The organism is Ideonella sp. (genome assembly GCF_041914305.1).
In the GTDB taxonomy this organism is placed as follows: domain Bacteria; phylum Pseudomonadota; class Gammaproteobacteria; order Burkholderiales; family Burkholderiaceae_C; genus Ideonella.
Map to the genome: position 1 here is coordinate 399,398 of NZ_JAYSDQ010000002.1, position 51,569 is coordinate 450,966.

Below are 51,569 nucleotides of genomic sequence, written 5' to 3' on the forward strand. Positions count from 1 at the left end.
CCACCGGCTCCCAGTTCGGCACGTAGACGCCGACCACCTTGGCGCTGCTGCGCTCGAAGTCCATGACATGGCCACTGAACAGCGCCGACACCGGCGGGTCGCCAGCCGCGACGGCCGCCCCGCCCCCCGACGCGCCGGCCAACACGCCCGCCACGACCATCGCCACCCGAAGAGCCGCCCGATTGATCCGCACCGAAACCTCCGATTGAAGCCGGCTGGCAGGATAGCACCGGTTAGCTACCAGTTAAATACCAGTCGAATTGGGCCCTGTTGGGCCTACGAAAACTCGCGCCGGAACCCACGTAACAAAAAATGTCAATCCGCAATTCATCCAGTCGTCAGAAATATTATTGATTCCCTCACGCACCCGCCGCGGTAGTCGCTGGGCCCAGCTGAACGCCAGGCCCGAAGGCGCCGGGTCTGTCCCGTGCCCGTGCCTGCCCCAGGCGCACCGGCACCCACCCCGAACCGAGAAGTCGCCCGCTGGCGTTGGCCGCGGCGCTGGAGGAGATCTCAGTTGAAGCGCATGAAGTGGATCGCCCCCGTGGCGGCGGCCTCGCAGGCCGCGCTGCTGGCGGGTTGCGCCGGCACGCTGCCGGCGCCCGAGCCGTTGACCAGCGCCGCGCCGGCGCAATGGCACGCCGCGCTGCCGCACCAAGGCCAAAGCGCCGACCTGACCCGTTGGTGGCAGCAGTTCGACGACCCCTTGGTGGCCGAGCTGGTGACCGCCGCCGAGGCCGCCAGCCCCACGCTGGCCGCCGCCCAGTCGCGCCTGGCCGCGGCCCGCGCGGCGCGCACCGCCGCCGGCGCCGCGCTGGCCCCCACGCTCGACGCCAGCGCCAGCCTGACCCGCGGCCGCAGCGAGATCGGCGCGCCGCTGGCCAACACCGCGCTGGCCGGCGCCCAGGCGGCGTGGGAGATCGATCTCTTCGGTGCCGGCCGCGCCGGCCGCCAAGCCGCGACCGCCCGCCTCGCCGGCGCCGAGGCCGATTGGCACGACGCAAGGGTGCTGGTGGCGGCCGAAGCGGCGCTGAGCTATGTGTCGCTGCGGGCCTGCGAAGCGCAGTGGGTGCAGACCCAGACCGACGCCGCGTCGCGCATCGAGACGGCTCGCCTGACCAGCCTCAGCGCCAAGGCGGGCTTTCAGCCCCCGGCCAACGAGGCCTTGGCGCAAGCCAGCGCCGCCCAGGCCCGCTCGCAACTCGCCGCCCAGGCGGCACAGTGCGACCTGGAGCTGAAGACGCTGGTGGCCCTGACCGCGCAGGACGAAACCAAGCTGCGCGCCCGCCTCGACGCTGCCAAGGCCACGCTGCCGCAGCCGGCGCAGATCGGCGTTGGCGCGGTGCCGGCCGAAGCCCTGGCCCAGCGGCCCGACCTGGCGGCGGCCGCGCGCGCGGTCGAAGCCGCCAGCGCCGATGTCGACCAGGCCCAGGCGCAGCGCCTGCCACGTGTCAGCCTGGCCGGCTCGGTCAACCGCGCCCGCATCGACTTTGCCGGCGGCAGCACCGAAGGCAACCTGTGGAGCCTGGGGCCCTTGAGCGTGTCGCTGCCGATCTTCGATGCCGGCGTGCGCGCCGCCAACGTCGACGCGGCCCGCGCGCGCTACGACGAAGCGGTGGCCAACTACCGCGGCAAGCTGCGCACCGCCGTGCGTGAGGTCGAAAGCGCGCTGGTGCAGCTGGACAGCAGCGCCGCCCGCAGCGAAGACGCCCGCGTCGCGGTCGATGGCTACGAGGCCTCGTTCCGCGCCGCCGAGGCGCGCTACCGCGGCGGCCTGGCGAGCCTGTTCGAGCTCGAGGACGCCCGCCGCAGCGCCGCGCTGGCGCGCAGCCAGCTGATCGACCTGCAGCGCGAACGCGTGACGGCCTGGATCACGCTGTACCGCGCGCTCGGCGGGGGCTGGCAGCCTGCCGACGCGGCCGCGGTCGCCGCGCGATGAAGCGACACGACACCAAGATCATTGAGGACACGAGCATGAAGACGCCATTTCGCCCGACCTGGGTTGTTTCCGTCACCGCCACGGCCGCCGCACTGGCCGTGCTGGCCACGCTGGTCCACGCTGCCGACAAGCCCGCAGCGCCCGCCGCCACCGCCTCTGCCGCGCAGGCTGCACTGACCGTCAGCACCACCAGCCCGCAGACCACCACCCTGGCCACCAAGCTCAGCGCCAACGGCAGCATCGCGGCGTGGCAAGAGGCCGTGGTCGGCACCGAAGCCAACGGCCTGCGCCTGGCCGAGGTGCGCGCCAACGTCGGCGACGTGGTCAAGAAGGGCCAGGTGCTGGCCACCTTCGCCGCCGACACCGTGCAAGCCGAGTTGAACCAGGTTCGTGCCGCCGTCGGCGAAGCCGAGGCCACCTTGGCCGAGGCCGAGGCCAACGCGCAACGCGCCCGCGAGCTGTCGACCACCGGCGCGCTGAGCGCGCAGCAGATCAACCAGTACCTGACCGCCGAGCGCACCGCCAAGGCCCGGCTCGATGCGCAAAAGGCGCTGGCCCGCGTGCAGGAGCTGCGCCTGCACCAGACCCAGGTGCTGGCGCCTGACAACGGCGTGATCTCGTCGCGCAGCGCCACCGTGGGCGCAGTGTTGCCGGCCGGCACCGAGATGTTCCGCCTGATCCGCCAGGGCCGGCTCGAGTGGCGTGCCGAGGTGCCGTCGAGCGACCTGCCGCGCCTGAAGGCCGGCATGGCCGTCAACGTGGTGCTGCCCACCGGCAACAGCATCACCGGCAAGCTGCGCATGGTCGCGCCGACGGTCGACGACAAGACCCGCAACGCGCTGGTCTATGTCGACCTGCCTGCGTCGACCGACGCCCGCGCCGGCATGTTCGCGCGCGGTGATTTCGACATCGGCAGCGGCCAGGCGCTGACGCTGCCGCAAAGCGCCGTGGTGCTGCGCGACGGCTTCAGCTATGTGCTGCGGGTGGGCGCCGACAGCAAGGTCGCGCAGACCAAGGTGGCGGTCGGCCGCCGCGTCGGCGACCGGGTCGAGGTGACCGGCGGCATCGACGCCAGTACCAAGGTGGTGGCCGCGGGCGGCGCGTTCCTGGCCGACGGCGACCTGGTGCGCATTGTCGAGGCGGCGGCCCCCAAGCCGGTGGCCAAGTCCTCGTCGCCGATCGGCGCGGCGATCCCGGCCGCCACGCCGGGCCAGTGAGGAGCTGATGATGAACGTCTCCACCTGGTCCATCCGCAACCCGATCCCGTCGGTGTTGCTGTTCATCATGCTCACGCTGGTGGGCCTGATGGGCTTTCGCTGGATGAAGATCCAGAACTTCCCCGACATCGACCTGCCGACGGTGATCGTCAGTGCGTCGCTGCCCGGGGCTTCGCCGTCGCAGCTGGAAACCGAGGTCGCGCGCAAGATCGAGAACTCGGTCGCCACGGTGCAGGGTGTCAAGCACATCTACACCACCGTGCAGGACGGGGTCGCCACGATCACCGTCGAGTTCCGGCTCGAGAAGCCGACACAGCAGGCGATCGACGACGTGCGCGACGCGGTCTCGCGCGTGCGCTCTGACCTGCCCGGCGACCTGCGCGACCCGGTCATCAGCAAGATGGAGCTGGCTGGCACGCCGATCCTGACGTACACCGTCGCGTCGGCGCGGATGGACGACGAAGCGCTGTCGTGGTTCGTCGACAACCAGGTCACCAAGTCGATGCTCAGCGTGCGCGGTGTCGGCGCGGTGTCGCGCGTGGGCGGCGTGTCGCGCGAGGTGCGCGTGGCGCTCGACCCGCTGAAGCTGCAATCGCTGAACGCCAGCGCGGCCGACATCTCGCGCCAGCTGAAGCAGACGCAGCAGGAAGCCGCCGGGGGCCGCACCGACGTGGGCGGCGCCGAACAATCGGTGCGCACCATCGCCACCGTGCAGTCGGCCGACGAGCTGGCCGCGATGGACGTGGCGCTGAGCGACGGCCGCCACATCCGGCTCGACCAGGTCGCCACGGTGACCGACACGGTGGCCGAGCAACGCTCGGCCGCGCTGCTCGACGGCAAGCCGGTCGTCGGCTTCGAGATCGTGCGCAGCCGCGGCGCGGGTGAGGTCGAGGTGGCCACCGGCGTGCGCACCGAGCTCGACAAGCTCAAGGCCGCGCACCCCGACATCACGATCACCGAAGCCTTCAACTTCGTCGACCCCGTGGTCGAGAACTACGACGGCTCGATGACGCTGCTGTACGAAGGCGCGCTGCTGGCGGTGATCGTGGTCTGGTTCTTCCTGCGCGACTGGCGCGCGACGCTGGTCTCGGCCACGGCGTTGCCGCTGTCGGTGATCCCGGCCTTCGCCGCGATGTACTTCATGGGCTTCACGGTCAACATCGTGACGCTGCTGTCGCTGTCGCTGGTGGTCGGGATATTGGTCGACGACGCGATCGTCGAGATCGAGAACATCATGCGCCACCTGCGCATGGGCAAGACACCGTTCCAGGCGGCCAAGGAAGCGGCCGACGAGATCGGCCTGGCCGTCATCGCCACCAGCTTCACGCTGATCGCGGTGTTCCTGCCCACGGCTTTCATGGCCGGCGTGCCGGGCAAGTTCTTCGTGCAATTCGGCTGGACGGCGGCGATCGCGGTCTTCTTCTCGCTCGTCGTCGCGCGCATGCTGACGCCGATGATGGCGGCCTACACGCTGAAGCCGCAGCCCGAGAAGCCCGACCCGAAATGGATGTCGATGTACATGCGCTGGGCCGCCTGGGCGCTGAAACACCGCATCAAGGTGTCGCTTGCGGCCATCGGCTTCACGATCGCGTCGTTCGCATTGGTCGGGCTGCTGCCGACCGGCTTCGTGCCGCCGGACGACCTGTCGCAGACCCAGGTCACGGTGACGCTGCCGCCCGGCAGCACCTTCAGCCAGACGCTGACGGCGGCCGAGCAGGCGCGCCATCTGATCATCCAGAACAAGCACATCAAGCTCGTCTACACCGCAATCGGCGGCGGCTCGACCGGTGCCGACCCGTTCATGCCCTCGGGCGCAGCCGACGTGCGCAAGGCCACGCTGACGATCAACATGACGCCGCGCAAGGACCGCCATGGCGTCAGCAAGCAAGACATCGAGGCCCAGCTGCGCGAGGCATTGCAGCCACTGCCCGGCGTGCGGGCCAAGGTCGGCTTCGGCGGCTCGGCCGAGAAGTTCTTGCTGGTGCTGGCGGGTGAAGACGGCCGCGTGCTCGCCGAGCACGCGCGCCTGGTCGAGCGCGACCTGCGCAGCATCCCGGGCATCGGCGCCGTCACGTCGACGCTGAGCCTGGTGCGGCCCGAAGTCGTCGTGCGGCCCGACTTTGCGCGCGCGGCGGACCTGGGCGTGACCTCGGCAGCGATCGCCGACACGCTGCGCATCGCGCTGTCGGGCGACTACGACCAGGCGCTGCCGAAGCTGAACCTGTCGCAACGCCAGGTGCCGGTGGTCGTGAAGCTGAATGACGACGCGCGCACCGACCTCGACTTGCTGTCGCGCCTGTCGGTGCCCGGCGCGCGCGGGCCGGTGATGCTGGGCAACGTGGCGACCTTCGCGATCGACAGCGGTGCCGCGCAGATCGACCGTTATGACCGGCTGCGCAACATCAACTTCGAGATCGAGCTGAACGGCCAACCGCTGGGCGAGGTCGAAAAGCGAGCGTTGGCGCTGCCCAGCCTGGCCAAGCTGCCGCCCGGCGTGATCCAGCGCAGCGTCGGCGACGCCGAGGCAATGGCCGAGCTGTTCTCGAGCTTCGGCTTGGCGATGCTGACCGGCGTGCTGTGCATCTACATCGTGCTGGTGCTGCTGTTCAAGGATTTCGTGCAGCCGATCACCATCCTGATGGCGCTGTTCCTGTCGATCCCGGGCGCGTTCCTGGCGCTGTTCGTCACGCGCACCGCCTTGTCGATGCCGTCGATGATCGGGCTGATCATGCTGATGGGCATCGCAACGAAGAACTCGATCCTGCTGGTCGAGTACGCGATCATGGCGCGGCGCGAGCACGGCATGACGCGGATGGAAGCGCTGCTCGACGCCTGCCACAAGCGCGCCCGCCCGATCGTGATGACAACGATCGCGATGGCCGCCGGCATGATGCCGATCGCCCTCGGCCTGGGGGTCGACCCGAGCTTCCGCTCACCGATGGCGATCGTCGTGATCGGCGGGCTGATCACCTCGACCTTCCTGAGCCTGCTGGTGATCCCGGTGATCTTCACCTTCGTCGACGATGCGGTGCACAAGATCCAGGGCGTGTTCAAGCGCCGCCACCACGAGGCCAACCAAGCGCTCGCCCCCGCAGGCGGCACGGTCTCGGCGACGGAGCAGAAGTAGCCGCGGAGCGAAAACGACAAAGCCGGCATGCGCCGGCTTTGGAAGATTCTGGAGCGGGTGAAGGGAACAATCCCAAGCATCCAACCCGTTGATTGACAACTGGATTTTCCCATTCACCGCACGGGAAAAGACCACATATTGTACCAGTCAATCGTGCTCGTCAACGCATTGCTTCCGTCGCCGTCTGGGGACGATCAGCAACAGCCACCAAAGCTCAGGTTCTGGCGGCTCGCGTTCAAGCGCCAGTCTCACCGCCTGGTGCCCCGCCAATCGCCTTCACGCGACTGATGAAGCGCTTCATCGGCTCGGACGGCTCTCCCTGGCGGCGCAGCAGGAACGTGGTCAGCGTCGGCGCCGTGCCGGCCAGCGGCCGGATTGCGATGTCCGGGCGCTGCCAAGTCTGCACCTGCGAACCGATCGCGAAACCAATGCCATAGCCTGCGCCCACCAGTGTCAACATCACGCCCAGGCTCGTCACGTGGTCGGCTACCTTGGGTGTTACGGCTGCTCCATCCAGCACCGCCTGGATTTGGCTGTGACAGCCCGAACCTGCATCCGGGTGGCACAGCACCAACGGGAACTTCAAGGCATCCTGCAACTTGACTTGGACATGAGCAAGCAGCGGATGGCGCGCCGGCACAATCACCGACAGCGGATCGCTCCAAGCCGGCTCGGCCACCAGCCCGTCGTTGACTCCATCCGATAGCGCAAAGCCGATGTCGAGCAGGTCGTTGTGCAGGCCTTTGAGCTGCTGCGAGAACGGCAACTCAAAGACGCGGATGCCCAACTCTGGCTCTTCCTCGCGGCTACGGGCCAACAGCAACGCGATGCGCGGCTGGGCCAGGCTGTCGCAGATGCCGATGCGCAATGTGCCCTGATAGCCTTGGGCCGCGCTCTTGGTCGCCTGTACCGCATGATCGACCGTTGCGAGCACGCGCCGGGCTTCGCCCAACAGCACTTTGCCAGCCCAGGTCAGGCGCGTTTGGCGCGTGCTGCGGTCGAACAACTGCACGTCAAGCAAACGTTCGAGGTCGCGCATCGCACGCGACACCGGCGACTGCTCGATGCCTAAACGTTCGGCCGCTCGGGCCAAGTGCAACTCCTCCGCTACGGCGATGAAGTAGCGCAACAACCTGAACTCCATAGCGGCCTCCTTTTCGCGTTGTTTTGGTGTGGCCGACCCGCCCAACACGTCCGCCCCATTCTTGTTCCAAGGATGAAGTCAATATACCATACCCCCCTATCCTAAACAAAGATGAACATCTATCATGAATCACACAGTCAGGGAGAAGCCAAAGCTCCTCGCTCGTGTGCGTCGCATCCGCGGACAGCTAGAGGGGATCGAGCGTGCTCTGGAAGCCGAAAAGAGATCTGCCGAGGTCCTGCATCAGATCGTTGCGGCACGCGGCGCGCTGACGGGCTTGATGCGCGAAGTCATGGAGGGGCACATCAACTCGCACATCGCCAATCCGCAGGACCCCGGAGACGGTACGCGCGAGCAAGGCGCTGCGGAACTGATCGCAATTCTGCGCAGCTATATGAAGTGAATCCGATGCCGCCTATGGGCGCAGACCTCTTGGGAGGATCATCGACGATCGCGCATCACGAGCGAGTGGATGGGGACCTGTCCTGGTTGCCACCGCAGAGCGCCATCGACAGTAGGCCGAGTGCCATGACCGTAGGGTGGCTATCGCTCAGCGGACGAATGCAGTTGTTGAGCCGCAGCACGCTGCCGCGACCGTTCAGGCTTTCTGCGCTTTGCCCAGCAACCGCAGTCCGTTGAGCACCACCAACAGGCTGGCCCCCATGTCGGCGAAGACCGCCATCCACATCGTTGCGTTTCCAAAGACGGCGAGCACAAGGAAGACGGCCTTGATGCCGAGTGCCAGCGTGATGTTCTGCCACAGCACTGCATGGGTCGAACGCGACAGTTTTACCGTTTCGGCGATGCGCCGCAGATCATCGTTCATCACGACGACATCGGCTGCTTCCATCGCGGTATCGGTGCCGGCCGCGCCCATTGCCACGCCGATGTCGGCTTGCGCGAGAGCGGGCGCGTCGTTGATGCCGTCCCCGGTCATCGCGGTTGGTCCTAGATCGCGCTGCAACGTCTTGATCGCTTCGAGCTTGTGCTCGGGCAACAAGTCGCCGCGTGCCTGCGCGATGCCGGCCTCCAGCGCGACAGCCGTGGCGGTGGCCTGGTTGTCGCCGGTCAGCATGACCGGGGTGATGCCCAGCGCCTGGAGCGACGCGACGGCCTCGCGCGAGGAGGGCTTGATGGTGTCGGCGACTGCGAACAGCGCGAGGACCCTCTCCGGCCTGGCCAGCAGCGTGACGGTGCGGCCCATCTCCTCATGCTGCTTCAGCCGCTGCTCCAGCGCCGGCGAGCACTGCCCACGTTCTTCGATCAGGCGGTGGTTGCCGAGCACATAGGTCACGCCACCGACCTCGGCCTGCACACCACGCCCGGCCAGCGCCCTGAAGTCCCGCGCCTCGACACCGTTGGGCTTCAGGCCGGCAGCAATCGCGCGCGAGACCGGATGGTCGGAGTGGCTGGCCAGCACCACGGCGACGTGTTCGGCCTGCGCCGCCTCGGTTTCCAGATCGACGACGGCCCAATCCACCAGCCGCGGCTTGCCCTCGGTGATCGTGCCCGTCTTGTCAAGCGCGATCGCCTTCAGCTTGCGCGCCTCTTCGAGGTAGATGCCGCCCTTGACCAGGATGCCGCGACGGGCGGCCGCCGCCAGGCCGCTGACGATGGTCACCGGCGTCGAGATCACCAGCGCGCAGGGGCAGGCGATGACCAGCAGCACCAGCGCCTTGTAGATGGCCTGCATCAAGCTCCAGCCGAGCAGCCACGGGCCGAGCAGCGCAACCGTCAGCGCGATCATGAAGATCGCCGGCGTGTAGACCGCCGCGAAGCGGTCGACGAAGCCCTGCGTCGGCGCGCGCGTCGCCTGCGCTTCCTCGACAGCATGGATGATGCGCGCAAGCGTCGAATTCGACGCCGAAGCCGTGACCTCGAACTCGAAGACTTCCAGCACCCGGCTATTGAAAAGCTTGTCGCCGGGCGCGGGTGGCGCGCCTTCACTGCATCAGCGGATCGGTGCGGTGTACGACTTCGTGCGCAACGAGATCGCCTACGGCTGCAACGAGGCGGATGAGTTGCCGGCCTCGTGGGTGCTGGCTGACGGCTAAGGGCAGTGCAACACCAAGGGGACTAAACCCTGTAAGATATCCCCTCCAGGGGCATAGGATCAAGGCGCTCGGTTATGCACACACATCACTCCGATACACATCAGTCACATCCCGCGATCGTTAAGCGGCTGCGCCGCGCCGGAGGTCATCTGAACAGCATCGTGGAAATGATCGAGCAAGGCCGCTCCTGCCTCGACATCGCACAGCAGCTACAGGCGGTGGAGAAGGCGATTCAGCAGGCGAAGAAGACGCTCATTCAGGACCACCTTGATCACTGCCTGGAGGATGTGGTTGGCCCCTTGGCGCGCGATCAACGCGAGTCCATGGCCGAGTTCAAAGAGATCACCCGATACCTGTGAGCCTTCTATGCCGTCTCTTGCCGAACTGATTCACCAGGGAACCGCGAGCGTCTGACGCCATGCTGCAGATTCTTGCCAACCGCACGTACCGACACCTGTTTCTCGCACAGGTGATCGCGCTCGTCGGTACGGGATTGGCGACGGTGGCGCTCGGGCTGCTGGCATACCAGTTGGCCGGCGCGGATGCGGGAACGGTGCTCGGCACCGCATTCGCGATCAAGATGGTGGCCTACGTCGGTGTGGCGCCGGTCGCAACTGCGCTGGCTGACCGATTCCCTCGCCGCACGATGCTGGTCTGTCTGGATCTGGTACGTGCTGCCGTTGCGCTACTGCTGCCTTTCGTTTCGCAGGCGTGGCAGGTCTATGTCCTGATCTTCGTACTGCAAGCGGCGTCGGCGGCCTTCACGCCCACCTTCCAGGCGACGATCCCCGACGTACTGCCCGATGAGAAGGAATACACCCAGGCGCTCTCGCTTTCGCGCTTGGCCTACGACCTGGAAAGCCTCGTGAGCCCGATGCTGGCGGCGGCGCTTCTAACGGTCGTCAGCTTTCACAACTTGTTCGCCGGCACAGTCGTCGGCTTTCTTGCGTCCGCCGCGCTTGTGGTTTCAGTCGTGCTGCCGAGCCCCAAGGCGAGCGAGCATCGCGGCATCTACGACCGCACGACGCGCGGCCTGCGCATCTACCTCGCGACTCCCCGGTTGCGGGGACTATGGGCCGTGCAGGCCGGCGTAGCAGCGGCCGGTGCCATGGTCTTCGTGAACACCGTGGTGCTGGTGCAGTCCGCTTGGAGCTTGAGCCAAACCCAGGTCGCATTGGCCTTGGCGACATTCGGTGCAGGGTCCATGGTGGCAGCGCTGGCCTTGCCCCGGGCACTGGAGCGCTTACCCGATCGGCCAGTGATGCTCGCAGGTTTAGCCGTGCTGGTGCTGGGCCTGGCCCTTGGGTCGATCGTTCAGGGAATGAATGGCCTGCTGCCGTTGTGGTTCGTGCTCGGCCTTGGATACTCCGCTGCTCAGACGCCTTCGGGTCGGTTGCTGCGCCGCTCTGCGCATCCAGAAGATAGACCGTCGGTGTACGCGGCGCAGTTCGCGCTATCACATGCCTGCTGGCTGGTGTTCTATCCATTGGCCGGGTGGCTTGGGGCAAGAGCGGGGCTTCCCTGGGCCTTCGCAGTGCACTGTGCGGCAGCGATCGTCGCGCTTGTACTGACCCTCAAGCTATGGCCGGCCGATGACCCGGAAGTGCTTGAGCATGAGCACCATGACCTACCGCCAGGTCACGCGCACGCGGATGGCACCGAGCCAAGGACCGCAGGACTGCGCCATACCCACCCCTATGTGGTGGACGACTTGCACCCACGCTGGCCGGGCTTAGAACGATGAACCACCTAGCTGATACATCTAAGAGTAGCGTCCTCGGGCTCATGACGCGGGAGCGCTGGATCGAGGTCGGGCGCATCGTGTTGACGGGAGCCGTCGCACTGCTCTATTGGCGGCAGCTTGTCCCGCTCTACGTCCTGTGGGCAGCGGTCGGCATCGGCCTTTACCCGCTAGTCAAGACCGGGCTGATTGATCTGTTCACCGAACGAAAAATCGGTACCGAAATCTTCGTCACGATTGCAACGCTCGTCGCGGTGTTCGGCGGCGAAACGGTTGCCGGCGCTGTGTTGATGGTCATCATCCTCATTGCCGAGTTCATCGCCGAGTTGAACACTGATCGCGCGCGGGCATCCATCAAGGAACTGATCGGCGCTGTGCCGCAGACGGCACTGGTCCGCGAGGATGGCACGGAGCGCACAGTGCCCATCACCGCGGTCAAGGCCGGGCAAGTCGTTCTCGTGCGTACCGGCGAGAAGATTCCGGTTGACGGCGTGGTGGTCGGCGGCAGCGCTGCAGTGAATCAGGCGCCGATCACTGGCGAAAGCGTGCCCCAGGACAAAACCGAGGGCACGCAAGTCTTCGCCGGAACAATCGTCGAATCCGGTGCGATCGACGTGCGCACGGATAGGGTCGGCGGCGACACGATCTTTTCCCGCATCATTGCCTTGGTCGAGAGCGCCGAGTCCGAAAGAGCACCAGTACAGAAGCTGGCGGACAAGGTGGCGAGCTGGCTGATCCCGGTCGTTCTGATCTTTCTGGTCGGCGTATTCCTCGTCACGCGCGATGTCTCGAAGGTGGTGACGCTGTTGATCTTCACATCGCCGGCAGAGCTTGGCTTGGCGACACCGCTCGTCATGATTGCCGCAATCGCCCGCGCCGCGCGGAGCGGCATTCTGATCAAGGGCGGCCTCTATCTGGAGCTGCTGGCGAAGGCCGACGCGGTGGTCTTTGATAAGACCGGCACGCTGACCGCGAATAAGCCGGAGGTCGTACAGGTTCAGTCCTTTGACCCGACCCTCAATGAGGACGATCTTCTGCGCCTTGCGGCTGCGGCAGACCGACGCTCTGCGCATCCGCTGGCCAAAGCTGTTTTCGAGGGTGCGACGCGCCGAAGCATTCAGGTACCGGAGCCACAGACTTTTGAACAGTTGCAGGCACGCGGCGTCAAGGCGACCGTCGACGGCAAGATCGTACTGGTGGGCAATCCGGCGCTGCTGCTTGAAGCCGGGGTGACGATCGACCAACCTGTCGCAGAGTCCGGCCGCACCCCGGTGCATGTGGCGGTAGACGGCAAGCTTGTCGGTGTCATCTTCATTGCGGACACGTTGAGGCAGGGAGCGCGTGCGGCGATTGCCTCGCTCAAGGAAAGCGGCGTCAAGCGTGTCGTCATGTTGACAGGAGACAACGCCGCAACGGCCAACGCGATCGCGGGCGAACTCGGAGTAGATGACGTTAAAGCCGACCTGATGCCGGAGGGCAAGGTCGTCGCGATCTCAGAACTTCAGAAGCAAGGGCTCAAGGTCGCCATGGTCGGCGATGGCGTCAACGACGCGCCCGCACTGGCGAGCGCAGATGTCGGCATCGCCATGGGCGGCGGCGGTGCCCAAGCAGCCCTTGAGGCCGCAGACATCGCGTTGATGACCGACGACCTGAGCAAGATCGTGGCTGCACGCAGCATTGCACGCCGCTCCTACCGCACCATCCAGGAGAACCTGTGGGTTGGTGTCGGTGTCGTGCATGTGCTGGGAATCACCGCCGCGTTGCTGGGATGGATCGGACCGATTCAGGCCGCCTTCATCCACCTCGGCCCTGACGTCCTGGTGTTCCTGAATTCCGTGAAGCTGTTGCGGGTGAAGATCGCTGGTACGTGACGATGACAATCCAGCAGCCTCCATCCCCGACAGCCACGGTGCACGCTACGCCAGCGAACGCTGTCGTGCGCACATTCGCATGGATGGCGCGACTGGTCCTGGTGTTGCTGCTGGTGGTCGATCAGGTAGGAGCACCGTTGCATGCGCATCACCATGACTTCGGTGTCGATGGTCTGGCCCTCGCCGACGTGCATGCGCACAACGCCGAGGTGCATGACGGGCACACCGTAGACGCTCGGCATATCGAGGATTGTTCGGGAATCGGCGGCGGCCATTCGGTCCTCGCACTTCGCGTTGAGGGCAGGACGTTCGTCGCTTCGTCCGAGAAGTCCGATGGCGACCAGCAGCATGCAGCCTTCGTTGCGCTGCTCATGGCAGTGGCAGCACCGTCGGTCGATATTCGCCGGCAGCCTGACGATTGGCCCCGCCAGGCGGCACCCCTGTACTCCACAGGCGTAGTCCGTCCACAGGTAAGAGCGCCCCCACTCCGCGCTTGACGTCAGTTCCCCATTGACCAGTCAAGGGCCTGCTCGCCGGTTGCGGCGGCGGGCTGGCATTTCCGCGGAGTATTTATGTCTTACCAATCTTCACTTTGGACGCGCACGCTCTGCGCTTCCGCAATCGCGTTCTCTCTCTCGTCGACGGCCTTGGCTGCCGACGAGTTCGCCGTTTCCACCGCGCAGATGCAGGCCCTGGGCGTACAGCTACAGCGCCTGGACAAGCCTGCATCCATTCCGGGCATGACCTATCCAGCCCGCGTCGTGCTGCCTCCCTCGCAGGAATACGTCGTCAGCGCGCCGCTGGCCGGCGTGGTCGATCAATTGCTGATCGGTCAGAACGAAGCCGTCAAGCCGGGGCAGGCCTTGCTCCGCTTGGCCAGCCCGGAATTGGGCGAGCAGCAGCTCAAGCTGATGGAAGCGGCCTCACGCAACCGCTTGGCGCAACGAACCCTGCAACGAGAGAAGCAACTGGCATCCGAAGGTATCGTGCCCGAGCGCCGGGCGCAGGACGCACAGAACGCCGCCGCCGAGGAGCAAGCCCGCGTGCGACAGGCTGAGGCCGCCTTGCGGCTGGCCGGATTGGATGCCGCATCCATACGCCGCGTTGCTGAAGGCAGCGCCATGCAGGATGCGCTAGTCATCCGGGCACGCGCCGGGGGCATCGTGACCGAGCTGAGCATCAAGCCCGGCCAGCGCGTAGCACCCTCCGATCCCTTGGTGCGGGTTGCCGACACCGGCAAGCTGTGGCTCGACATTCAATTGCCGGTGGAGCGTCAGTCGCAGGTGACGGCACGCGGCGGTCAAGTGGGCATCGTAGGTCGGGATGCGAGCGCCGTCACCGCAAGCCTGGGCAGCACGGTCAGCGACAACCAGACCATCGTGCTGCGCGCGCAGGTCACGCGCGGGGCGGCGTTGCTGCGGCCGGGCGAGTTCGTGCAGGCCCAAGTGGCCTTTGCCGGTGGCGGCGAAGGCTGGCCGGTGCCGGTCGCCGCCGTGGCGCGACAGGACGGCAAAGCCTATGTCTTTGTGCGCACCGACAAGGGCTTCGTGGCCACGCCGGTGGAGGTACTGGACAGCGCCGGCCAGGCCCTGCGCATAAAGGGCGCGCTGCGCCCCGGCCAGGAGATCGCCATCACGTCCGTGATCGGCCTGAAAGCAGCCTGGCTCGGCAAGGGCGGCGGCGAGAAGGGTGAATGACATGCTGACCCGTCTCGTTCAATTCGCGCTCGCGCAGCGCTTGTTCGTCCTGCTGGCCGGCGCCTTGTTGGCCGGTGCGGGCTGGTATGCCTTCCGCAACCTGCCGATCGATGCGTTTCCCGACGTAGCGAGCACGCAGGTCAAGATCATCATGAAGGCCCCGGGCATGACGCCCGAGGAGATCGAAACTCGCATCGCCGTACCGATCGAAGTCGAGATGCTGGGCATTCCCAACCAGCGCATCCTGCGCTCGATGTCCAAGTACGGCATCGTCGACATCACGGTCGATTTTGAGGACGCCACCGACATCTATTGGGCACGTCAGCAAGTGGCTGAACGGCTGTCCAACATCAGTGCCGATCTGCCTAGCGGCATCAGCGGTGGCATGGCGCCGATCACGACGCCGCTCGGCGAAATGTTCATGTTCACCGTCGAGTCCAAAGAGATGTCGCTGGAGGAGCGACGTAGCTTGCTCGACTGGGTGATCCGGCCCGCCCTGCGTTCGGTGCCGGGCGTGGCGGATGTCAATGCGCTGGGCGGCAAGGTGCGCACGTTCGAGATCGTTCCCGACCCAGTGAAGCTCGCCGCGGTGGGCCTGTCCACCACGCAGTTGCGGAAAGCCATCGAGGAAAACAACCGCAATGACGGCGCTGGCCGTCTGCGTGAAGGCGATGAAGTGCTGCTGGTGCGCAGCGAAGGCAGCATCAGGACCATGGAGGATCTGCGCGCCATCGTCGTCAAGGCCGAGGGCGGCGCGAGCGTGCGCGTTGCCGACGTTGCCCAGGTGCGCGAGGGCTATCTCACGCGCTACGGCGTGGTGACGCAAAGCGGTAAGGGCGAGGCCGTGGAAGGCCTGGTGCTCGGGTTGGCCGGCGCCAATGCACAGAAAGTTGTGCAAGGCGTGACGCAGAAGCTGGAAGAACTCAAGCCCACCTTGCCCAAGGGCGTCGAGATCAAGGTCTTCTACAACCGCGCCAATCTCGTGGAGACGGCCGTGGGCACCGTGTCTAAGGCGCTGCTGGAGGCGACCGTGCTGGTGCTGGTGCTGCTGGGGGCCTTCCTGGGCAACCTGCGGGCCGCGGTGACGGTGGCTGCGGTGCTGCCACTGTCAGCGCTGGCCACCTTCATCCTGATGCGCTGGTATGGCATGTCGGCCAACCTGATGAGCCTGGGTGGTCTGGCTATCGCGCTGGGCATGCTGGTGGACGGTGCGGTGGTGGTGGTCGAAAACATCGTCCAGCACCTGGCCCATGACGGCAAGGACAAGCTACCGCGCCAGCACGTGGTGTTCCGGGCGGTGCGCGAGGTGGCTGCCCCCGTGGCTGCCGGCATTCTGATCATCGCCGTCGTGTTCCTTCCCTTGATGACGCTGCAAGGTCTGGAAGGCAAGTTCTTCGTGCCCGTGGCGATGACGATCGTGTTCGCGCTCGCCAGTTCGCTCATCCTGTCGCTGACCGTCATTCCCGTGCTGTCGTCCTTCCTGTTCAAGAAGGTGCAGCACGACGATCCCTGGCTGCCGCGCCAGGCACTGCGGCTGTATTCGCCGATCCTGGACTTTGCCCTGCGCCGGCAGACGCTGGTCTTCATCGTGGCTGGCGTCATGCTGGCGCTCGCGGTGGGTGTCTACACCCTGGTGGGCAAGACCTTCATGCCGACCATGGACGAAGGCGACATCATCGTCGGCATCGAGAAGCTGCCCTCGGTGAGCCTGGAGCAGACGGCGGAACTCGACCTCAAGATTCATCAGGCGTTGATGAAGGGCGTGCCCGAGATCACCGGCGTCGTCGCGCGAGCCGGCGCCGACGAGATCGGCCTGGACCCCATGAGCCTGAACCAGACCGACACCTTCCTCGTGCTCAAGCCACGCAGCGAATGGCCCGCAGGCGGCAAGCCGGCGCTGGAAGACAAGATTCGCGGCGTGCTCGACCAGTTGCCGGGCGTGGTCTACAGCTTCACGCAGCCGATCGACATGCGCGTGTCCGAGATGATCATCGGCGTGCGCGGCGACGTGGCGATCAAGATCTTCGGGCCGGACTTGAAAACGCTCAATGACCTCGCCGCCCAGGTCGAAAAGCTGGTCAAGGAAGTGCCCGGCAACCAGGACGTCTACACCGTCGAGAACGATGGCGTGCAGTACCTGCGTGTGGTGGTCGATCGGCTGGCCGCAGGACGCTACGGTCTGTCGGTTGAGGAGGTGCAGGACGCCCTGCGTGTGCAGATCGAGGGTATGCGCGCCGGCACGGTGATCGACGGCAACCGGCGCATCCCGATCGTGGTACGCGGGCCGGACGGCGTGAAGGTGTCACCGGCAGAATTCGCGGCGCTCCACATCACCACGCCTGGCGGACAGAGCGTGGCGCTGGATCAGCTTGCCAGGCTGGAGCGCGAAAGCGGCCCAGTGAAGATCGACCGCGAGATGGGCAGCCGCTATGGCGTGGTGATCGCCAACGTCACCGGGCGCGATCTGGTGGGCTTCGTCGAAGAGGCCAAGGCCAAGATCGCGCAGTCGGTGCAGCTACCCACCGGCTACCGCATTGCCTGGGGTGGGCAGTTCGAGAACCAGCAGCGCGCGGCCGCGCGCTTGGCACTGGTGGTGCCGTTGTCGCTGGGCTTCATCTTCGTGATCCTGTTCTCCACCTTTGGCTCGGTGCGCCAAGCCCTGCTGGTGCTGAGCAATGTTCCCTTCGCGCTGGTGGGCGGCATCATGGGGCTGTGGTTGACGGGCGAGTACCTGTCCGTGCCGGCCTCGGTGGGTTTCATTGCCCTGCTGGGCATCGCCGTGCTCAACGGCGTGGTGCTGGTGAGTTACTTCAATCAGTTGCATGCCGAAGGCCTGCCGCTCGTCGAGTGCGTCACCCAGGGCGCGAGAAGGCGCTTGCGGCCGGTGCTGATGACCGCATCGATCACCGCTTTCGGGTTGATACCACTGTTGTTCGCCACCGGCCCAGGCTCGGAAATCCAGCGCCCGTTGGCCATCGTTGTCATCGGCGGACTGATCACGGCCACCGCCCTGACGCTGATCCTACTGCCCATCCTTTACCTGAGATTCGCACACGCCAAGCCGTCGGCGGCCCCGGAGGTGAGTCATGCCTAAGTCCTGCTTGACCTTGATTCTTGATCCGCAGATTGAGGAGAAGCTGCTCGACCTGCTGCTCGAAGTCGCAGGTGATGAACTCTTCGTCAGCACGCCGGCGTTCAGCCACGGCACAACCCACGGGCGGCTGTCGGAAGAGGAAAAAGTGATGGGGCGCAGCCACGCGGTCCGGGTGCAGATCCTGGTCACCGAGGAACGGCAGGAGCAACTCCTGCAACTGCTGCGAGAACGTTTTGCCGGCACCGGATTGCGTTACTGGGCAACACCGTTGTCGATCGATGGAGAGATTGCATGAAGTCTTGGATCATGATGACCTTGGGGTGGGCGCTGGTGCTGCCGCTGCAGGTGGTTGCGCAGCCCGCCACTCCGTCCGACCTACCTCCTGCCGAACTTGCACGTGCGGCCATCGAGCAGGAGCCTTCCGTGGTGAAAGCCCGGTATGCGCTGGAAGCAGCAGGCCATGCGGGGCGCAGGATCGCTGCATCACCCTACGAGTGGTCTGTAGGAGTCGACGGCCAGAGACGCCGCTACGACACAGGTGGCAATTCCAACGAATGGACCGCCAGGATCGAGCGGCCGATCCGAATTGGCGGCAAAGCCGAACTCGACCAAGGCCTGGGCGACGCTACCGAGCGGATAGCTCGTGTCGAGTTGGCGCAAGCGCGGCATGAAGCGGCGCGTGCATTGGCTGACTTGTGGATCGACTGGCTGGCAACTATCCAAGCGCGAGAACTGGCCAAAGAGCAACTCGGCTTCGCCGAATCGAGCGCGTCAGCAGTCGCCGGGCGCCGCAAGGCCGGCGATGCGTCGCTTCTGGATCTCAACGCTGCGCAAGCGGACGCAGCCGAAGCGCGCCGACAGTTCGATGCCGTGCAGGCACAGGAGGCCAAGGCGATCCTTCGCCTGCGCGCACGTTTTCCGTCCCTGGTGATGGAGCCGCGGTCCTTAAGCGAGCCCGTGGAACTAGACATGGAGGAGGTGCAGTGGCGCGAACGGGTCCTGGCCGAGAGCGAAACGCTGCGGATCATGCAGGAATCGCTGAAGCGGGCCGAACTGACGGCCGATCGGGCACGGGCCGATCGGATTCCTGATCCCACGGTTGGCATTTACACGGCCTCGGAGGCTCGTCGCAGTGAACGCATCGTCGGTGTCAGCGTGAGCATCCCGCTCGGAGGGACCTATCGCAGGGAGACCATGCAAGAGGCGCTCAAGCAGGTAGACGTGACGCGGGCTGAACTGGAGCGCCAGCGCAAGGAAGTCGACCTGGCGATTGCGGAAACCATCAACGATGCCCGCACTGCACTGCGGCGATGGAGGTTGGCCGAGCAGTCCGCACAGATGGCCCGCGAGAACGCCAGGCTCGGCCAGCGTGGCTATGCCCTCGGCGAGGGGGATCTGCAATCGCTGCTGCTGCTACGTCGGCAATCCGTTGATGCTGTCGGCGCATCGCTTTCATCCCGCATCGAAGCGTTGAAGGCGCGCAATCGACTGCTGGTCGATGCCCATTTGATTTGGGGGTTAGCCGATGAGTAAGGCTGCGCCGCTGCGCCGCGTGCCATCTTGAACGATCAAGCTGCTTTAAGTGGCTTGAAGTGGACCTGCCGGGAATTCAATCCCGGCCCTGAAACCGGAAGCGTGAAATGCAAGGTGGAACCGTAAGACCGTTCAGGAGCGCATTCATGTTGGTCCTTCGTGCTGCAAGCAGCGGCCTCATGACGGAGAGAACATGGACCTGCGTCACATCCGGGCCTTCATTGCAGTGGCCGAGGAGTTGCACTTCGGCCGCGCGGCGAAGCGCCTGCATATCGAGCAATCACCCCTATCCCGCACGATCCGCAAGCTGGAGGCCGACTTGGGAGTGACCCTGCTCCAGCGCACGCCGCGCGGTGCCAGCCTAACCTGGGCCGGGCGCGCCTTTCTGCAGGATGCCCGCCGCGTCATACTGGCCGTCGAGCACGCCGAAGCCAGAGCACGCGCGGCGGCCGAGGGGTATCAGGACACGCTGCGCATTGCGCTGGCGGGCGGCATCGGACGGGTTCGACTGTCGACGTTGCTCGCACTGTGCCGACAGGAAGCTCCGCAAGTGAACATCCGGCTGTCAGAGGTGCCACTCGCTCAATTGGTGCATGGACTGAGCACGGACCTGTTCGATGCCGGCCTTGCGATGATCGATGACGTGGACGCTGGGATTGTTGCGGCACCGTTGTGGGAAGACCCGTTGGTGGTCGCTCTTCCTGCGCGACATCCGCTACTGGTCTTCAAGGAGGTGCCCCTGGAAGAAGTGGTGAGCTATCCGCTGGTGCTGTGCGATCCACAGGTTTGCGAAGGCTGCAGCCGACAGCGCGAACGGCTGTTCCGATCAGTCGAGGCTCGGCCGATAGTGGCTGAATATGTCACTACTCATGGCCTGATGTTGGCGCTGGTGGCCGCGGGCTACGGAATCGGCTTTTCGAGCGCTGCACACGTTGCTGATTGCCAGCATGCCGACGTGGTGGCTCGACCGCTGGCCGATCGGGTGGCATCTCTGACCACCTATCTGCTGCGGCTAGAAGGAGAGATGAGGGACGCACTGAGGCAATTCATCGACCGTGCTCAGCGTGCGGCGCCACCGTCAGGCGCCTGATAGACGGTCGGTTTAATGACCGCCTATCGGAGGGCGTGATTCTTTCGGTCTTACGTCTGACCCAAATTGCATCGCGGCAAGCGGCTGCGCACCTGCTCTTTGTGAACAGCCAAATATGCCAATCTGTTGCTGATGCGTGACTCACCATTCGCTGCCAGAAAAATCAGTGAGGTGACACGGAAGGCATGTGCACCTGCCGGCTGCAAATCGGCTCGGAGCAGTGACACATTGGCTCTTTACCCCTCGATGACTTCGGGCAAAAACTTTGTCGAAGGTTTCCGGGTAGAGCGCAGGCCACTCGTGCTCTGTTGATGCATGGAGGCGCACGACCTTTCAGGCTGTTTCTCCAGGTAACGGAGTATTTCCACGGGGCATTATGGCGGAGGACTACGGCGCGTCGCAAGGTGTGATCGACCAATTTTGATCGGCTGTATCACCGACGGGCAACATCCTCTCCAACGATGAAGGCCCCGCGCTTCATCCGGATTTCTTGGGCGATCGCCGCACCCATGGGGGCGCGCGTCTGCCGGAGTTCAATCCGACGATGGGAAGCGCGCGATATGCCGAAATCGAGCTGCCTTGCATTTGGCACCAAGACGTATTACCGACCGATCGAGGTGGCGATCCGTTGGGCGGGCCTCTTGCGTTTTGAGTTGCGGATCCTGGAAGCGCTAGGCTCGCGCGCTATTCCCGATATGAGCGACTTCCCGCGCTGGCCGATGCTGCGGCTGTTCGCGGAGCGCATCTTCGATGCGCTGGCGCACGATGAACTGCCCTTCGGCAAGGCTGGCATCGCACATGAATCGCAGCGACTGGCACTCGATGACCCTGACTTGATCGTGCGTCACGTCGATCTGAGGGCATGGATGTCGTACTACTACCCCGGCGAGCGGCCGCAGTTCCTGTTCGACGAGATCGAGCGCGAGCTGCATCCGGCGGTGAACCTGGCAACGCTGAACGTGCTGCTGGCCGATCGCGAAGCGTCCAAAGTGCAGCTCGCAGAACTCGTACAACTGCATGCGGCATTGCGGGCTCAGTATGAAGCGTTGGCGAAGGAGCACGCCGTCCGCATAGCCGAGAGCGGCGGCGAACGTGAGCTTGGACTGCGCAGCGAATCAACATATCTGAACATCATCGGCGGTCTGCTGACTTTGCTGTTAGGCAAGTCACCCGCGGGCAAGTCCTATTCATCCTTCCAGAACATGGACGCCGTGGTCAGTGCGTTGTTGGCCCACCATGAAGGACGGCCCGGCATCAGCGAGCGCACGCTGTGGAGCAAGCTCGCCCAGGCTCGCCGCCACTTGGAGGCATCGCGCTAACCCCACAGCGCACTTACTGCAATTGCAGTGGCGAGTTCTGCTGTTGCAGTGAATTCCGCGGCTGCGGCGTATGGAATGCAAGGCATTTTCTGAACAGCGCCATCGAGCGTCTAGGAGTGCCTACCATGTCTTCGCAGACCACCGCGCCGGCCTTGGCGCCTGAACACCGCATCATGCGCCGCGCCGAAGTCGAGGCCAAGACCGGATTCAAGCGCGCCCACATCTACAGCCTGATGAAGGAAGGCAAATTCCCCAAGGCCATGCGCCTGGGTGTGCGCGCGGTCGGCTGGGATTCTGTGGAAATCGAACAGTGGATCGCTGACCGCCGCAACGATCGCGCCTGACGCGGCTTCTCCCCTCATGCCATTGAACAAGGAGAAGCCCATGCAGGTGGTTTCGATCATTTCGACCAAGGGTGGCGTGGGCAAGACCACGACGGCCGCCAATCTAGGCGGCTTCGCCGCCGACGCCGGGCTGCGCGTGCTGCTGCTAGACCTAGACGTGCAGCCCACACTGTCGAGCTACTTCACACTGGCCGTTCGTGCACCCGCCGGCATCTACGAGATGCTGACGGTCAACGAGCACCGCGCCGAGCAACTGGTGTCCCATACCGCCATTGCGCGCCTGCATCTGGTGCTCTCCAATGACGACCGCGGCGAGCTGAACACGCTGCTGCTGCATGCGCCCGATGGCCGCTTGCGATTGCGCCATCTGCTGCCTGCGCTGGCGCCGAGCTACGACCTGGTGCTGATCGACACGCAGGGCGCGCGCAGTGTGCTCCTGGAGATGGCAGTGCTGGCCTCGGATATGGCGCTGTCGCCGGTCACGCCGGAAATCCTCGCAGCGCGCGAACTGCGCCGCGGCACCTTGCAGCTCATCGAGGACATCGCGCCGTACCGGCACCTCGGTATCGAGCCACCGCCATTGAATCTGCTCATCAACCGCGTGCATCCGGTGTCGTCGAACGCGCGGCTGATTCAACAGGCGCTGCGGCAGGTGTTCCAGGGCCAGGCCGGCGTGCGCGTCCTCGACACCGACGTGCCGGCGATTGAAGCCTATCCACGCGCCGCGACCAGAGGCTTGCCGGTGCATCGAGTGGAGTACCGACAGCCCACGGGCCGTAACGCCCCTGCGGCGCTGGCCACTATGCGCGCGCTGGCCGGCGAACTGTTCCCGCAGTGGCAGGACCGCTTCGCCCAAGTCAGCGGTCGCGCCGACGCGGCAGGCACAGCAGGGAGCGCGGGCGATGGCGAACGCGCATGAACTGGCGAGAGGCCGCAAACGCCTGCGCGCCCTCATCGAGTTCGCGCTAGGTGAAGGCTGGCACGTGGTGCGCACGCCCGGCGGACACCTCAAGTTCACGAAGTCGGGCTGCGCTTCGATCTACACCAGGTCAACCGCGAGCGATCACCGAGCCGGCCTCAACGCGCGCGCGCAGCTTCGACGCGCCGACCGGCAAGCTCGGGACGGCATTGCCGACGAGCCGATGCCTGGGGAGGACGGCCGTGGCTGACCTGACCCAGCAAGACATGGCCGCCAAACTGCTGGCCTCCGGCTTCGAGCGCACCAGCCCAACGGCTGCGGCCCTGACCGATCCCATCGCCGACACGCCGATGGTCGTGACGCTGGACCAGTTGCGCCCGTATGACCACGACCCGCGCGTGACGCGCAACCCAGCCTACGAGGACATCAAAGCTTCGATCCGCGAGCGCGGATTGGACGCACCGCCCGCGATCACACGCCGGCCCGGTGAGCCGCACTACATCATCCGCAACGGCGGTAATACCCGCCTGGCGATCCTGCGTGAGCTGTGGAGCGAAACCAAGGACGAACGCTTCTTCCGCATCCCCTGCCTGTTCCGCCCGTGGCCGCAGCGCGGCGAGGTGGTGATGCTCACCGGCCACCTGGCCGAGAACGAGCTGCGCGGCGGGCTGAGCTTCATCGAGCGGGCCTTGGGCGTGGAGAAGGCGCGCGAGTTCTACGAGCAGGAGAACGGCCAGGCGCTGTCGCAGAGCGAGCTGGCGCGACGCCTCACGGCCGATGGGTTTCCGCTGCCGCAGTCGCACATCAGCCGCATGCAGGACGCCGTGCACTACCTGCTGCCGGCGATCCCGAACCTGCTGTACGGCGGGCTCGGCCGCCACCAGGTCGAACGGCTCGCGGTGCTGCGCAAGGCCTGCGAGCGCACCTGGGAGCGGCGTGCGCTGAGCCGCAACCTGTCGGTGGACTTCGCCACGCTGTTCCAGGACGTGCTCGCGCAGTTCGACACGCAGCCCGACAACTTCTCGCCGCAGCGGGTGCAGGACGAGCTGGTCGGCCAGATGGCCGAGCTGCTGGAAGCGGACTACGACACGCTGGCTCTGGAGATCGACGACACGGAGAGCCGACAGCGTGCGCTGACCAGCGACCCGGCACCGCCAGCGGCGAGACCTGCACCATCAGCCGCATCGGCCGCACCTGCGCCCGAGCCGCAGCGGTCTTCGTCGCCGCCATCGTCGCCGGCTACCCCTTCGGTGCAGGCGTCGGAGTCCGGTTCGTCCGCGCCGACGGGCGCAGGCGCGACTGCATCGAGGGTTGACGCCGAAGGCGATCAGCGGGACGGCTGCCAGCGCGGTGAACGCCTACAGGGCCACATCGTGTCGCCGGCGCCGACCACCGAGCGCCTGCAATCCATCCAGCGCATGGTCGCCGACCAGATGGGCGACAAGCTGCCCGACTTCGAGGCCGACGCGCTGCGCGCCATTCCCGTGCAGGCGGGCGGGCTCTACCCCATCTCGGATGTCTGGTACATCGAGCCCGGCCTGGACGTACCGGATCGGCTGCGCGTACACATCGCGCAGTTCGCGCGCGAGGTCGCCGAGGAAGCCGGCGTGGCCGATCAGGTCGAGCCTAGCGACGGCGGCATCGGCTTCGCCTGCGTCGCGCCGCCGGCCGCGCGCGCCATGCCGCCATTCGCTCGCGCGGTGCTGACGCTGCTGCAGGCGCTGTGCGCCGCGCGTGCCGCAGCCGGGCTCGATCGCGCCCGGCTAGCCGATGACCTGGCGCCCTTGCTGTATGGCGGCGGTGCCTACCCGCGCCTGAGCGATGCCGGGCTGGTCAAACTGTTCCGGCTGCTGCGCCTGGCGCGTCGGCTTCTGGATCTGGAGACCGGCGCGGCCTCCAGCGACCCCGGCCGCGGCGCCTGAGCGGAGACCACGCATGTCCGCACCGCACCCGCTCAACCAGGCCGTGATCGCGCAGGCGCTGCACGACCTGCGCAACGGGCAACTGCGACGCTGCAAGGCCATGGGCTTCGGCGAGGAAGAACTGGATGCGCTCAAGCATCCCGAACTCGTGAGCATGCTGGTCAATGCCACCGTCTCGTGGTGCTCGGTGTCGGTCAACCGCGAGGTGCTCAAGCGATTGCTGAGCCAGGTGCACGACGTGGAGCGCGAGATCGCCACGGTCGACCGCATGCTGCGCCTGGGTGCCAGCACGGAGATGGTCAGCCGCTTCTACGGCCTGACGCACCAGGAGGTCGCCCTTCGCCGCGACATCCTCGGCCTGCCCAAGCGCAAGGGACGGCATCCGGTGCTGGACGAGGCGCAGGACACGGCCCTATGGAAGCGATGGAAGGCCGGCGTCACGGAGCGCAGCATCGCGCTGGACGACGAGATGGCGATGCTGGCGCTGACCATGGACCTGGCCGAGACCTTGACCTTGCCGATGTCGGTGATCTGGTCGGCGATACGCAACTGGATCGACCAGGGGCTGGTGTAGGCCATGGCGACCGGCGGCGCACCCCGGCGCGATGGCCCCGTGGCGCTGTCGGCGCTGTTCGACGAAGCGCTGCGGGAGCTGGTGCCACCGGCACCACCACCCCCACGCGGCACTGCCCCTACGTCGCCGGCCGCGCCGATCAGTGATGGCTTCCTCTACAGCGGCAACCGGCACGAGAGCGTGCCGCGCGCGCTGTTCCTCGACCGGCGCCTGACGCCGCTGGAGCGCAATGCCTGGCAGGTGTTCCGCCTGCAGCTTCAAAGCGATGGCGTGACGGCGTTCCCCACCTACGACCAGCTCCGGCCCTACCTTGCCTCGATGCCCTGCGCGGCGCAGGCCTCGCATGAGACCGTGGCGCGCGCCTTGACGCTGCTGCGGTTGACACGCTGGCTGAGCCTGGTGCGACGGCGCCGCGACCCGAAGACCGGGCGCATCCTCGGCAACCTCTACGTGCTGCACGACGAACCGCTGACGCCCTTCGAGGCGATGCAGCTCGACCCCGACTACCTGGGCCTGGTCAGCCAGGCGCTGACCCATGCCGCGAAGGCAGTGCAGATCGTCGGCATGAACACCCTGCGCGAGATCGCCGAAGACCCGATGCTCAATGGCCGCACGCTGCCCACACGCCTACAGGTGCTGACACAGCGCATGGCCCGCAACGAATGGGCCGATACGAGTTATCCACAAGAGCCTGTGGATCACGAATCCGAAGAAGGCCAGGCCGTCCTACTTCGGAATCTAAATGGCCCCTCTTCGGAATCCGAAGCAGGGCTGAAACCCGCGCTAGATGTGAACCGTCAAGAGGTTGTATCGGAGCCCCGGTAGGCGGGAGGCTGGTGCGACGCGGCCGATGCCGTGGTGAGGGCGGTGCCAGTTGTAGTGGTGCTGCCAGCTGTTCAGCGCTTGGCGGCGCTCGGCGCTGTTCTGGTAGGTCCAGCCGTAGGCCCACTCGCGCAGCGCCGATTGGATGAAGCGCTCGGCCTTGCCGTTGGTCTGCGGCCTGTACGCACGGGTGAACTTGTGCGTGATGCCGAGTTGCTCGCAGGCAGTCTTGAACGGCTTGGAGCGGAACGCCGAGCCGTTGTCGGTCAGCAGCCGCTTGATGGTCACACCCAGGCGGTTGTAGTAGGCCACCGCATCGCGCAGGAACTGCACGGCGCTGGGGGTGCGCTCGTCGGGATGCATGGCGGTGTAGGCCACGCGCGCATGGTCATCGACCGCCACGAACAAGAACTCCCAGCCTGCGCCGTCGACGCTGTCGCGGCGGTTGCCGGTCACACGGTGGCTGGGCCGCTCGATCCGCCCGAGCTTCTTGGTGTCGATGTGCAGCAGGTCGCCGGCTTCCTCATGCTCGTAGCGCTGCACAGGCTCGCGCGGCTGCAGATCCGACAGCTTGGACAGACCTGCACGCCTGAGCACGCGGCTGACCGTGGCCTCCGAGACGCCCACGCTGCGTGCGATCCCCGCTTGCAGCATGCGGCGCTGGCGCAGCTCGACGATGAGCAGCGCCTTGCCCGGCTCGATGCTCCTGGGCGAGCGCATCGGGCGCGAGGAGGCATCGGCCAGGCCGACCTCGCCCTGCGCCAGGTAGCGCCCCAGCCACTTCCTGGCCGTCGCAGGCGTCACACCTTGCTGGAGTCCAGCCTCGGTGGCGCTCAGGCCCTGCTCGGTCATCTGCGTGACCATCTCGAGGCGGCGCGCGTACGTCAATCGGGCATGCTTGTGGGTGTTCATCCGGTTGGCTTCCTTGAGGATTGGGTGTTTGGCGACTTCCAGTCTCTCAAACCCAATCCGGATGAACACCGGATACAACCTATTGAAGCTTCACAGCTAGACGGCTCACTTCGGAATCCGAAGGAGGACCGTACTGTACGTATGGATCGTATAAATCAAGTAGGTACAGTACCGCGCGCGAAGGCGCTGCAGCACGTGCGCCTACCCGAGCGCCTGCTGCGCTTGAAGGACGAGCAGCAGAGCGGCGCGCTGGTGGCCTTGCAGCAGGTGGACGAGTTACTGCGGCAGGCGGTGCTGGACGAATGGGATGCCCGCTGCCGCAACAGCGCAGTGCGCAACCCGGCTGGCTACCTGTTCGGCATCATCCAGAAGGCAATCCGCGGCGAGTTCAAGGCCTGGGCCGGCGAAGGCGGCTCGCCAGGGTCGCCGCCTTTGCCGTCGTCGCCGCCGCCACGTCCAGCCGCACCCGCACCCTCTGCACCTCCACAGCCTGCTCCAAACGGCCCTGGCCGCGAGGCGGCGCGAGCCTACCTGGCGAAGCTGCGTTCGGCGCTCGGCGATTCCTGAGCAGCTATCCCCAGGGGATGGCTGGGACATCAAGCCTTCCGGCGGACGGCCGCTGGTTTGTCGCGCATCACGTCGTCGCGACCAGGTGCAGACCTATCCCCAGGGGATAGATGGAACACGCGGCCTTCCCAAGACGACAACCGGGGACGCACCGGCTGCGGTTTGTTGACTGACGCCCTTCCGGGCGATGCAGATGCTGGCGGCTCGTTCCCTTACAGCGAGTCGTCACCATGGCCAACGAATCCCAGCAGCCCCTGCAGTTGAATCTCGGATCGCTGCGCAGCGCGATGTCGCTGACGCTGCACACCCACCACGCTTCACGCATCTGGCATGGGCGAGCGCCCGCCGAGGGGCGCCCCGGGATCATCGGCCTCAACGGCTACATCAGCGTGATGAACAAGATGAAGCGCGGCGCCGAGCAGGACGATCCCTACTCGGATTTATGGATGCTGCGCGTCGAGGACAAGCTGACGCAGACCAAGGCGAGCTTGCAGGCGTTGCGCGAGCAGGTGGATCAGGCGCTGGCCGACGTGCCGCCCGCGCTGTCCCTGGGCGAGAACATGAACGTGCAGCCGGTGAAGCTGCCGCTGTTCGTCAATGCGCAGCTCGGCTTCATGGCGGTGTACCTGCTGGCCGATTACGACGACCTGGCGCGCAAGCTGATCCTCGCGCACCACACCGCACTGATCGACCGCAGCACGCTGGAACGCTGGCTCAACGACGGCGCGCATGCGCTGCGCAGCCTGTTCTCGCTGGCACAGCAGTACCGCTACTCCGGCGCGACGCGCGACGACTTCGCCTCGAAGAACGCGGTGGCGCGGGCGGCGTTAGAGAAGTTCGGCGAGCTGCCGCAGGACGTGCTCGAAGGCACACGCCGTTCGCGCTTTGCGCCACCGATCGCGCGGCGGGCGGGCAAGCCTGGTGCAGCCGCTGATGCCGCCCCCGTGGCTGGCGCAGTCGACGTGACGGACAACGACCAGGACGGTGAAGGCACGAAGGCATGACCGCATCGTCTTCCACCGGCCAACCGGCGCGCTTCCTGCCGCTGGAGCAGGCAGACTTCCAGCGCCTGGAACACGCGGGCTACCTAAAAGGCCTTTTACAGCCTTTTAAAGGTAAGGGAAGTCTGGAGGCCTGGGCCAACCAGTGCACGGCGCTGCGCGACGGCTTGATCGGCCTGGCGCATCGGCGCGTGCTGCAACAGGCGCGGGCCTATCCCTTCTCGCTGCTCGACGTGCAACTGGCCCAGCAGACCACTGGCGCAGGCACGACCTTCCTGCGCTGGCGCAACCACGACCGTTCCTCCATGGGCGTGGCGCTGTGGGAATCGCTGCTCGACCGCCCGGCGACGCCGGCCTCGCTGATCGACGACCTGTACGCGATGGAGCTGCAGCGCATCGCGCTGAATATGCAGATCAGCCTCCTTCACACGCTGGGCCGTCAGGCCCAGGAGTGCGCCAGCAAGGCCGCGCAGGCCGAAGCGGCTTACCTGCGGCGTGTCCACGGGCATGCCGCGTCCGTTCCATCCACCAACCCCAAGGAGTCACCATGAGCACGCACTTCGTCGGCGAGGGCAACATCGGTTCTGCGCCGGACTACCGCGAATTCCCCAACGGCAACGACGAGCCGCGCCGGCTGCTGCGCCTGAACGTCTATTTCGACAACCCGATCCCGAAGAAGGACGGCGAGTACGAGGACCGCGGCGGCTTCTGGGCGCCGGTGGAACTGTGGCACCGCGACGCCGACCACTGGAAAGACCTGTACCAGAAAGGCATGCGCGTGCTGGTGGAAGGCCGCACGGTGAAGGACGAGTGGGAAGACGCTGACGACAACGAGCGCACGACGTTCAAGATCGAGGCCCGGCGCGTGGGCATCCTGCCGTACCGCATCGAGGCCGTGACGCTCAGCGCCAAGCCGGCCGGCGGGCAGTAGCTCGCCCATTGCCCGGCACCGCGCCGCCCGAGGGCGGCTGTAGCAACCGTCACACGCCCGCCATGCACCAGCTATCCCCAGGGGATAGCTCCATGGTGTTCCACCGAGTTCCAGCCGCCCTCCCGAAACGACGCTCCCGCTGCGCCAGCCGTTGCGGTCAACTCGTACTGCTGCGGCAACGCATCGCCCGCCGATCACAAAGCGGTGTCTGCGCCAATCGGCTTCCTTGCTGCCGTCGTCCGCTGGCCCGGCCAAGCTGGGGCCATCCGATCAACCGCACTTTTCGAGGAGGCTTCATGCGCGTGTACTTGTGCGAGAAGCCGTCCCAGGGCAAGGACATCGCCCGTGTGCTGGGCGCCGGCCAACGGGGCAAGGGCTACTACAGCGGTGCGGGTGTCATCGTGACCTGGTGCATCGGTCATCTTGTCGAGGCGGTTCCGCCCGAAGGCTACGGCGAGCAGTACAAGCGCTGGGCCATCGAGCAACTGCCCATTCTTCCCCAGCGCTGGCGTGTTGAGCCCAAGGCGGCGACCGCGGCGCAGTTCAAGGTCGTACAACAGCTCGTCGCCAAGGCTGGCGAGCTGGTGATCGCCACCGACGCCGACCGCGAGGGCGAAATGATCGCCCGCGAAATCATCGAGCTTTGCAGCTATCGCGGCCCGATCCAGCGGCTGTGGCTGTCGGCGCTCAACGATGCGTCCATTCGCAAGGCGCTGGGCGCGCTCAAGCCATCCGCCGAGACGCTGCCGCTGTACTTCTCCGCGCTCGCCCGATCGCGTGCCGACTGGCTGATCGGGATGAACCTTAGCCGCCTGTTCACGCTGCTCGGGCGCCAGGCCGGCTACAACGGCGTGCTGTCGGTCGGCCGCGTGCAGACGCCGACGCTCAAGCTGGTCGTGGACCGTGATCGCGAGATCGCACGGTTCGTCTCGGTGCCGTTCTGGGCCATCGAGGTTGCGCTTTCGCATGCAGGCCAGTCCTTCGTCGCAAGCTGGACGCCGCCGCAAGGCAGCGCCGACGATGCGGGCCGCTGCCTGCAACAGCCGGTGGCGCAGCAGGCCGCCGAGCGCTTGCGCACGGCCGGCTCCGCCCAGGTGCTGTCGGTAGAAACCGAGCGCGTTCGCGAAGGGCCGCCACTGCCGTTCGACCTGGGCACGCTGCAGGAGGTGTGCTCCAAGCAGTTGGGCCTCGACGTGCAGGAGACGCTGGACATTGCCCAGGCGCTGTACGAGATGCACAAGGCGACAACGTACCCGCGCTCCGATTCGGGCTACCTGCCCGAGAGCATGCTGGCCGAGGTGCCGACCGTACTCGACAGCCTGGTCAAGACCGACCCCAGCCTGCGGCCACTGATCGAGCGCCTGGATCGCCAACAGCGTTCGCGTGCATGGAACGACGGCAAGGTGTCGGCTCACCACGGCATCATCCCGACGCTGGAGCCCGCCAACCTGTCGGCCATGAACGAGAAGGAACTGGCCGTCTACCGGCTGATCCGCGCCCATTACCTCGCGCAGTTCCTCCCGCACCATGAGTTCGATCGGACGGTGGCGCAGTTCTCGTGCGGCAGTCAGTCGCTGGTGGCCGTGGGCAAGCAGATCGCCGTCACCGGCTGGCGTGAGGTGCTGGCGACGCTGGGGCCGGACGATGCCGATGGCGAGGATGCGCAGCGCAGCCAGGTGCTGCCCGCCCTGCATGCGGGCCTGTCCTGCCCGGTCGGGAAGGTGGATCTCAAGGCGTTGAAGACGCTGCCGCCCAAGCCCTACACGCAGGGCGAGCTGATCAAGGCCATGAAGACCGTCGCCAAGTTCGTGACCGACCCGCGGCTGAAACAGAAGCTGCGAGATACCACCGGCATCGGCACCGAGGCGACACGCGCCAACATCATCAACGGTCTGATCGGTCGCGGCTACCTGGTCAAGAAAGGCCGCGCCGTCCGCGCTTCCGACGCGGCATTCACGCTTATCGACGCGGTGCCCTCGGCCATCGCCGACCCCGGCACCACGGCGGTGTGGGAGCAGGCGCTCGACATGATCGAGGCAGGCCAGATGGCGCTGGACACCTTCATCGAGAAGCAGTCCGTGTGGGTCGGCCAGCTCGTGCAGCAGTACCGCGGCGCAACGCTCTCGCTCAAGCTGCCGCCGGCGCCGGCCTGCCCGCAGTGCGGCGCACCGATGCAGCAGCGCACGGTCAAGAGCGGCGCGTTCTGGTCCTGCTCGCGCTACCCGGACTGCAAGGGCACGTTGCCGATCGAGTCCCCGACGGGCCGGCGCAGCGCACCGCGCAAGCGGCGCGCTGCCTCCAAGGCGCCCTGATCCTCGCTTCCCCCTGCCGCGCCGGCCACTTCACTGGCGGCGAGGCAAACGTCCCGCGCCGCGCGGGGCTCCAAAGCGCGCGTCTCCTTCTGCAACGGTGTGCGCGCCCCGTCTGCCCGCCATCGGGCGACGGGGCGAGAAGGTCATTGCTCCACGAATCGCGCCCGCCGCCATTCCCTTGATCGGTGTGCCTTGCCTCGGTCATGAGGGGCTTCCTGACGCCTTGCCGCCGCGCGAGCCGTGAGGAGGCCCCTTGGGCCGAGGGTATTCCGTGCCGGTGCCCGCCGGCGAAACATCGGGCTCCCTTTGTGTGTGGATGCACGCCAGAGGTTTCCGGCCCCAGCCACGAAACGGGCCGGGTGCGATTGCTGACGCAGCGAACGGCTTTGACGACGGCCTGCGCTGACGCAGCCCACAGGTGGTTTTCCTTCCTCTCCAGCCGAAGGCCCGCGTGGCCTTCGGCGATTAGTCCTTTCACTGATGCACCTCTGTGTCCCGGGATGCCCTTGCGAGGGCACATCACAGTGACATTCGACGTCCAAGCAGCACGGCGCTCGAAGGACACAGGCTTGCGGCCTGCCGTGTGGCAAGGATGGCCGCCGGTGCGGCGCTGCGCTCGATTGGCTTGAAGCCCGCGCGCTCGAAGAACGGCGCAGCCGTCGTGGTCAGCAACCAGGCGTCGCGCCCGCCCTCGTCGAAGGCACGGCGCAGCAGCAGTGCGAGCATTCCGCCGCCGATGCCGCGATGGCGTGCGTGTGGCAGCACCACCAGGGAGCGCACGAGCACATCCCGGCCCATGCGCTCGAAGCCGCCGTAGCCCACGCGCTCGCCGGACACCGTGGCATAGGCGAAGAAACTGCGCGCTGGTTCGGCCAGGTCGTCCGTGGGAAGCACGGCCTCTTGCAAAGCCAGGGCGAGGTCCGGGTCGCTGCCGGCGATCGGCGTATCCACCAGCAGCGGCGTGCCATCCTCCTTGCGCATCTCGCCCGCCGGTCGTTGCGGCAGCAGTTCGATCACCATGTCCGAGGGGCGGCACAGGCGCACGCCCGAACGCGACACCACGATGGGCCGATTGATGAGGATCGGGTACGCCAGCATCTGTTCGATCAACTGGTCGTCGCTCCAATGCGCGGCATCGAGGCCCAGTTCTTTGTAGGGCGTGCCCTTGATGCGCAACACATCCCGCACGCCCATGCCCATCCGCGCGATCAGCGCCTTCAAGGTCTCGCGGTCAGGCGGCGTCTTCAGGTACTCGATGACGATGGGCTCGATGCCGCTGGCGCGGATCAGCGCCAGCGTATTGCGCGACGTGCCGCAGTCCGGGTTGTGGTAGACCGTGACGGTACTCATGCCGGATGCGTCGCTGCGTTGCGCGGGGCCTGTTCGTACCAAGCGCGGGAACGGTTGACCACGCGCACCACCAGCAGCATCACCGGCACTTCGATCAGCACGCCGACCACGGTGGCGAGGGCCGCGCCGGACTGGAAGCCGAATAGGCTGATGGCCGCCGCCACGGCCAGCTCGAAGAAGTTGCTCGCGCCGATCAGCGCCGAGGGACAGGCGATGCTGTGCTTCTCGCCCACCCTGCGGTTGAGCCAGTAGGCCAGGCCGGAGTTGAAGAACACCTGGATCAGGATCGGCACCGCCAGCATGGCGATGACCAGCGGCTGCTGCAGGATGGCCTGGCCCTGGAAGGCGAACAGCAGCACCAGCGTCAGCAGCAGCGCTGCGATTGAGAGCGGGCCGAGGCGTTCCAGCGTGCGGTCGAACGCGGCCTGGCCGCGACGTAGCAGCGTGCGGCGCCACACCTGCGCGAGGACGACGGGGATGATGATGTAGAGCACCACCGAGGTCAGCAGTGTGTCCCACGGCACGGTGATCGCCGACAGGCCCAGCAGCAGCCCGACGATGGGCGCGAAGGCGAACACCATGATGGTGTCGTTCAGCGCCACCTGCGACAGAGTGAACACCGGGTCGCCGCCGGTCAGTCGGCTCCACACGAACACCATCGCTGTGCATGGTGCGGCGGCCAGCAGGATCAGCCCGGCGACGTAGCTGTCGAGCTGGTCGGCCGGCAGCCAGTCGGCGAAGACGTGGCGGATGAACAGCCAGGCCAGCAGCGCCATCGAGAACGGCTTGACCGCCCAATTGACGAACAGCGTCACGCCGATGCCGCGCCAGTGCTGGCGGACCTGGCCGAGCGCGCCGAAGTCCACCTTGAGCAGCATCGGGATCACCATGATCCAGATCAGCAGGCCGACCGGCAGGTTGACCTGGGCCACTTCCATACGGCCGACGGCCTGGAATGCCCCGGGCGCGAACTGGCCCAGGGCGATGCCGGCGACGATGCACAGCAGTACCCACACCGTCAGGTAGCGCTCGAAGATGCTCATCGAGAACGATGGCGTGGCGGCGACGGCCTCGGTCTGTACGGTCATCGTGCTACCTCACTGCTTGCCGATGACGCGCAGCTCATGCTGCAGCGACATGGCATCGAGCCGTTGGAGCGGCAGCGACAGGAACAGCTCGATGCGACGCTTGAGCGTCAACGCGGCGTCCATGAACGCCTTGCGCTGCTGTTCCTCTGTGCCTTCGACGGCGGCGGGGTCGGGAACGCCCCAGTGTGCCGACATCGGGCGCCCCGGCCACACCGGGCAGACCTCGCCGGCTGCGTTGTCGCAGACGGTGAAGATGAAGTCGAACACCGGCGCTTCGGGCACTACGAACTCGTCCCAACTCTTGCTGCGGTAGCCGGTCGTCGGCAGGCGCAGCCGCTCCAGTGTGGCGAGCGCCTGCGGATGCACCTCGCCCTTGGGATGGCTGCCCGCGGAGTAGGCGCGGAAGCGCCCTTGGCCCAGCGAATTCAGGATGCCCTCGGCGAGGATCGACCGGGCCGAATTGCCCGTGCAGATGAACAGCGCGTTGTAGGTGGTCTCTGTCGTCATGCTCGCCTCGCCTCAGCAACAGGAACTGGCCCGCTTCGGTGCGGTGTGGCCATTGCTGGGTGCGCAGCATGCCGCGGCCGCGCCCGGAACGGCCGGGGCCGCTTCGTTGAACACGGGGATGTTGCCCAGCGTGTGGAAATACTCCCAGGCCACGCCCTGAGGGTCGGTGACCCAGTGCTTCTCACTGCGCGCATAGCAGCAGGTCGTGGTGCCTTCGTCGAGCAGCGCCATGTCGGCAGCCTGCGCGCGGGCCTTCAGGGCGGAGAGTTCGTCGGCGTCATCGGTCTGGATGCCCAGGTGGTCGATGCCCGGCTTGCTGCCGCGCGTGGAGATGGCGAAGTTGACCGGCGGGTCTTCGAGCATCCACTTCGCGTAGTCGGCCTCGATGCGAGCCGGCTGCGCGGCGAACAGTTGGGAATAGAAGCCGATGCTGCGGTTCAAGTCATCGACGTGCAGGTGGACGTGGAAGCGTTTCATGGGAGTTTCCTTTCAGCAGGAGGTGCAAGCACTTGGAGAGTCGTTGGCCTCGCACACGTCGCCCTGGCAGCAGTGGTCGGTCAGGTAGCCAAGCAGCCCGTTCATGTGGGCGAAGTCGGCGCGGTAGATCAGGTTGCGGCCCTGTTGCTCGATGGTGACGAGGCCGGCATGGGCCAGCTCCTTCAGATGGAAGGACAGGGTGTTGCGGGCCACGTCGAGTTGGTCGGCCAGGACGCTGGGCGTGAGCCCTTCGGGGCCGGCGACGACCAGGGCGCGGAACACGCGAAGGCGCTGGGTGTGGGCCAGGGCGCCCAGGGCGGACACGGCTTGGGTCTCGTTCATGGTTCAATAATACAACATCTATTGAATCATTTTGCAAGCGCATCGCAATAGAGGACCGGGCGCGCCCGACCCCAATCGGGGACGCTACTGCGCCCGATTGCTGCGTGACGCGGCTATCTGATAGTCCGAAGCTCACCCTCATGCGTTGCTGACAGTCGTCAGCGGCATGCCCTGGCAGTCCCGGTCTTCAAGACTGCAACGCGGTTCGCCGCGTTGACCGATCCAGTCCGCTTCGCATCGCCCACCGCGGACGCTCGCCGGCCTGGCGACGATGCACTTTTCTCAACCACCCGAGGGGAACTCCATCCCCTGCGGGATGCGTGCTCCCCGACCCACCAAGGAGCACGGCATGTCTGAACCTTCCGCATCTTCCTCTGCAACCGCAGTACGCAGTGGTGCGCTGGCGCTGGCCTGGACCGGCAAGCGTTTGCCGCTACGGGTGCTGCGCAGCGCGGCCGGCCACTACATCGGCACGCAAGACGACGAAGGCCCGGTATCGCGGGAGTCCGTCGAGTATTTCCCGACCCACCTCGCAGCACAGCGCGCCCTGGATACCCATGCCTGGATACAGCGCGCTCACCCCTGATTCCCACCCTTCAAGGAGTTCTCTCATGAATCTGTCTTTACCCGAAGACGTGCTCGATCAGATGGCGCTGGAACAGGCGCACTTCGACGCTGCACCGCAGGCCTTCTTCGAGGCCTGGAAGCGCGGCGCGCAGATCGCCGGCCACGAGTGGTTCGGCGACGGCACACGCGAAGGTCTGCAGCGTGCCACCACCAAGTGGGACCTGCGGCCCAACATGCTGATGCTCAACGACGCCCTGGGTGTGCTGAGCAGCGGTCAACGCATGTTCCTGTCCGCGATGGTGAGCTTCTACAACTCCCGCGAGGGCGGCGCGATGCTCAAGCGTTGCGGCTTCGAGGGGCTGTCCGACTTCGGCGGCCTCGATCTGGAACGGCGCCAGGTCATCGCCGACCTCACGCTGCACTACAACGGCTGGTGAGCCGCGCCTGGCAACCCACCGTCCTTTCATCCCACCCCACGAGGGACATGCGTCCCCGTTCGGGGCCATGTCCCTCCTTCTTTTCGCAGGAGCGGCCATGTCCCGAATCACCATCTTCCACTGACTTGCACCGCCCGCCACCAGGGCGGCCCGACGCCGCGGCCGGCTGACCGGTTGCCACTTCATCCACTCGCTGGGGTTCAATCCCCGGCAGGGGATTGCCTCGGCCATCCTCTGCTGGAGGAATCCCATGTCTCATTCCAAAAACCCCTTCGTCCGCGGCTACGATGGCCTGTCCGTGCAGCGGCTGCTGGCGATTTCCTACGACGACGACTGCCCGCTGAGCTATCTGCCGCTGCACGTCTCGCAGTCGCACCTGCCGGACAGCCAAGTCGAGCGCCATGCCTGCGTCTTCTGCGACGACTTCGCGCTGATCACCGAGGGCCAGAACGTGCCGCCCGAGCTGGACGCGCAGTGCCCCAGCCACGGTATCGCCCGAAACCTCGTCTACGCCGTCATGGCCGAAGAAGCCGGCCAGCCGCTGCACGTCGGCGATACCTACTCCGAGGAAGCCGCGCGCGAGGTGGTACGCCGCCTGCGCTTCGAGACCGGGTTCTACAGCCGTGCTTGGGAAATCAGTTCGGCGCATATCACCGAGGAGGCCGGCCGCTTCCTCGCCGAACTGGCGGACATCGCCACGCCGAGCGGTTTTTTGTTCGTGGCCTTCCGCATTCCCTACAGCCCGGCGGTCGGCATGAAGCTGATCGCCACGCCCTGGACGGATGCGAACCTGCAGCATGTCGAGGGCATCACCGCCGAAGAGCTTCGGCAGGAGCACCGGGCCAAGGGCATGCCGGAGTCCCTCGTGGAAGTGTTGCACCTGGCTGCGCTCGCCGACGTTCGCATGTTGGTGTTCGATGCCGACGCGCCCGTGCTGGACGGGCTGACGCTCTACGACGACGAGTAACCCGCAACCCATTCGAGCCCCCACGTCGGGGCTCTTCTTTTTCGCGGAACGCGGTGCCGGCGCATTGCCGATTCCCGGCGGACGGCCGCCGCCATGTGCCGCACGCTGGCCGCATGTTCGCTGGCGTTGCCGGCAGCATGCCCAGGCAGTCGAGACCTTCGAGACTGCGGTGCGGTCCGCCGCGCTGGTCGTTTCTTTCGCCGGACGCATGCCGCGTCCATCCACCTCACCCTCAAGGGATCGACCTCCCTTGCGGGCGGGAGTCCCTTGGCTGCCACAAGGAGTCTCCCCATGGATACCCAAGCCATCCGCGCACAGATGCCGACGCTCGTCGTCGGTCATGTGCCTTCCAACGTCCGTTCGTTCAAGTTCAACATCTTCGACGGCCAGCCCAAGGTTTCGACGCTGGGCTTTCACATCGACCCGAAGCCTTTCGAGGGCAAGGTCATCGCCACCACCGACGAGGCCATCATCGTCAAGACGGCACGGGCCGAGTTCGCGGTGCTCGATCGCACCCTCGTGACCGAAGTGCCCGACGAGGGCGCCAAGGTGCAGGTCGAACCCTATGTCAGACGCCGCTTCGACGGTCAGCGGGCGGACACGCCCGAGGAGCAGACCGAGTTCACCGCCGACGGCCAGCCCTACACGGTGAAGCGGTTCGTGCTCGGTTCCGCACCGGCGAAGCTGCCGATCCCCGAGCCGCGCTGCCCCGAGCTGCAGGAACTGATCGTCCAACTGGAGCAGTTGCCCGCTCCCGATGGTTTCCGGCGCATCACCCACCTGTTGGTGGATGCCGGTGCGCGGGACATCACCTGGGTCGATCCGCTGCCCGCCGACATCATCCGCACGCCACCGGCCATCGGCTTCACCGTCGCCACGATGAAGTTCCAGGGTCGCGTCACCGTGCTGTATGAGCGTGGCCTCGACCTCTACGCGGTGGAGCTGCACCGCGACGGCGAGCTGATTGAACGGGTCGATGAGGTGTTCTTCGACGTCCTCGGCGAGACGCTGGAACAGCTGATCGACGACGGGAGCTGGCGGCGCATCCGCGTGCAGTGCCTGTCGTGTCGTAAGGCTATCCGGCACTGATCTCACAGCAGCTTCCCGCCCTCGCGGCGGGAAGCCTCTCTTCCCGCCCCCTGGAGATCACACCCATGACTGTTCGATTCAAAGGCACGGAGCTGCGGCCCGTGCTCGCCGAAGCGGTGGCGAATCAATGCCGCGTCATCCTGATCAAGGATCAGGGCGTGTACTTCCTGGCCGAGCGCGGCGAGCGCCGACCCGATGGTCGCCAGAAGACCATCGCCTATGCCGCCGGCTGCAACCCGGATGTCGATGGCTTCGACGACTGGTGGGAACTGGCGCGTGCCGAGTTCGCCGGCGATGACTTTGGCGAGTTCTTCGATCCGCAGGAGGGCGTGTTTGCGCGCATCCTGCGCAGCGAGGACGACCTCGACGTGTCCGCCACCACGACACACCTGTCGCTGCAGGCGGTTCCTCCCACGCCCAGCGGTAACTGACCGCCCATCCCTGGCCCCCGCTCCGGGGGCCTCTTTCTTCCCGGCAATGTGGACAGCCGCGAGTGCCGATTGCCGCTCGCCTGCGCGCCATCCCGGCGCCACGCTCACTGCCATGTTCTGCTGACTTGCGTCAGCAACATGCCCAGGTCGTCACGGTCTTCAAGACGACGACGCGGTTCCGACCGCGTTGATCACCCCAGTTCGCACCGGCATCCATGCGCGAACGGCCATCGGTTCTCGATGGCGATGCCACCAAGCTGTTCCATCAACCCACGCGGGGGTTCCACACCTTCCCCGCCTTGGGTCGGGTGTGTCTCCGCCTCATTGTTCCCAGGAGATTCACCATGACCACTTCCAACGAAAAGTCCTACTTCGATCTGCACATCACCGGCCTCGGGTATCTCAATCGCATCCGCGAAGTGAAGCCCAAGAAAGGCGATGCGTTCCTGGCCTGCGACATCGCAGCTCTGAACGGTCCCAGCGATGACGTCTCGTATGTGCGTTTCGACACGCGCGTATCGGGTTCGGAAGCGCAGCACCTGGTGCGCCGCTGCATTCAGGCGGTCGACGCCGAGAAGAAGGTGATGATCGGCTTCCGCCTGGGCGACCTGTGGACCGACACCTTCACCTACTCCAAGGGCAAGCGTGCCGGCGAGCAGGGGGTGAGCCTCAAGGCCCGCCTGCTGTTCGTCAGTTGGATCAAGGTCGACGGCAAGCTCGTCTACAAGGCCGAACCCAAGCCGACCGAGACCGACGAGCGCGACCCGGAAGTCCCTGTGACGTCCGACGCGCCCGCCGCGCAGCAAGCCTCGGCACCGGAGCCTTCCAGGCCCGTCGCCGATGCTGCCGACGACGCTGCCGATGCCCCCGCATTGGCCGTTGCCGAGTCGTTCTGATCCGCAAGGCCCCATCCCCGGGGCCTTGTCTTCTCTTCGTCCGCAGGAGACCTTCATGATCACCATCCCCGGCCAACTGGCCATCAAGACCATCCACGGCAGGAACGGCGACTTCAACGTCGGCCGCCTGGCGACCTCGATCGGCGAGTTCGTCGTGAAGAACGCCGAACTCGATCAGTACCGCGAGGGCAAGTACGACGGTGATTTCGTCATCGTCGAGATTCGCCCCTCCACGTACAACGCCAACGGCCGCATGGTCATCGAGATCCGCGCCCATCTGGGCGGGATGACCCTGTCCAACATCGACGCCCTGAGCCGCGACGAAGCCCGCCGGCTGAGTCCGCAGGAAGTCGATCCAATCGACGAGGAAGCGCAGGCGCCCGCGCCGGCAACGCCCCCGGCCAAGCCGAAGGCGAAGCCGCGCAGTCCGCGCGATCCCCTGGTCGATACCACGCCGTTCGGCAGCGAACCGGCTCCCGTGTCCGCTGCGGCCTCGGCCGAGGCAGACGACGCGGCGCTGTTCGGTGCCTTGTGGCCCCTGGGCGAGACCGTAAAGCTCGATGCGACCGTGGATCGTCGTGTGCTGCGTCAGCAGCGCGACCGTCTCGACAAGCTGGGCTACGAGTTCGCTCCGCTGTCCCAGGACTGGCACCTCCAAGCTGCCTGATCCATCCGCCGCCTTGCGCGGCATTCCGCCACCCGCCGGGGTTCTCCCCCGACGGGGAGGGCTCCGGCCTTTTCTTCAAGGAGACCCTCATGGGCTGGACCTTCGTTCGTCAGACGCGCGATCAGTTGATCCGCGAGCTGCTCGCTCCGCAGGCGTCCGAACGCGCTTGCTGCGAAGTCATCGACCACACGCTGGACGGCGACGTTCTGTGGACCGTGGTTCGCGTCACCGCCATGCAGGCGGGCGTCATGGGCCTCGCGGCCGGTGAGTCCGTCTGCTACATCGGCTGCAATCTGCTGGAAAGCTCGGGCGGCGATTGGGGCTACAAGTCCCTCGATGAGTCCGTGCATCCGTACTACTACTCGTGTCCGCTGCGCTATCTCGACATGGCGCCGGTGCAAAGCTCCGAGTGGCGCGAGCGGGTTCACCGCTTCCACGCGGGACGCGCCGTCTAGCGGCACGAATCTTCCTTCACCCAACCGGGGCGAGCATGGCCCCGCGGGCTGTGGTTGCTCCTTCATTTTCAAGAGGACATCACCATGCCTGCACCTTCTTCCGCGAAACCGCTGTACCGCATCGACGAATGCCCCGACCTCATGGCCGACGGTTGCGTCGGTGACGAGCAGGGCAATCTCGTCTTTCTGTCGATCTGGGCGCGCGACACCGCCGTTCAGGAGTTCCTCGCCCGCCTGACCCTCGGCCGGGATGAACAGGGACTGGATCAGTTCCACGTCATCACCGAGCAGGGCGCTTCCATCCCGGTCTTCGTCGGCAACGTCGAGAACCTGGAAAAGCGCATCACCCGCGCCTATCGGCGAACGCTGTTCGGTTCGCTGACGAATGTGTGGCTGTTCGATCGTCGCTGCGTGAAGCCAGACAAGGCCAACGCCAGCGCGCTGGCGCTTCTGCCCAGGGATTCCGCGCACCGGCTCGACCGGCTGTGGACGCTGGTGCAGGACACCTGCCTGCTGCCACTGCTCGACCACTGGCGCGACACCGTGCTGGAGCTGTTGCAGACACGGCGGATGCTGACCGGTCTTCCCTTGGCCCTCGGGCCACTGGAAGGCCATCGGCTGGCCCTCGATGTCCCGGCGCTGACGAAGGCGCTGGGCGAACTGATTCGCAACGGCACCCTCGGCGCCACGCAGTACGAACTGGCCGCGAACGCACCGCTTCGGCGTGTGGCGTGAACCATCCCCACGGGCATGCGCGCCGCGCGTGCCCGCCTTCCCTCATCCATCACCAGGAGAAATCCATGGCACTCATGTTTCCGCGCCTGGCGCGCAATTTCATCCGTAACGGCTACTTCCCCACCGACGAGCCGACGCTGGAGCGGGCCTTGTCCGCACTGGCGCCGTCTCCCGGCTCCATGTCCATCCTCGATCCCTGCGCCGGCGAAGGCGTGGCGATTGCCGAAGCCGCCCACGCCCTCGGGCGCGAGCAGGTCCAGGCCTTCGCCGTCGAGTACGACGCCGAGCGTGCCCGCCACGCACGGCAACTGGTCGATCGCTGCATCCACGGTGACCTGATGGACACGCTGATCTCGCGCCAGTCATTCGGGCTGCTGTGGCTGAACCCGCCGTATGGCGACCTGAGCAAGGACGTGAACGGCAACATCGGCTATCAAGGCCAGGGCCGTGCGCGGCTGGAAAAGCTGTTCTATCAGCGCGCGCTGCCGCTGCTGCAGTACGGTGGCGTGCTGATCTTCATCGTGCCGTCCTACGTGCTCGACGCCGAGCTGGTCGGATGGCTGACGCGCCACTTCGCCGACCTGCGCATCTACCGTGCGGTGGAAACGCAGTTCAAGCAGGTGGTGATCTTCGGTCGCAGGATTCGTCAGCGCGACCAGGCATCGGATTCGGTCAAGGCCACCCGCGGTCTGCTGCTGCAGATCGGACAAGGCGACGCCGAAGCCGAGGAACTGCCGCTCGAATGGCCGTTCCTGCCGTACACCGTCCCTGCCAGCCCGGCCGAGCCGGAGCACTTCTATCGCGTGACGATGGAGCCCGAGCAGTTCGCCGATGAAGTCGGCCGGCTGCAAGGACTCTGGCCGGCGCTCGATACGCACCTGGGTGGCGCGCAGCAGTCGCTGCGTCCACCCGCGCGGGCCTTGTCGCACTGGCATCTCGCCCTGGCCTTGGCCGCAGGCGCGATCTCCGGCGTGGTGACGTCCAAGAGCGGGCGCGTGCTCGTCGTCAAAGGTGATACCCACAAGGAGAAGACCCTCCAGACGGAGTACACCGAACGCGACGACGGCTCCGTGGCCGAGACGCGCATCCTCACCGACAAGTTCGTGCCGGTCATTCGTGCATGGGACTTGACGCTGGGCTCGCCCACGTGGGGCGAAGTGCTGACCATCCGCTGATCGCTGTTCCCTGACGGTTCGCCGTCGCTTTCATCCACCCACCGGGGTCACGTTGCCCCGATGGGGTGCCGTGGCCCCTTCTTCCAGAAGGAGATACCACCATGGCACTCGCAGTCCTCAACCTCGCGTCACAAGCACGCTTTTCGCCCGGGCAGGTGGTCATGACCGCCGGCGTCGACGAGCTGGTCCGACAGGGCCGGCTCAACCCCACGCCGTACCTGCGCCGCCATCTTCATGGCGAATGGGGCGACCTGAGCGACGACGATCGGCGATTGAACGACGCCGCGCTGCAATCCGGCGAGGATCGTCTGTTCTCGTCCTACCAGGTCACGCGCGACCTGAAGCTCTGGATCATCACCGAATGGGATCGCAGCGTCACCACAGTGCTGCTGCCCAGCGAATACTGATCCGCATCCAGCGGCCTCGCGCCGCTTCTTTCTTCCCACCCAGGGGCATGTCACCGCCCCGTGGGGGAGGTGCATGCCCCATTGCTTTGGAGCATCACCATGTCCCTCGATCTCGAAACCGTTCCCGAAACCGCTGTGCAGGGCGACCTGCTCGAAGCGGCCGCTTCACCCCTCACGCTCAGCCTGCAGGACTTCGTGTCCGAGTTCGGCGACGAGCTGCTCGATTCGCTCAACCGCGCCAATCCTCCGGTCTACACCGGCCAGGTGCGGGTGCATAGGCAACTGATCCTCGCCGCGCTCAAGCGCAAGCTGTTCCCGGCGCAAGCCGATGTGGTCCACGCTGTCACCGAGCTGTTGGTCGATCGCGGCGAACGCGCCGCGATCGTCAACGGCGAGATGGGCTGCGGCAAGACGACGGTCGGCATCGCCACGGCCGCCGTGCTCAACGCCGAAGGCTACCGCCGCACCCTGGTGCTCTCGCCACCCCACTTGGTCTACAAGTGGCGGCGCGAAATCCAGGAGACGGTGGCCGGCGCCAAGGTCTGGGTGCTCAACGGCCCGGACACGCTGGTCAAGCTGCTGAAACTGCGCGAGCAGTTGGGCGTGCCGGCGCAGGGCCAGGAGTTCTTCGTCCTGGGCCGCGTGCGGATGCGGATGGGGTTCCACTGGAAGCCTGTCTTCGTTCGGCGGCGCACGCCTCACGGCGACGTGGGGGCCTGCCCGGATTGCGGGCATGTCATCACCGACCTCGACGGCGAGCCGATCAACCCGGTCGAGCTGGAAGCCGAGGAGTCCCGCCGCAAGTGCAGCCACTGCCGTGCACCGCTGTGGTCGTTGATCCGTCCCAGAGGCCTGTCCGCCAGCGACCAGTCCTCGACCGTGCTCAAGGCACTGAAGCGTATTCCAACCATCGGGGAAGTCACCGCGCAGAAGCTGATGCAGAAGTTCGGTGACGCCTTCCTCGCGTCGATGCTCGGGGACAACATCCACGAGTTCATCAACCTGATGGATGACCGCGGCGAGCTGGTCTTCTCGGATCGGCAAGCTCACCGGATGGAACGCGCGATGGCCAACATGGAGTTCGGCTTCGGCGAGGGCGGCTACCAGCCGTCCGAGTTCATCAAGCGCTACCTGCCGCAAGGCACGTTCGACCTGCTCATCGCCGACGAGGCGCACGAGTACAAGAACGGCGGCTCCGCCCAGGGCCAGGCCATGGGGGTGTTGGCGGCCAAGGCGCGCAAGACGCTGCTGCTCACCGGCACGCTGATGGGCGGCTACGGCGACGACCTGTTCCACCTGCTGTTCCGAGCCCTGCCGGGGCGGATGATCGAAGACGGCTACCGCCCGACCAAGAGCGGCAGCATGACCTCGGCCGCGATGGCGTTCATGCGCGATCACGGCGTCCTCAAGGACATCTATTCCGAGAGCACCGGCACGGCGCACAAGACGGCCAAGGGCACCAAGGTATCGGTGCGCACGGTCAAGGCGCCGGGCTTCGGTCCCAAGGGCGTGCTGCGTTGCGTCCTGCCGTTCACGGTCTTCCTCAAGCTGAAGGACATCGGCGGCAACGTGCTGCCGCCCTACGACGAGGAGTTCCGCGAAGTCGCGATGGACACGGCGCAGGCCGCGGCCTACCGCGATCTGGCGGGTCGGCTGACCCAGGAGCTGAAGCAGGCCCTGGCGAAGCGCGACACGACGCTGCTCGGTGTAGTCCTCAACGTGCTGCTGGCCTGGCCGGATTGCTGCTTCCGGTCGGAAACGGTGGTGCATCCGCGCACGCGCAACACCTTGGCGTTCGTCCCGGCTCAGTTCAACGAGCTGGAGGTGATGCCCAAGGAGCGCGAGCTGATCGAGATCTGCAAGCAGGAGAAGGCAGAAGGTCGCAAGACCCTGGTCTATTCGGTCTACACCGGCACGCGCGACACCACGTCGCGCCTGAAGGTGCTGCTGGAGCAGGAAGGCTTCAAGGTGGCGGTGCTGCGCGCGAGCGTGGATGCCTCCCGCCGCGAGGACTGGATCGCCGAGCAGTTGGACCGTGGCATCGACGTGCTCATCACCAATCCCGAGCTGGTGAAAACCGGCCTGGACCTGCTGGAGTTCCCGACCATCGTGTTCCTCCAGTCGGGCTACAACGTGTATTCGCTGCAGCAGGCCGCCCGGCGCTCATGGCGCATCGGCCAGAAGCAGCCGGTGCGCGTGATCTACCTCGGCTACGCCAACTCCTCGCAGATGACCTGCCTGGGGTTGATGGCCCGGAAGATCATGGTGTCGCAGAGCACGTCGGGCGACGTACCCGAGTCGGGCCTGGATGTTCTGAACCAGGATGGTGATTCCGTCGAGGTGGCACTGGCCCGGCAGCTTGTCACGGTCTGATCCATGTGCCCATGCCGGTGGCCCCTCGGGGTCGCCGGCTTCTTTCCACGGCCCTTCGGGGCCGTTTTTCTTGGCCGTATGAGACAGTCCATGGCGCCGCCCGCCATGTATTCGGGCGGGCGTCAGTGCGTTTTGTTTGCTGCCCGCAGGCCAAGCGGCGGCGATGGTGAGCGCTCCGTGCTCCAGGGAAGCGCCCTCCATGCAACCATCCATCCGCGCTGTTCACCGCCTGGCCCTCGCCGCTGGCTTGCTTGCCGGCAGCCTGTTGGCCGCCGGCTGCGCCACGACCGCCGCGCCGTCTGCGCCAGCGGTTCCGGCCGCATCGCCAACCGCCGTCGCGCCGGAGCCGGGTTTCGTTCCGGTGGCCCGCTACGGCCGCTACACGCTGGTCGAGCTGGTGCCGGAACCTGCGCAGCGTGATCTCTTGCAGCAGGCGGTGGAGGTCTCTATTCCGCCCATGCTCGATGCCAGCGTGGGCGATGCCATGCGCCATGTGCTCCTGCGCTCCGGCTATCGGCTCTGCGATGCGGCCGAGGCCGCCACGCTCTACGCGCTGCCGCTGCCCGCCGCACACCTGCGCCTGGGTCCGCTGATGCTGCGCGATGCCTTGCTGACCCTTGCCGGCCCCGCCTGGGAGCTGTCGGTCGATGACTTGACCCGCCAGGTCTGCTTCAGCCGGCACGGTGCTCCCGCCTTCCTTTCCGCCAACCCGCCCGGCACCGCCACGCCCGTGCCGGACGCCGACCGGCCCGAGGAGATGCAGCCATGACCCTTCCCCAAGCGCCATCCGAGCGCGATTCCCGCACGCGCTGGCTCAAGATCGCCGCGGCCTTCTGGCTGCTGCTCATCAGTGCCGTGGCACTCATCAACAGCGTCGGCCTGTCGCGGCTCGCCGAACAGACCCAGAGCAGCGCACAGGATGCGCAGGTCAATGCGCTGGGCCTGCGCGTGGCCGATCTCGAACGACAGGTCGATGCGGACAAGCGCCGGCCGGCGCCGATCAGCCAGGCCGAATTCGCCAACGCGCGGCAGGCGCTGGACGAACGGATGACGCGCCTCGAAGAGGCCGATGAGGCGAGGGCCCTGGCCATCGACCTGCAGACGCTGCAAGCGCGCGTGAACGGAATCGAAACCCGCCTGGAGAAGACCAGGCAGGTGGCATCCGCCTCTCGCCCGCGCGCTCCGGTTGCGACGAAGCCCAAGGTGCCGGAGCCGCCGTTCCGGGTGCTCGGCGTGGAGCTGCGTGGAGGCGAGCGCTTTCTGTCGATCACCTCCACCGCCGCGGCCTCGCTCGCGGGCGCCCGGCTGCTGCGCGAGGGCGATGCCGAGGGCGGCTGGCAACTGCAGTCGATCGAGGCGCAGGCGGGCGTGTTCCAGGTGAACGGCCAGACGCAGCGCGTTGCGGTGCCGTAGGAGGTCGCCATGAACCTGCGGCCGTTGCTCGCTGCCGTCGTCCTGTTCGCCGCTTTCGGCGCAGCCGCCCAGCCGGCCCCGGTGACGAACTCGCGCATGGTGCCCGCTCAGGTGCAGCCGGGCGCTGATGCCGCGCTCGACGAGAGGCAGGCGCGGGAGTGGGGGCTTCGCTCCGAGGAGTGGGCGCGTTACCGGCAACTGATGCAGGGGCCGCTCGGGGTCTATTCGCCCCAGCTCGATCCGCTCACGACGCTGGGCATCGAGGCCCGCAGCGAGGAGGAGCGCAGGCGCTACGCCGAGCTGCAGGTGCAGGCCGAGGCCCGGCGCGTCGGCAAGACGCTGGCCTACCAGCGGGCCTACGACGCGGCGTGGCAGCGCCTGTTTCCCGGCGAGCCGCGCGTGAGCCTGCCCGGCGCCAAGGCGCAGGGTGCCGGCAACACCGGCTCCGGGCGCCTGGCGGTCTTCGTCAAGGCCGACTGCGCACCGTGCGCGCAGCGCGTGCAGCAGTTGCAGGCGGCTGGCACGGCCTTCGACCTCTACATGGTCGGCAGCCGTCAGGACGACGCGCGCATCCGGCAGTGGGCCACCCAGGCGGGCATCGACCCGGCCAGGGTGCGCGCCCGCACCATCACGCTCAACCACGATGCGGGGCGCTGGCTGTCGCTCGGCCTGCCCGGCGAGCTGCCAGCCGTGGTGCGCGAGGTGAACGGCCAATGGCAGCGGCAATAGGTGCTCCGGGCCGGGAGCGTCGGCCGTCCCGCGTCGCCATCCGCTGCGCCAGCGCCGCGCTGCTGCTCGCCACCGGCGGCTGGGCATTGGCCGCCCTGGCGCGGGAAGTGCCGCCGCCGGCCTATCGACTGGCGGCGCATCGTGCAGACGTGCCGGCGGCGGTGCTGTACGCGGTGGCCTTGCAGGAGAGCGGCGCCATGCTGCGCGGGCGCCTGATCCCCTGGCCGTGGACGCTCAACGTCGCCGGCTCGCCACAGCGCTACGCCACCCGCGCCGAGGCCTGCGCGGGGCTGCACCGTGCGCTCGCCCACACGCCGGCCAATCGCATCGACGCCGGCCTCGGCCAGGTCAATCTCGGCTACCACACGCATCGCTACACGCAGCCCTGCGAGCTGCTGGACCCGTACCGCAACCTCGCCATCGCTGCGGAAATCCTGCGCGAACAGCACACGCCGGGCGAGGACTGGCTGCTTGCCATCGGCCGCTACCACCGGCCCGCCGGCGGGGCACCCGCGGCGCGCTACCGGCGCAGTGTGCATCGGCACCTGACCCGCGTGCTCGACCCCGACGTTCCCGTTCCAACCCTCCAGGCCACCACGCCATGAACCACATCGTCCTCATCGGCGCCATCGGGCTGCTGCCCACGACCACCGTCTTCGCGCAGACCGCCTCCGCGCCGCTGATCGTCGTCGAAGACCGCGGCGGCGACTCCGCGCTGCCGTACTACCGGCCGCTGAATCCTCAGCCGGATCAGGCCACACCGCCGGCCCCGATGCCAGCCCCGCGCGTGGGCAACGCGGCCGACGCCGAAGCCGCCATGCTGCCGGTGCGCTCGACGCAACTGTCGCCGGGCGAGGTGCAGCGCCGCGTCATCCGGGCGCCGGGCCTGACGGCGCTGTTCCTGGTCGGCGACGACGAGCGGTCGCGTGCCTGGCTGCGGCAGCGGCAGGCGGCGCTGCGCGAGCTGCAGGCCGTGGGCCTGGTGGTCAACGTGGAGTCGATGGCCGCGCTGACGGCGCTGCGCAGGCTGGCTCCTGGCCTGACCCTCTCGCCGGTCTCCGGCGACGACCTGGCCCAGCGCCTGGGCCTGCGCCACTACCCGGTGCTCATCACGTCCACCGGCGTCGAGCAGTAGGTGCGCAAATGGCCCAACCGCATGCGGTCGAGGTGCTGCTGCGGCCAGCGGTGGAGCTTTATACCGTGGCGGTCTGCACCGGCGCCGCGATTCTGTGCCTGGTGGCACCGTGGTCGCTCGCGCTGAACCCGCTGCTCGGCCTGGGCTCGGCGCTGGCCTTCCTGACCTTCGGCGCGATTCGCCTGCGCGATGCCTGGGCGATCCTGCGCCATCGCCGCAACATCCGCCGCCTGCCGCGCTACGTGATGACCAGCCGCGACGTGCCGGTGAGTCAGCAACGCCTGTTCGTCGGCCGGGGCTTTCGCTGGGAGCAGCGGCACACGCACCGGCTGATGCAGACCTACCGGCCGGAGTTCCGCCGCTACGTCGAGCCGACGGCGATCTACCGGGCCGCTCGGCGGCTGGAGGAGCGGCTTGAGTTCGCGCCGTTTCCCGTCTCGACGCTGGCGCGCGCGCTGGCCTGGGACAGCCCGCTCAACCCGGCGCGGCCGCTGCCGCCGGTCGGCGGACTGCCGCGCCTGCATGGCATCGAGCCGGCCGAGGTCGACGTCACCCTGCCGCTGGGCGAGCGCGTCGGCCACACCCTGGTGCTGGGCACCACGCGCGTGGGCAAGACGCGGCTGGCCGAGCTGTTCATCACCCAGGACATCCGCCGCAAGGTCCGCGGCGAGCACGAGGTGGTGATCGTCTTCGACCCCAAGGGCGATGCCGACCTGTTGAAGCGCATGTACGTCGAGGCCAAGCGCGCCGGGCGCGAAGGCGAGTTCTACGTGTTCCATCTGGGCTGGCCCGACATCTCGGCGCGCTACAACGCCGTGGGCCGGTTCGGGCGGATCTCCGAGGTGGCCACGCGCATCGCCGGACAGCTCTCGGGCGAAGGCAACAGCGCCGCGTTCCGCGAATTCGCCTGGCGCTTCGTCAACATCATCGCGCGCGCCCTGGTCGAGCTGGGGCAGCGGCCGGACTACCTGCTGATCCAGCGCCACGTCATCAACATCGACGCGCTGTTCATCGAGTACGCCCAGCACTACTTCGCCAAGAACGGGCCGAAGGCCTGGGAGGTCATCGTCCAGCTCGAAGCGAAGCTGAACGACAAGAACATCCCGCGCAACATGATCGGGCGCGAGAAGCGCGTGGTGGCCCTCGAACAGTACCTGTCCCAAGTGCGCATCTATGACCCGGTGCTCGACGGCCTGCGCAGCGCCGTGCGCTACGACCGGACGTACTTCGACAAGATCGTCGCTTCGCTGCTGCCGCTGCTGGAGAAGCTCACCACCGGCAAGATCGCGCAACTGCTCGCACCGAACTATTCCGACCTGTCCGACCCGCGGCCGATCTTCGACTGGATGCAGGTCATCCGCAAACGCGCGGTGGTCTACGTGGGGCTGGATGCGCTGTCCGACGCCGAAGTCGCGGCGGCGGTGGGCAACTCGATGTTCAGCGATCTGGTCTCGGTCGCCGGCCACATCTACAAGTTCGGCGTCGACGACGGGCTGCCCGGCGCCGCGGCGGGCGCCAAGATTCCGATCAACGTCCACGCCGACGAATTCAACGAACTCATGGGCGACGAGTTCATTCCGATGGTCAACAAGGGCGGCGGTGCCGGCGTGCAGGTGACGGCCTACACGCAGACCTTGAGCGACATCGAGGCGCGCATCGGCAACCGTGCCAAGGCCGGCCAGGTGGTCGGCAACTTCAACAACCTGTTCATGCTGCGCGTGCGCGAGACCGCCACCGCCGAGCTGCTGACGCGACAACTGCCCAAGGTCGAGGTGTACGCCACGGCACTGATGAGCGGCGCCACCGACAGCTCCGACCCGCACGGCAATACCGCGTTCACGTCCAACACCCAGGACCGCATCAGCAGCAACAGCGTGCCGTTGATCGAGCCGGCGCATGTGGTGGCGCTGCCCAAGGGGCAGTGCTTCGCGCTGATCGAGGGCGGCAACCTCTGGAAAGTCCGCATGCCGCTGCCGGCGCCCGACCCCGACGAAGCCATGCCGAAGGATCTGCAGGAGCTGGCCGGCTACATGCGACAGCACTACGTCGAGGCAGGAGACTGGTGGGAGAACCAAGGCATCCCCGGCCTGCAGGACAAGGCGCTGCCCGACGACCTGCTGGACGACTTCAAGCAGATGGCCGCGGCTGAAGAGGCCGAAGCATGAGCGATCCGGCCGTCGCGGCCCAGCGCCAGCAGCA

At 66.6% G+C, this 51,569-nt stretch carries 50 protein-coding genes and 3 pseudogenes (1 of these 53 cut by a window edge); 44 read left to right on the forward strand and 9 right to left on the reverse strand.

Annotated elements, in window-relative coordinates; translation table 11 throughout:
- Positions 1-193, reverse strand: the beginning of a protein-coding gene (locus tag ACE3SG_RS04565) for a glycoside hydrolase family 18 protein (protein WP_374562833.1). It extends 1,106 nt beyond the left edge of the window; only the first 193 of its 1,299 coding nucleotides appear in the window; the start codon lies at positions 191-193; the stop codon falls past the left edge of the window.
- 333 nt (positions 194-526) lie between these two features.
- Between ACE3SG_RS04565 and ACE3SG_RS04570 the strand changes: the two genes are divergently transcribed.
- The 3 genes from ACE3SG_RS04570 to ACE3SG_RS04580 are packed head-to-tail and all read left to right on the forward strand — an operon-like array spanning position 527 to position 6,283.
- Positions 527-1,939: an efflux transporter outer membrane subunit gene (locus ACE3SG_RS04570; RefSeq protein WP_374562859.1), complete on the forward strand. Its 1,413-nt coding sequence runs from the start codon at positions 527-529 to the stop codon at positions 1,937-1,939.
- A 35-nt stretch (positions 1,940-1,974) separates the two neighbouring features.
- A complete protein-coding gene (locus ACE3SG_RS04575; RefSeq protein WP_374562834.1) occupies positions 1,975-3,156 on the forward strand; it encodes an efflux RND transporter periplasmic adaptor subunit in 1,182 nt (393 codons plus the stop codon).
- 10 nt (positions 3,157-3,166) lie between these two features.
- Positions 3,167-6,283: an efflux RND transporter permease subunit gene (locus ACE3SG_RS04580; RefSeq protein ID WP_374562835.1), complete on the forward strand. Its 3,117-nt coding sequence runs from the start codon at positions 3,167-3,169 to the stop codon at positions 6,281-6,283.
- A gap of 235 nt (positions 6,284-6,518) precedes the next feature.
- Here ACE3SG_RS04580 and ACE3SG_RS04585 read toward each other — a convergent pair whose 3' ends face one another.
- The gene (locus tag ACE3SG_RS04585) at positions 6,519-7,427 is read right to left on the reverse strand and encodes a LysR family transcriptional regulator (protein ID WP_058142330.1); all 909 of its coding nucleotides are present in this window, start codon (positions 7,425-7,427) and stop codon (positions 6,519-6,521) included.
- Positions 7,428-7,551: 124 nt separating this feature from the next.
- Between ACE3SG_RS04585 and ACE3SG_RS04590 the strand changes: the two genes are divergently transcribed.
- Positions 7,552-7,830, forward strand: coding sequence for a metal/formaldehyde-sensitive transcriptional repressor (locus ACE3SG_RS04590; protein WP_058142329.1), 279 nt, complete (start codon positions 7,552-7,554; stop codon positions 7,828-7,830).
- A gap of 195 nt (positions 7,831-8,025) precedes the next feature.
- On the opposite strand, the pseudogene ACE3SG_RS04595 reads toward ACE3SG_RS04590, so the two are convergent.
- Positions 8,026-9,318 (reverse strand): annotated as a pseudogene (locus ACE3SG_RS04595) (heavy metal translocating P-type ATPase); the annotation flags it as partial.
- 16 nt (positions 9,319-9,334) lie between these two features.
- Here ACE3SG_RS04595 and ACE3SG_RS04600 point away from each other — a divergent pair.
- The 17 genes and pseudogenes from ACE3SG_RS04600 to ACE3SG_RS04680 form a co-directional block, all read left to right on the forward strand.
- Positions 9,335-9,481 carry a hypothetical protein gene (locus tag ACE3SG_RS04600; RefSeq protein WP_212635703.1) on the forward strand — a complete coding sequence of 49 codons (147 nt, stop codon included), beginning with the start codon at positions 9,335-9,337 and terminating at the stop codon, positions 9,479-9,481.
- 74 nt (positions 9,482-9,555) lie between these two features.
- Positions 9,556-9,840, forward strand: a complete 285-nt coding sequence (locus ACE3SG_RS04605; RefSeq protein WP_058142328.1) for a metal-sensing transcriptional repressor — start codon at positions 9,556-9,558, stop codon at positions 9,838-9,840.
- Between the two features lie 59 nt (positions 9,841-9,899).
- Entirely contained in the window at positions 9,900-11,225 is a 1,326-nt protein-coding gene (locus ACE3SG_RS04610; protein ID WP_058142327.1) for an MFS transporter, read from the forward strand.
- Entirely contained in the window at positions 11,222-13,093 is a 1,872-nt protein-coding gene (locus ACE3SG_RS04615) for a cation-translocating P-type ATPase (RefSeq protein ID WP_058142326.1), read from the forward strand. The genes ACE3SG_RS04610 and ACE3SG_RS04615 overlap by 4 nt, the downstream gene beginning before the upstream one ends.
- A 2-nt stretch (positions 13,094-13,095) precedes the next feature.
- The gene (locus ACE3SG_RS04620; RefSeq protein WP_058142325.1) at positions 13,096-13,590 is read left to right on the forward strand and encodes a hypothetical protein; all 495 of its coding nucleotides are present in this window, start codon (positions 13,096-13,098) and stop codon (positions 13,588-13,590) included.
- Positions 13,591-13,665: 75 nt separating this feature from the next.
- Entirely contained in the window at positions 13,666-14,790 is a 1,125-nt protein-coding gene (locus ACE3SG_RS04625; RefSeq protein ID WP_077190953.1) for an efflux RND transporter periplasmic adaptor subunit, read from the forward strand.
- Between the two features lies 1 nt (position 14,791).
- Positions 14,792-17,884, forward strand: coding sequence for an efflux RND transporter permease subunit (locus tag ACE3SG_RS04630; protein ID WP_058142323.1), 3,093 nt, complete (start codon positions 14,792-14,794; stop codon positions 17,882-17,884).
- Between the two features lie 7 nt (positions 17,885-17,891).
- Positions 17,892-18,179: a DUF3240 family protein gene (locus ACE3SG_RS04635; RefSeq protein ID WP_279495201.1), complete on the forward strand. Its 288-nt coding sequence runs from the start codon at positions 17,892-17,894 to the stop codon at positions 18,177-18,179.
- Entirely contained in the window at positions 18,176-19,417 is a 1,242-nt protein-coding gene (locus ACE3SG_RS04640; protein WP_058142321.1) for a TolC family protein, read from the forward strand. The genes ACE3SG_RS04635 and ACE3SG_RS04640 overlap by 4 nt, the downstream gene beginning before the upstream one ends.
- A gap of 193 nt (positions 19,418-19,610) precedes the next feature.
- Positions 19,611-20,507, forward strand: coding sequence for a LysR family transcriptional regulator (locus ACE3SG_RS04645; protein ID WP_374562837.1), 897 nt, complete (start codon positions 19,611-19,613; stop codon positions 20,505-20,507).
- A 560-nt stretch (positions 20,508-21,067) separates the two neighbouring features.
- Entirely contained in the window at positions 21,068-21,826 is a 759-nt protein-coding gene (locus ACE3SG_RS04650) for a hypothetical protein (protein WP_058142319.1), read from the forward strand.
- Between the two features lie 125 nt (positions 21,827-21,951).
- Positions 21,952-22,170: an AlpA family transcriptional regulator gene (locus ACE3SG_RS04655; protein ID WP_058142318.1), complete on the forward strand. Its 219-nt coding sequence runs from the start codon at positions 21,952-21,954 to the stop codon at positions 22,168-22,170.
- A 40-nt stretch (positions 22,171-22,210) separates the two neighbouring features.
- A complete protein-coding gene (locus ACE3SG_RS04660) occupies positions 22,211-23,089 on the forward strand; it encodes a ParA family protein (protein WP_058142317.1) in 879 nt (292 codons plus the stop codon).
- On the forward strand, positions 23,073-23,339 hold the full coding sequence (locus tag ACE3SG_RS04665; RefSeq protein ID WP_058142316.1) for a hypothetical protein: 267 nt from the start codon (positions 23,073-23,075) through the stop codon (positions 23,337-23,339). The genes ACE3SG_RS04660 and ACE3SG_RS04665 overlap by 17 nt, the downstream gene beginning before the upstream one ends.
- A complete protein-coding gene (locus ACE3SG_RS04670; RefSeq protein WP_169340773.1) occupies positions 23,332-25,011 on the forward strand; it encodes a ParB family protein in 1,680 nt (559 codons plus the stop codon). The genes ACE3SG_RS04665 and ACE3SG_RS04670 overlap by 8 nt, the downstream gene beginning before the upstream one ends.
- A 13-nt stretch (positions 25,012-25,024) precedes the next feature.
- Positions 25,025-25,585, forward strand: a complete 561-nt coding sequence (locus ACE3SG_RS04675; RefSeq protein ID WP_058142315.1) for a DUF2857 domain-containing protein — start codon at positions 25,025-25,027, stop codon at positions 25,583-25,585.
- A 3-nt stretch (positions 25,586-25,588) separates the two neighbouring features.
- Positions 25,589-26,374: pseudogene (locus ACE3SG_RS04680) on the forward strand (STY4528 family pathogenicity island replication protein); the annotation flags it as partial.
- Here the strand turns inward: ACE3SG_RS04680 and ACE3SG_RS04685 are convergent.
- Positions 26,369-27,319, reverse strand: a complete 951-nt coding sequence (locus ACE3SG_RS04685) for an IS481 family transposase (protein ID WP_374562838.1) — start codon at positions 27,317-27,319, stop codon at positions 26,369-26,371. The pseudogene ACE3SG_RS04680 and the gene ACE3SG_RS04685 sit on opposite strands and share 6 nt — an antisense overlap.
- A gap of 99 nt (positions 27,320-27,418) precedes the next feature.
- Between ACE3SG_RS04685 and ACE3SG_RS04690 the strand changes: the two are divergent.
- The 5 genes and pseudogenes from ACE3SG_RS04690 to ACE3SG_RS04710 form a co-directional block, all read left to right on the forward strand.
- Positions 27,419-27,886: pseudogene (locus tag ACE3SG_RS04690) on the forward strand (hypothetical protein); the annotation flags it as partial.
- Between the two features lie 230 nt (positions 27,887-28,116).
- Entirely contained in the window at positions 28,117-28,890 is a 774-nt protein-coding gene (locus tag ACE3SG_RS04695) for a PFL_4669 family integrating conjugative element protein (RefSeq protein WP_058142313.1), read from the forward strand.
- Positions 28,887-29,438, forward strand: coding sequence for a DUF3158 family protein (locus ACE3SG_RS04700; RefSeq protein WP_058142312.1), 552 nt, complete (start codon positions 28,887-28,889; stop codon positions 29,436-29,438). Before ACE3SG_RS04695 ends, ACE3SG_RS04700 begins: the two co-directional genes overlap by 4 nt.
- Complete coding sequence (locus ACE3SG_RS04705; protein ID WP_058142311.1) at positions 29,435-29,818, forward strand: single-stranded DNA-binding protein; 384 nt, start codon at positions 29,435-29,437, stop codon at positions 29,816-29,818. The genes ACE3SG_RS04700 and ACE3SG_RS04705 overlap by 4 nt, the downstream gene beginning before the upstream one ends.
- Before the next feature lie 296 nt (positions 29,819-30,114).
- Complete coding sequence (locus ACE3SG_RS04710) at positions 30,115-32,130, forward strand: DNA topoisomerase III (protein WP_374562860.1); 2,016 nt, start codon at positions 30,115-30,117, stop codon at positions 32,128-32,130.
- A gap of 519 nt (positions 32,131-32,649) precedes the next feature.
- Here the strand turns inward: ACE3SG_RS04710 and arsN2 are convergent.
- The 5 genes from arsN2 to ACE3SG_RS04735 are packed head-to-tail and all read right to left on the reverse strand — an operon-like array spanning position 32,650 to position 35,894.
- Positions 32,650-33,480 carry an arsenic resistance N-acetyltransferase ArsN2 gene (gene arsN2, locus ACE3SG_RS04715; RefSeq protein ID WP_082368021.1) on the reverse strand — a complete coding sequence of 277 codons (831 nt, stop codon included), beginning with the start codon at positions 33,478-33,480 and terminating at the stop codon, positions 32,650-32,652.
- On the reverse strand, positions 33,477-34,568 hold the full coding sequence (gene arsB / locus ACE3SG_RS04720; RefSeq protein ID WP_054019017.1) for an ACR3 family arsenite efflux transporter: 1,092 nt from the start codon (positions 34,566-34,568) through the stop codon (positions 33,477-33,479). Before arsB ends, arsN2 begins: the two co-directional genes overlap by 4 nt.
- Before the next feature lie 9 nt (positions 34,569-34,577).
- Positions 34,578-35,075 carry an arsenate reductase ArsC gene (locus ACE3SG_RS04725; RefSeq protein WP_054019016.1) on the reverse strand — a complete coding sequence of 166 codons (498 nt, stop codon included), beginning with the start codon at positions 35,073-35,075 and terminating at the stop codon, positions 34,578-34,580.
- 12 nt (positions 35,076-35,087) lie between these two features.
- On the reverse strand, positions 35,088-35,552 hold the full coding sequence (locus ACE3SG_RS04730) for an ArsI/CadI family heavy metal resistance metalloenzyme (RefSeq protein ID WP_054019015.1): 465 nt from the start codon (positions 35,550-35,552) through the stop codon (positions 35,088-35,090).
- Between the two features lie 12 nt (positions 35,553-35,564).
- Positions 35,565-35,894, reverse strand: a complete 330-nt coding sequence (locus ACE3SG_RS04735; RefSeq protein WP_054019014.1) for a helix-turn-helix transcriptional regulator — start codon at positions 35,892-35,894, stop codon at positions 35,565-35,567.
- Positions 35,895-36,243: 349 nt separating this feature from the next.
- Between ACE3SG_RS04735 and ACE3SG_RS04740 the strand changes: the two genes are divergently transcribed.
- The 18 genes from ACE3SG_RS04740 (at position 36,244) to traD (ending at position 51,535) form a co-directional block, all read left to right on the forward strand.
- Positions 36,244-36,480 (forward strand): hypothetical protein, encoded by a 237-nt coding sequence (locus ACE3SG_RS04740; RefSeq protein ID WP_082368020.1) that lies wholly within the window; start codon positions 36,244-36,246, stop codon positions 36,478-36,480.
- 25 nt (positions 36,481-36,505) lie between these two features.
- Complete coding sequence (locus tag ACE3SG_RS04745; RefSeq protein ID WP_003141051.1) at positions 36,506-36,898, forward strand: hypothetical protein; 393 nt, start codon at positions 36,506-36,508, stop codon at positions 36,896-36,898.
- A gap of 250 nt (positions 36,899-37,148) precedes the next feature.
- The gene (locus ACE3SG_RS04750; RefSeq protein WP_374562840.1) at positions 37,149-37,865 is read left to right on the forward strand and encodes an ABC transporter substrate-binding protein; all 717 of its coding nucleotides are present in this window, start codon (positions 37,149-37,151) and stop codon (positions 37,863-37,865) included.
- 291 nt (positions 37,866-38,156) lie between these two features.
- On the forward strand, positions 38,157-38,954 hold the full coding sequence (locus ACE3SG_RS04755) for a GTPase (protein ID WP_374562841.1): 798 nt from the start codon (positions 38,157-38,159) through the stop codon (positions 38,952-38,954).
- Between the two features lie 65 nt (positions 38,955-39,019).
- Positions 39,020-39,385 (forward strand): DUF3085 domain-containing protein, encoded by a 366-nt coding sequence (locus ACE3SG_RS04760; protein ID WP_054019011.1) that lies wholly within the window; start codon positions 39,020-39,022, stop codon positions 39,383-39,385.
- 344 nt (positions 39,386-39,729) lie between these two features.
- Entirely contained in the window at positions 39,730-40,281 is a 552-nt protein-coding gene (locus ACE3SG_RS04765) for an STY4534 family ICE replication protein (RefSeq protein WP_034021448.1), read from the forward strand.
- A 55-nt stretch (positions 40,282-40,336) separates the two neighbouring features.
- Positions 40,337-40,948, forward strand: a complete 612-nt coding sequence (locus tag ACE3SG_RS04770; protein ID WP_010792165.1) for a DUF3275 family protein — start codon at positions 40,337-40,339, stop codon at positions 40,946-40,948.
- Positions 40,949-41,037: 89 nt separating this feature from the next.
- Complete coding sequence (locus ACE3SG_RS04775; RefSeq protein ID WP_013721853.1) at positions 41,038-41,403, forward strand: hypothetical protein; 366 nt, start codon at positions 41,038-41,040, stop codon at positions 41,401-41,403.
- An 84-nt stretch (positions 41,404-41,487) separates the two neighbouring features.
- Positions 41,488-42,138: a hypothetical protein gene (locus ACE3SG_RS04780; RefSeq protein WP_054019010.1), complete on the forward strand. Its 651-nt coding sequence runs from the start codon at positions 41,488-41,490 to the stop codon at positions 42,136-42,138.
- 65 nt (positions 42,139-42,203) lie between these two features.
- Positions 42,204-43,313, forward strand: a complete 1,110-nt coding sequence (locus tag ACE3SG_RS04785) for a DUF6094 domain-containing protein (RefSeq protein ID WP_073651849.1) — start codon at positions 42,204-42,206, stop codon at positions 43,311-43,313.
- A 101-nt stretch (positions 43,314-43,414) separates the two neighbouring features.
- Positions 43,415-43,720 carry a hypothetical protein gene (locus ACE3SG_RS04790; protein ID WP_374562842.1) on the forward strand — a complete coding sequence of 102 codons (306 nt, stop codon included), beginning with the start codon at positions 43,415-43,417 and terminating at the stop codon, positions 43,718-43,720.
- 99 nt (positions 43,721-43,819) lie between these two features.
- Positions 43,820-46,093, forward strand: coding sequence for a helicase-related protein (locus ACE3SG_RS04795; protein WP_374562843.1), 2,274 nt, complete (start codon positions 43,820-43,822; stop codon positions 46,091-46,093).
- Between the two features lie 199 nt (positions 46,094-46,292).
- On the forward strand, positions 46,293-46,862 hold the full coding sequence (locus ACE3SG_RS04800) for a PilL N-terminal domain-containing protein (RefSeq protein ID WP_374562844.1): 570 nt from the start codon (positions 46,293-46,295) through the stop codon (positions 46,860-46,862).
- Positions 46,859-47,506: a hypothetical protein gene (locus ACE3SG_RS04805; protein ID WP_374562845.1), complete on the forward strand. Its 648-nt coding sequence runs from the start codon at positions 46,859-46,861 to the stop codon at positions 47,504-47,506. Before ACE3SG_RS04800 ends, ACE3SG_RS04805 begins: the two co-directional genes overlap by 4 nt.
- A gap of 9 nt (positions 47,507-47,515) precedes the next feature.
- Positions 47,516-48,235: a TIGR03759 family integrating conjugative element protein gene (locus ACE3SG_RS04810; protein WP_374562846.1), complete on the forward strand. Its 720-nt coding sequence runs from the start codon at positions 47,516-47,518 to the stop codon at positions 48,233-48,235.
- A complete protein-coding gene (locus ACE3SG_RS04815; protein WP_374562847.1) occupies positions 48,220-48,840 on the forward strand; it encodes a lytic transglycosylase domain-containing protein in 621 nt (206 codons plus the stop codon). The genes ACE3SG_RS04810 and ACE3SG_RS04815 overlap by 16 nt, the downstream gene beginning before the upstream one ends.
- Positions 48,837-49,370, forward strand: coding sequence for an integrating conjugative element protein (locus ACE3SG_RS04820; protein ID WP_374562848.1), 534 nt, complete (start codon positions 48,837-48,839; stop codon positions 49,368-49,370). The genes ACE3SG_RS04815 and ACE3SG_RS04820 overlap by 4 nt, the downstream gene beginning before the upstream one ends.
- 8 nt (positions 49,371-49,378) lie before the next feature.
- A complete protein-coding gene (traD, locus tag ACE3SG_RS04825; RefSeq protein WP_374562849.1) occupies positions 49,379-51,535 on the forward strand; it encodes a type IV conjugative transfer system coupling protein TraD in 2,157 nt (718 codons plus the stop codon).
- The last annotated feature ends 34 nt before the right edge of the window (positions 51,536-51,569 follow it).

Excerpts from the sequence above, each read along its gene's own strand:
- ACE3SG_RS04570 (WP_374562859.1), top strand. The coding sequence starts at position 527 with ATGAAGTGGATCGCCCCCGTGGCGGCGGCCTCGCAGGCCGCGCTGCTG.
- ACE3SG_RS04575 (WP_374562834.1), top strand. The coding sequence starts at position 1,975 with ATGAAGACGCCATTTCGCCCGACCTGGGTTGTTTCCGTCACCGCCACG.
- ACE3SG_RS04580 (WP_374562835.1), top strand. The coding sequence starts at position 3,167 with ATGAACGTCTCCACCTGGTCCATCCGCAACCCGATCCCGTCGGTGTTG.
- ACE3SG_RS04585 (WP_058142330.1), bottom strand. The coding sequence starts at position 7,427 with ATGGAGTTCAGGTTGTTGCGCTACTTCATCGCCGTAGCGGAGGAGTTG.
- ACE3SG_RS04590 (WP_058142329.1), top strand. The coding sequence starts at position 7,552 with ATGAATCACACAGTCAGGGAGAAGCCAAAGCTCCTCGCTCGTGTGCGT.
- ACE3SG_RS04605 (WP_058142328.1), top strand. The coding sequence starts at position 9,556 with ATGCACACACATCACTCCGATACACATCAGTCACATCCCGCGATCGTT.
- ACE3SG_RS04610 (WP_058142327.1), top strand. The coding sequence starts at position 9,900 with ATGCTGCAGATTCTTGCCAACCGCACGTACCGACACCTGTTTCTCGCA.
- ACE3SG_RS04615 (WP_058142326.1), top strand. The coding sequence starts at position 11,222 with ATGAACCACCTAGCTGATACATCTAAGAGTAGCGTCCTCGGGCTCATG.
- ACE3SG_RS04620 (WP_058142325.1), top strand. The coding sequence starts at position 13,096 with ATGACAATCCAGCAGCCTCCATCCCCGACAGCCACGGTGCACGCTACG.
- ACE3SG_RS04625 (WP_077190953.1), top strand. The coding sequence starts at position 13,666 with ATGTCTTACCAATCTTCACTTTGGACGCGCACGCTCTGCGCTTCCGCA.
- ACE3SG_RS04630 (WP_058142323.1), top strand. The coding sequence starts at position 14,792 with ATGCTGACCCGTCTCGTTCAATTCGCGCTCGCGCAGCGCTTGTTCGTC.
- ACE3SG_RS04640 (WP_058142321.1), top strand. The coding sequence starts at position 18,176 with ATGAAGTCTTGGATCATGATGACCTTGGGGTGGGCGCTGGTGCTGCCG.
- ACE3SG_RS04645 (WP_374562837.1), top strand. The coding sequence starts at position 19,611 with ATGGACCTGCGTCACATCCGGGCCTTCATTGCAGTGGCCGAGGAGTTG.
- ACE3SG_RS04650 (WP_058142319.1), top strand. The coding sequence starts at position 21,068 with ATGCCGAAATCGAGCTGCCTTGCATTTGGCACCAAGACGTATTACCGA.
- ACE3SG_RS04655 (WP_058142318.1), top strand. The coding sequence starts at position 21,952 with ATGTCTTCGCAGACCACCGCGCCGGCCTTGGCGCCTGAACACCGCATC.
- ACE3SG_RS04660 (WP_058142317.1), top strand. The coding sequence starts at position 22,211 with ATGCAGGTGGTTTCGATCATTTCGACCAAGGGTGGCGTGGGCAAGACC.
- ACE3SG_RS04665 (WP_058142316.1), top strand. The coding sequence starts at position 23,073 with ATGGCGAACGCGCATGAACTGGCGAGAGGCCGCAAACGCCTGCGCGCC.
- ACE3SG_RS04675 (WP_058142315.1), top strand. The coding sequence starts at position 25,025 with ATGTCCGCACCGCACCCGCTCAACCAGGCCGTGATCGCGCAGGCGCTG.
- ACE3SG_RS04685 (WP_374562838.1), bottom strand. The coding sequence starts at position 27,319 with ATGAACACCCACAAGCATGCCCGATTGACGTACGCGCGCCGCCTCGAG.
- ACE3SG_RS04695 (WP_058142313.1), top strand. The coding sequence starts at position 28,117 with ATGGCCAACGAATCCCAGCAGCCCCTGCAGTTGAATCTCGGATCGCTG.
- ACE3SG_RS04700 (WP_058142312.1), top strand. The coding sequence starts at position 28,887 with ATGACCGCATCGTCTTCCACCGGCCAACCGGCGCGCTTCCTGCCGCTG.
- ACE3SG_RS04705 (WP_058142311.1), top strand. The coding sequence starts at position 29,435 with ATGAGCACGCACTTCGTCGGCGAGGGCAACATCGGTTCTGCGCCGGAC.
- ACE3SG_RS04710 (WP_374562860.1), top strand. The coding sequence starts at position 30,115 with ATGCGCGTGTACTTGTGCGAGAAGCCGTCCCAGGGCAAGGACATCGCC.
- arsN2 (WP_082368021.1), bottom strand. The coding sequence starts at position 33,480 with ATGAGTACCGTCACGGTCTACCACAACCCGGACTGCGGCACGTCGCGC.
- arsB (WP_054019017.1), bottom strand. The coding sequence starts at position 34,568 with ATGACCGTACAGACCGAGGCCGTCGCCGCCACGCCATCGTTCTCGATG.
- ACE3SG_RS04725 (WP_054019016.1), bottom strand. The coding sequence starts at position 35,075 with ATGACGACAGAGACCACCTACAACGCGCTGTTCATCTGCACGGGCAAT.
- ACE3SG_RS04730 (WP_054019015.1), bottom strand. The coding sequence starts at position 35,552 with ATGAAACGCTTCCACGTCCACCTGCACGTCGATGACTTGAACCGCAGC.
- ACE3SG_RS04735 (WP_054019014.1), bottom strand. The coding sequence starts at position 35,894 with ATGAACGAGACCCAAGCCGTGTCCGCCCTGGGCGCCCTGGCCCACACC.
- ACE3SG_RS04740 (WP_082368020.1), top strand. The coding sequence starts at position 36,244 with ATGTCTGAACCTTCCGCATCTTCCTCTGCAACCGCAGTACGCAGTGGT.
- ACE3SG_RS04745 (WP_003141051.1), top strand. The coding sequence starts at position 36,506 with ATGAATCTGTCTTTACCCGAAGACGTGCTCGATCAGATGGCGCTGGAA.
- ACE3SG_RS04750 (WP_374562840.1), top strand. The coding sequence starts at position 37,149 with ATGTCTCATTCCAAAAACCCCTTCGTCCGCGGCTACGATGGCCTGTCC.
- ACE3SG_RS04755 (WP_374562841.1), top strand. The coding sequence starts at position 38,157 with ATGGATACCCAAGCCATCCGCGCACAGATGCCGACGCTCGTCGTCGGT.
- ACE3SG_RS04760 (WP_054019011.1), top strand. The coding sequence starts at position 39,020 with ATGACTGTTCGATTCAAAGGCACGGAGCTGCGGCCCGTGCTCGCCGAA.
- ACE3SG_RS04765 (WP_034021448.1), top strand. The coding sequence starts at position 39,730 with ATGACCACTTCCAACGAAAAGTCCTACTTCGATCTGCACATCACCGGC.
- ACE3SG_RS04770 (WP_010792165.1), top strand. The coding sequence starts at position 40,337 with ATGATCACCATCCCCGGCCAACTGGCCATCAAGACCATCCACGGCAGG.
- ACE3SG_RS04775 (WP_013721853.1), top strand. The coding sequence starts at position 41,038 with ATGGGCTGGACCTTCGTTCGTCAGACGCGCGATCAGTTGATCCGCGAG.
- ACE3SG_RS04780 (WP_054019010.1), top strand. The coding sequence starts at position 41,488 with ATGCCTGCACCTTCTTCCGCGAAACCGCTGTACCGCATCGACGAATGC.
- ACE3SG_RS04785 (WP_073651849.1), top strand. The coding sequence starts at position 42,204 with ATGGCACTCATGTTTCCGCGCCTGGCGCGCAATTTCATCCGTAACGGC.
- ACE3SG_RS04790 (WP_374562842.1), top strand. The coding sequence starts at position 43,415 with ATGGCACTCGCAGTCCTCAACCTCGCGTCACAAGCACGCTTTTCGCCC.
- ACE3SG_RS04795 (WP_374562843.1), top strand. The coding sequence starts at position 43,820 with ATGTCCCTCGATCTCGAAACCGTTCCCGAAACCGCTGTGCAGGGCGAC.
- ACE3SG_RS04800 (WP_374562844.1), top strand. The coding sequence starts at position 46,293 with ATGCAACCATCCATCCGCGCTGTTCACCGCCTGGCCCTCGCCGCTGGC.
- ACE3SG_RS04805 (WP_374562845.1), top strand. The coding sequence starts at position 46,859 with ATGACCCTTCCCCAAGCGCCATCCGAGCGCGATTCCCGCACGCGCTGG.
- ACE3SG_RS04810 (WP_374562846.1), top strand. The coding sequence starts at position 47,516 with ATGAACCTGCGGCCGTTGCTCGCTGCCGTCGTCCTGTTCGCCGCTTTC.
- ACE3SG_RS04815 (WP_374562847.1), top strand. The coding sequence starts at position 48,220 with ATGGCAGCGGCAATAGGTGCTCCGGGCCGGGAGCGTCGGCCGTCCCGC.
- ACE3SG_RS04820 (WP_374562848.1), top strand. The coding sequence starts at position 48,837 with ATGAACCACATCGTCCTCATCGGCGCCATCGGGCTGCTGCCCACGACC.
- traD (WP_374562849.1), top strand. The coding sequence starts at position 49,379 with ATGGCCCAACCGCATGCGGTCGAGGTGCTGCTGCGGCCAGCGGTGGAG.